This is a genomic window from Pseudalkalibacillus sp. JSM 102089 (assembly GCF_041366475.1).
Classification (GTDB): Bacteria; Bacillota; Bacilli; order Bacillales; family Guptibacillaceae; genus Guptibacillus; species Guptibacillus hwajinpoensis_B.
Genome location: NZ_JBEWYW010000003.1, coordinates 230,282 through 287,952 on the forward strand (window position 1 = coordinate 230,282; position 57,671 = coordinate 287,952).

57 protein-coding genes and 1 other annotated feature (2 of these 58 running past the window's edge) are annotated in these 57,671 nt (G+C 40.8%); of the genes, 12 read left to right on the forward strand and 45 right to left on the reverse strand.

The annotated features are described in order from the left end of the window. Window positions 1-659: the 5' portion of an MFS transporter gene (locus tag ABVF21_RS09480; RefSeq protein ID WP_371018107.1), read on the reverse strand. The gene continues 499 nt to the left of window position 1, outside the view; the window shows 659 of its 1,158 coding nt (coding positions 1-659); the start codon lies at window positions 657-659; the stop codon falls past the left edge of the window. A 127-nt stretch (window positions 660-786) separates the two neighbouring features. Between ABVF21_RS09480 and ABVF21_RS09485 the strand changes: the two genes are divergently transcribed. Beyond that, window positions 787-1,221: a MarR family winged helix-turn-helix transcriptional regulator gene (locus ABVF21_RS09485; RefSeq protein WP_371018108.1), complete on the forward strand. Its 435-nt coding sequence runs from the start codon at window positions 787-789 to the stop codon at window positions 1,219-1,221. Window positions 1,222-1,422: 201 nt separating this feature from the next. On the opposite strand, the gene ABVF21_RS09490 is transcribed toward ABVF21_RS09485, so the two are convergent. After that, a complete protein-coding gene (locus ABVF21_RS09490) occupies window positions 1,423-1,869 on the reverse strand; it encodes a DUF4385 domain-containing protein (RefSeq protein ID WP_303530139.1) in 447 nt (148 codons plus the stop codon). A 218-nt stretch (window positions 1,870-2,087) separates the two neighbouring features. On the opposite strand from ABVF21_RS09490, the gene ABVF21_RS09495 reads away from it, so the two are divergent. After that, entirely contained in the window at window positions 2,088-3,899 is a 1,812-nt protein-coding gene (locus ABVF21_RS09495; protein ID WP_371018109.1) for an LTA synthase family protein, read from the forward strand. Between the two features lie 262 nt (window positions 3,900-4,161). Then, the gene (locus tag ABVF21_RS09500) at window positions 4,162-5,670 is read left to right on the forward strand and encodes an esterase/lipase family protein (RefSeq protein WP_303530141.1); all 1,509 of its coding nucleotides are present in this window, start codon (window positions 4,162-4,164) and stop codon (window positions 5,668-5,670) included. A 40-nt stretch (window positions 5,671-5,710) separates the two neighbouring features. On the opposite strand, the gene ABVF21_RS09505 is transcribed toward ABVF21_RS09500, so the two are convergent. From ABVF21_RS09505 to ABVF21_RS09525, 5 genes are all read right to left on the reverse strand, one after another. Further along, window positions 5,711-6,670: a siderophore ABC transporter substrate-binding protein gene (locus ABVF21_RS09505; protein WP_303530142.1), complete on the reverse strand. Its 960-nt coding sequence runs from the start codon at window positions 6,668-6,670 to the stop codon at window positions 5,711-5,713. Window positions 6,671-6,813: 143 nt separating this feature from the next. Next, entirely contained in the window at window positions 6,814-7,572 is a 759-nt protein-coding gene (locus ABVF21_RS09510; RefSeq protein ID WP_303530143.1) for an ABC transporter ATP-binding protein, read from the reverse strand. Beyond that, window positions 7,569-8,516 (reverse strand): iron chelate uptake ABC transporter family permease subunit, encoded by a 948-nt coding sequence (locus tag ABVF21_RS09515; protein ID WP_303530144.1) that lies wholly within the window; start codon window positions 8,514-8,516, stop codon window positions 7,569-7,571. Before ABVF21_RS09515 ends, ABVF21_RS09510 begins: the two co-directional genes overlap by 4 nt. Beyond that, window positions 8,509-9,459 carry an ABC transporter permease gene (locus ABVF21_RS09520; RefSeq protein WP_303530145.1) on the reverse strand — a complete coding sequence of 317 codons (951 nt, stop codon included), beginning with the start codon at window positions 9,457-9,459 and terminating at the stop codon, window positions 8,509-8,511. The genes ABVF21_RS09515 and ABVF21_RS09520 overlap by 8 nt, the downstream gene beginning before the upstream one ends. A 188-nt stretch (window positions 9,460-9,647) precedes the next feature. Beyond that, window positions 9,648-10,163 carry a GrpB family protein gene (locus tag ABVF21_RS09525; protein ID WP_303530146.1) on the reverse strand — a complete coding sequence of 172 codons (516 nt, stop codon included), beginning with the start codon at window positions 10,161-10,163 and terminating at the stop codon, window positions 9,648-9,650. A 428-nt stretch (window positions 10,164-10,591) separates the two neighbouring features. Between ABVF21_RS09525 and ABVF21_RS09530 the strand changes: the two genes are divergently transcribed. Both ABVF21_RS09530 and ABVF21_RS09535 read left to right on the forward strand, forming a co-directional pair. Next, entirely contained in the window at window positions 10,592-12,049 is a 1,458-nt protein-coding gene (locus ABVF21_RS09530) for an MDR family MFS transporter (protein ID WP_303530147.1), read from the forward strand. A 145-nt stretch (window positions 12,050-12,194) separates the two neighbouring features. Beyond that, the gene (locus ABVF21_RS09535) at window positions 12,195-12,368 is read left to right on the forward strand and encodes a DUF3189 family protein (RefSeq protein WP_303530148.1); all 174 of its coding nucleotides are present in this window, start codon (window positions 12,195-12,197) and stop codon (window positions 12,366-12,368) included. A gap of 276 nt (window positions 12,369-12,644) precedes the next feature. On the opposite strand, the gene ABVF21_RS09540 is transcribed toward ABVF21_RS09535, so the two are convergent. From ABVF21_RS09540 to ppsA, 4 genes are all read right to left on the reverse strand, one after another. Beyond that, window positions 12,645-13,748, reverse strand: a complete 1,104-nt coding sequence (locus ABVF21_RS09540) for a copper resistance D family protein (protein ID WP_303530149.1) — start codon at window positions 13,746-13,748, stop codon at window positions 12,645-12,647. Window positions 13,749-13,751: 3 nt separating this feature from the next. Further along, window positions 13,752-14,315, reverse strand: a complete 564-nt coding sequence (locus tag ABVF21_RS09545; RefSeq protein ID WP_303530150.1) for a copper resistance CopC family protein — start codon at window positions 14,313-14,315, stop codon at window positions 13,752-13,754. A gap of 317 nt (window positions 14,316-14,632) precedes the next feature. Continuing rightward, the gene (locus ABVF21_RS09550; protein ID WP_303530151.1) at window positions 14,633-15,868 is read right to left on the reverse strand and encodes an MFS transporter; all 1,236 of its coding nucleotides are present in this window, start codon (window positions 15,866-15,868) and stop codon (window positions 14,633-14,635) included. A 68-nt stretch (window positions 15,869-15,936) separates the two neighbouring features. Further along, window positions 15,937-16,187, reverse strand: a binding site (T-box leader). A gap of 45 nt (window positions 16,188-16,232) precedes the next feature. Then, window positions 16,233-18,596, reverse strand: coding sequence for a phosphoenolpyruvate synthase (gene ppsA, locus ABVF21_RS09555; protein ID WP_371018110.1), 2,364 nt, complete (start codon window positions 18,594-18,596; stop codon window positions 16,233-16,235). A 298-nt stretch (window positions 18,597-18,894) separates the two neighbouring features. Here ppsA and ABVF21_RS09560 point away from each other — a divergent pair, with 298 nt between their 5' ends. After that, window positions 18,895-20,127, forward strand: coding sequence for a PucR family transcriptional regulator (locus tag ABVF21_RS09560; protein WP_303530153.1), 1,233 nt, complete (start codon window positions 18,895-18,897; stop codon window positions 20,125-20,127). Window positions 20,128-20,250: 123 nt separating this feature from the next. Beyond that, entirely contained in the window at window positions 20,251-21,375 is a 1,125-nt protein-coding gene (gene ald / locus ABVF21_RS09565; RefSeq protein ID WP_283152816.1) for an alanine dehydrogenase, read from the forward strand. Between the two features lie 154 nt (window positions 21,376-21,529). On the opposite strand, the gene ABVF21_RS09570 is transcribed toward ald, so the two are convergent. The 10 genes from ABVF21_RS09570 to ABVF21_RS09615 all read right to left on the reverse strand — a co-directional run bounded on the left by ABVF21_RS09570 (window position 21,530) and on the right by ABVF21_RS09615 (window position 26,932). Further along, window positions 21,530-22,270, reverse strand: a complete 741-nt coding sequence (locus ABVF21_RS09570) for a class I SAM-dependent methyltransferase (RefSeq protein ID WP_371018111.1) — start codon at window positions 22,268-22,270, stop codon at window positions 21,530-21,532. 308 nt (window positions 22,271-22,578) lie between these two features. Further along, window positions 22,579-22,713 (reverse strand): hypothetical protein, encoded by a 135-nt coding sequence (locus tag ABVF21_RS09575; protein WP_303530501.1) that lies wholly within the window; start codon window positions 22,711-22,713, stop codon window positions 22,579-22,581. Window positions 22,714-22,895: 182 nt separating this feature from the next. Continuing rightward, the gene (locus tag ABVF21_RS09580; RefSeq protein WP_371018112.1) at window positions 22,896-23,144 is read right to left on the reverse strand and encodes a hypothetical protein; all 249 of its coding nucleotides are present in this window, start codon (window positions 23,142-23,144) and stop codon (window positions 22,896-22,898) included. A 211-nt stretch (window positions 23,145-23,355) separates the two neighbouring features. Beyond that, window positions 23,356-23,544, reverse strand: a complete 189-nt coding sequence (locus ABVF21_RS09585; protein ID WP_303530155.1) for a hypothetical protein — start codon at window positions 23,542-23,544, stop codon at window positions 23,356-23,358. 126 nt (window positions 23,545-23,670) lie between these two features. Continuing rightward, on the reverse strand, window positions 23,671-23,853 hold the full coding sequence (locus ABVF21_RS09590) for a hypothetical protein (protein ID WP_303530156.1): 183 nt from the start codon (window positions 23,851-23,853) through the stop codon (window positions 23,671-23,673). Between the two features lie 806 nt (window positions 23,854-24,659). After that, complete coding sequence (locus tag ABVF21_RS09595; RefSeq protein ID WP_303530157.1) at window positions 24,660-24,953, reverse strand: TIGR04104 family putative zinc finger protein; 294 nt, start codon at window positions 24,951-24,953, stop codon at window positions 24,660-24,662. A 22-nt stretch (window positions 24,954-24,975) separates the two neighbouring features. Then, on the reverse strand, window positions 24,976-25,161 hold the full coding sequence (locus tag ABVF21_RS09600; RefSeq protein WP_371018113.1) for a hypothetical protein: 186 nt from the start codon (window positions 25,159-25,161) through the stop codon (window positions 24,976-24,978). Window positions 25,162-25,178: 17 nt separating this feature from the next. Further along, entirely contained in the window at window positions 25,179-25,763 is a 585-nt protein-coding gene (locus ABVF21_RS09605) for a DUF4825 domain-containing protein (RefSeq protein ID WP_303530159.1), read from the reverse strand. A 129-nt stretch (window positions 25,764-25,892) separates the two neighbouring features. After that, window positions 25,893-26,291 (reverse strand): VOC family protein, encoded by a 399-nt coding sequence (locus ABVF21_RS09610; protein ID WP_303530160.1) that lies wholly within the window; start codon window positions 26,289-26,291, stop codon window positions 25,893-25,895. Between the two features lie 209 nt (window positions 26,292-26,500). After that, window positions 26,501-26,932 carry a VOC family protein gene (locus ABVF21_RS09615; protein ID WP_303530162.1) on the reverse strand — a complete coding sequence of 144 codons (432 nt, stop codon included), beginning with the start codon at window positions 26,930-26,932 and terminating at the stop codon, window positions 26,501-26,503. Window positions 26,933-27,181: 249 nt separating this feature from the next. Between ABVF21_RS09615 and guaC the strand changes: the two genes are divergently transcribed. Beyond that, on the forward strand, window positions 27,182-28,165 hold the full coding sequence (guaC, locus tag ABVF21_RS09620) for a GMP reductase (protein ID WP_303530163.1): 984 nt from the start codon (window positions 27,182-27,184) through the stop codon (window positions 28,163-28,165). A gap of 269 nt (window positions 28,166-28,434) precedes the next feature. Next, a complete protein-coding gene (gene dacB / locus ABVF21_RS09625; RefSeq protein WP_371018114.1) occupies window positions 28,435-29,922 on the forward strand; it encodes a D-alanyl-D-alanine carboxypeptidase/D-alanyl-D-alanine endopeptidase in 1,488 nt (495 codons plus the stop codon). A gap of 253 nt (window positions 29,923-30,175) precedes the next feature. Here the strand turns inward: dacB and ABVF21_RS09630 are convergent, their stop codons facing one another. The 15 genes from ABVF21_RS09630 to ABVF21_RS09700 form a co-directional block, all read right to left on the reverse strand. After that, complete coding sequence (locus ABVF21_RS09630) at window positions 30,176-30,559, reverse strand: hypothetical protein (protein WP_371018115.1); 384 nt, start codon at window positions 30,557-30,559, stop codon at window positions 30,176-30,178. 536 nt (window positions 30,560-31,095) lie between these two features. Beyond that, window positions 31,096-31,290 (reverse strand): hypothetical protein, encoded by a 195-nt coding sequence (locus ABVF21_RS09635; protein ID WP_226616210.1) that lies wholly within the window; start codon window positions 31,288-31,290, stop codon window positions 31,096-31,098. A 173-nt stretch (window positions 31,291-31,463) separates the two neighbouring features. Beyond that, complete coding sequence (locus tag ABVF21_RS09640) at window positions 31,464-32,216, reverse strand: putative hydro-lyase (RefSeq protein ID WP_306558319.1); 753 nt, start codon at window positions 32,214-32,216, stop codon at window positions 31,464-31,466. A gap of 13 nt (window positions 32,217-32,229) precedes the next feature. After that, a complete protein-coding gene (gene accC, locus ABVF21_RS09645; protein WP_303530180.1) occupies window positions 32,230-33,576 on the reverse strand; it encodes an acetyl-CoA carboxylase biotin carboxylase subunit in 1,347 nt (448 codons plus the stop codon). A 10-nt stretch (window positions 33,577-33,586) separates the two neighbouring features. Continuing rightward, on the reverse strand, window positions 33,587-34,060 hold the full coding sequence (gene accB, locus ABVF21_RS09650) for an acetyl-CoA carboxylase biotin carboxyl carrier protein (RefSeq protein ID WP_303530182.1): 474 nt from the start codon (window positions 34,058-34,060) through the stop codon (window positions 33,587-33,589). A 13-nt stretch (window positions 34,061-34,073) separates the two neighbouring features. Further along, window positions 34,074-35,024, reverse strand: a complete 951-nt coding sequence (locus ABVF21_RS09655) for a biotin-dependent carboxyltransferase family protein (protein ID WP_303530183.1) — start codon at window positions 35,022-35,024, stop codon at window positions 34,074-34,076. After that, window positions 35,017-35,790: a LamB/YcsF family protein gene (locus tag ABVF21_RS09660; protein ID WP_371018116.1), complete on the reverse strand. Its 774-nt coding sequence runs from the start codon at window positions 35,788-35,790 to the stop codon at window positions 35,017-35,019. The genes ABVF21_RS09655 and ABVF21_RS09660 overlap by 8 nt, the downstream gene beginning before the upstream one ends. Continuing rightward, window positions 35,777-36,523, reverse strand: coding sequence for a 5-oxoprolinase subunit PxpB (pxpB, locus tag ABVF21_RS09665; protein ID WP_303530185.1), 747 nt, complete (start codon window positions 36,521-36,523; stop codon window positions 35,777-35,779). The genes ABVF21_RS09660 and pxpB overlap by 14 nt, the downstream gene beginning before the upstream one ends. Window positions 36,524-36,541: 18 nt before the next feature. After that, window positions 36,542-37,771, reverse strand: a complete 1,230-nt coding sequence (locus ABVF21_RS09670; RefSeq protein WP_371018118.1) for an NRAMP family divalent metal transporter — start codon at window positions 37,769-37,771, stop codon at window positions 36,542-36,544. Window positions 37,772-37,908: 137 nt separating this feature from the next. Beyond that, window positions 37,909-39,285 carry a sigma-54-dependent transcriptional regulator gene (locus ABVF21_RS09675; protein WP_303530186.1) on the reverse strand — a complete coding sequence of 459 codons (1,377 nt, stop codon included), beginning with the start codon at window positions 39,283-39,285 and terminating at the stop codon, window positions 37,909-37,911. After that, window positions 39,286-40,971: a sensor histidine kinase gene (locus ABVF21_RS09680; RefSeq protein ID WP_371018119.1), complete on the reverse strand. Its 1,686-nt coding sequence runs from the start codon at window positions 40,969-40,971 to the stop codon at window positions 39,286-39,288. Then, window positions 40,971-42,380 carry a sodium:solute symporter family protein gene (locus ABVF21_RS09685; RefSeq protein ID WP_371018120.1) on the reverse strand — a complete coding sequence of 470 codons (1,410 nt, stop codon included), beginning with the start codon at window positions 42,378-42,380 and terminating at the stop codon, window positions 40,971-40,973. Before ABVF21_RS09685 ends, ABVF21_RS09680 begins: the two co-directional genes overlap by 1 nt. Window positions 42,381-42,554: 174 nt before the next feature. Then, window positions 42,555-44,087: a UDP-glucose--hexose-1-phosphate uridylyltransferase gene (gene galT / locus ABVF21_RS09690; RefSeq protein ID WP_371018121.1), complete on the reverse strand. Its 1,533-nt coding sequence runs from the start codon at window positions 44,085-44,087 to the stop codon at window positions 42,555-42,557. Next, window positions 44,084-45,250 carry a galactokinase gene (locus tag ABVF21_RS09695; protein ID WP_371018122.1) on the reverse strand — a complete coding sequence of 389 codons (1,167 nt, stop codon included), beginning with the start codon at window positions 45,248-45,250 and terminating at the stop codon, window positions 44,084-44,086. The genes galT and ABVF21_RS09695 overlap by 4 nt, the downstream gene beginning before the upstream one ends. Further along, entirely contained in the window at window positions 45,247-47,502 is a 2,256-nt protein-coding gene (locus ABVF21_RS09700; RefSeq protein WP_371018123.1) for an alpha-galactosidase, read from the reverse strand. Before ABVF21_RS09700 ends, ABVF21_RS09695 begins: the two co-directional genes overlap by 4 nt. A gap of 230 nt (window positions 47,503-47,732) precedes the next feature. Here ABVF21_RS09700 and ABVF21_RS09705 point away from each other — a divergent pair, with 230 nt between their 5' ends. Further along, the gene (locus ABVF21_RS09705; RefSeq protein ID WP_371018124.1) at window positions 47,733-48,605 is read left to right on the forward strand and encodes an AraC family transcriptional regulator; all 873 of its coding nucleotides are present in this window, start codon (window positions 47,733-47,735) and stop codon (window positions 48,603-48,605) included. Between the two features lie 30 nt (window positions 48,606-48,635). Here ABVF21_RS09705 and ABVF21_RS09710 read toward each other — a convergent pair whose 3' ends face one another. Both ABVF21_RS09710 and ABVF21_RS09715 read right to left on the reverse strand, forming a co-directional pair. Then, the gene (locus ABVF21_RS09710; protein WP_303530196.1) at window positions 48,636-48,887 is read right to left on the reverse strand and encodes a hypothetical protein; all 252 of its coding nucleotides are present in this window, start codon (window positions 48,885-48,887) and stop codon (window positions 48,636-48,638) included. Window positions 48,888-48,952: 65 nt separating this feature from the next. Beyond that, on the reverse strand, window positions 48,953-50,542 hold the full coding sequence (locus tag ABVF21_RS09715) for a solute:sodium symporter family transporter (protein ID WP_303530198.1): 1,590 nt from the start codon (window positions 50,540-50,542) through the stop codon (window positions 48,953-48,955). A gap of 402 nt (window positions 50,543-50,944) precedes the next feature. On the opposite strand from ABVF21_RS09715, the gene ABVF21_RS09720 reads away from it, so the two are divergent. Then, window positions 50,945-51,274, forward strand: a complete 330-nt coding sequence (locus tag ABVF21_RS09720; RefSeq protein ID WP_303530201.1) for a YciI family protein — start codon at window positions 50,945-50,947, stop codon at window positions 51,272-51,274. A gap of 13 nt (window positions 51,275-51,287) precedes the next feature. On the opposite strand, the gene ABVF21_RS09725 is transcribed toward ABVF21_RS09720, so the two are convergent. Beyond that, on the reverse strand, window positions 51,288-51,785 hold the full coding sequence (locus tag ABVF21_RS09725; protein WP_303530202.1) for a GNAT family N-acetyltransferase: 498 nt from the start codon (window positions 51,783-51,785) through the stop codon (window positions 51,288-51,290). Between the two features lie 13 nt (window positions 51,786-51,798). Continuing rightward, the gene (locus ABVF21_RS09730; protein ID WP_371018125.1) at window positions 51,799-52,539 is read right to left on the reverse strand and encodes an alpha/beta hydrolase; all 741 of its coding nucleotides are present in this window, start codon (window positions 52,537-52,539) and stop codon (window positions 51,799-51,801) included. Window positions 52,540-52,680: 141 nt separating this feature from the next. On the opposite strand from ABVF21_RS09730, the gene ABVF21_RS09735 reads away from it, so the two are divergent. Further along, window positions 52,681-52,839, forward strand: a complete 159-nt coding sequence (locus ABVF21_RS09735) for a Fur-regulated basic protein FbpA (RefSeq protein ID WP_303530205.1) — start codon at window positions 52,681-52,683, stop codon at window positions 52,837-52,839. Between the two features lie 33 nt (window positions 52,840-52,872). On the opposite strand, the gene ABVF21_RS09740 is transcribed toward ABVF21_RS09735, so the two are convergent. From ABVF21_RS09740 to ABVF21_RS09760, 5 genes are all read right to left on the reverse strand, one after another. Then, window positions 52,873-53,436, reverse strand: coding sequence for a GNAT family N-acetyltransferase (locus ABVF21_RS09740; protein ID WP_303530207.1), 564 nt, complete (start codon window positions 53,434-53,436; stop codon window positions 52,873-52,875). A 4-nt stretch (window positions 53,437-53,440) separates the two neighbouring features. Then, window positions 53,441-54,337 (reverse strand): alpha/beta fold hydrolase, encoded by an 897-nt coding sequence (locus ABVF21_RS09745; protein WP_371018194.1) that lies wholly within the window; start codon window positions 54,335-54,337, stop codon window positions 53,441-53,443. 30 nt (window positions 54,338-54,367) lie between these two features. Continuing rightward, a complete protein-coding gene (locus ABVF21_RS09750) occupies window positions 54,368-54,871 on the reverse strand; it encodes a DinB family protein (protein ID WP_371018195.1) in 504 nt (167 codons plus the stop codon). A gap of 225 nt (window positions 54,872-55,096) precedes the next feature. Then, window positions 55,097-57,097, reverse strand: coding sequence for a penicillin-binding transpeptidase domain-containing protein (locus ABVF21_RS09755; RefSeq protein ID WP_371018126.1), 2,001 nt, complete (start codon window positions 57,095-57,097; stop codon window positions 55,097-55,099). Between the two features lie 87 nt (window positions 57,098-57,184). After that, a protein-coding gene (locus tag ABVF21_RS09760; protein WP_303530210.1) for an SMP-30/gluconolactonase/LRE family protein crosses the window boundary here: on the reverse strand, window positions 57,185-57,671 show its 3' portion. Its footprint extends 386 nt past the window's final position; only the last 487 of its 873 coding nucleotides appear in the window; the start codon falls outside the window, past its right edge; the stop codon is at window positions 57,185-57,187.

Below are 57,671 nucleotides of genomic sequence, written 5' to 3' on the forward strand. Positions count from 1 at the left end.
ATGAAAGCGATAAAAAACATCGTCATTGCTAATAATGCCGCAAGTAAGACGGACAAAATGGAGGTAGCATTGGTTGTATTCGTCTTCTGCTCTTCTTCCAAATTGCTCGATTTTCGAAAAGGTACGAAAATGATGAGAAACAATAGGGCAACCCATGCGATTAAATAAATCATAAAAGGCCACTGCCATCCTAATCCACCAAGTACTCCTCCAATACTTAGAAAAATTATACCGCCTGCTTCAATGGACATTCCCTGAAGAGCAATCATCTTCAACCGCTCTTCACCCACAAAAAATTCGGCCAATAGGCCTGTCGAGGATGACATGACGATCGCCGTCGCTCCACCTAGCAAGATACGATCAGCAAAAATAGGAATTGTTCCTGAAAGCCAAATAGCTGAAACTCCAATCGCTCCATACAGTATTAAGCCACTAAATAAAGCGACATAAGATCCGACCCGATCAATCAATCGGCCAGCAATTGGCGCGAATAATACAACGCCAAGTGCAGGCAAGGTTGTCAGCCATGTCGCCATATCCTCTACTCCATAATGCTCTGATATTTGAATAAGTGCCGGTGTAATAGCACTTCCTACCATGATTGTTAAGCTTGCAGCAAGCATTAATGAAAAGACACCCACTCTGGATAATTTGTTCATCTTTCATCCTCCTTTATTACAAAGAAGAGCATAACACAGTTTAATTAGTTAGGAAACTAATTAAACTTTGATCGATATTCTTCTTATCACTATGCTAAAATACAATTAGTTTAGGAGGTAAACGCTTATGCATAAATCTCATAAGGATGACATCGGGTATCAAGTCCAGCAAATATCTCATTTAGTAAAGCAGCTTCAAAACGAACGATTACTAAAAGAAGATCTTAGCATCTCACATATGAATGTTATGTTTGTTCTCTATGAAGAAGATCGAGTAAACCAGTCACACATTCAAAATAACCTTGGAATAAAAGCCTCCTCTCTATCTAAGCTAATCGATATTTTAATACAAAAAGGGTTAGTAACTAGAGAATCACTGGATGGAGACGCTCGTTCTAAAATTATCTGTCTTACAGAACTAGGGAAAGAAAAACAACAACAGCTATATCGTGTAAGAGATGAATTAGAAAATCAGCTCACTGAACATTTAAATGAAACGGAAACGAAGCAACTTGCCAGGATGCTCTCGCAAGTGAAGAGTAACTTACTGAAGCACAGTTGACCCTTCATTATTAAAAAAAGAACTCCTATCAACAGGAGTTCTTCATTGTTTTAATTCAATACACAATAATAAACCTCCCTATAAGGGGAGATTTCCGCGAAAATCAAATTTATTCCGCGCTTTTCTCATTAATTCCGCGAATTACACCGGTTTTTCCGCGATATTTAAATTAATTCCGCGAAACCACTGTAATCGCTCGGATCAGCCGTACTTCTTCTGATGTTCCTTCTTCTTCTCTAAATAAGCTTCATCTGTACGCACGATTTTCCACTTTTCTTCAAAAATCCTTGCTGATTCTGCTTTCTCGTCGTCTATATCTCGCTCGTTCACGTCACCGTCGCTGTCGTATTTCTTACCGCCTTTGTAATTCGCATAGCGACGAGCTCTTGTATAACCCATTTGAATGAACTTGCGAGCCATATCCATTCCTACGAAATCATCGTTTTCCTGATAGTCTCGAAACATTTGATAGATTTTTTCTGAAGACTCCTTCGCGATATCTGGCGTTTTAAAGCGCCAATGTGGAAGGATCTCACTTTTATAAGGCTCTACCATTAGAACCCCCTGCTCACCGCGACCAACACGATATTTTTCTGGCTGCTCTCGAAAGTTGATATTATCGAAATCGAGATCGTAGTTGAATGCCATCCCTACCACTCCTTTTGGAGAGGATTCCCAATATGAGACAGAGAGTAAACTAGCCACGGCCTATTAAAGCTCTCCTTTCAGATTCCTACTCTCTTTAAAAGACGCGTGCCCCTTGCACTCTTTAGAAAAAATACACACATAGCACATTCTAACGTTCCTCCTCATGCATTTTTGGGTAAAGAATAGTCGACAATGATGACAGACGTTAGGAGGATCCTATGATATTTTTCGGTTACGCTCTCTATTTGCTTCTCGCCATTCTTAAATTTGTGCTATTTAGCTTCTATACAAATACGGCTTTTCCATTTACCTTTTTTCTTATGAATTTAGCCGGGATGCTGCTTTTATCAAGCTGGACACTTCTGATTCAATGGAAGAAACGACGGTGGATTTGGCTTACGCTTTTATTTTTACATAGTCTTCTTCTAATCTCAGATCTCTGGTATTACCGCTATTTTGAAGATATGCTTTCAGTCTCTCTCTTTTCACAAATGCTTCAAATGAGCGATGTTGGCGGTGGGTTTATGGCGCTAATTCGCTTCCAAGACTTTTTCCTTTTCGCTGATGTTGTGATTTTTCTTTTGATACTCTTTTTCACGAGAACGAAAACGTTTGAAGTAACGAAGAAAAAACGAAGAACGATGGCAAGTACTACATTTCTAATCGGAGTCGTTCTGTTTGCGACACCGTTAATTTTTAGCGCTGTTCAAGATGATCAGTCGCCAAACCAATCTGTTTCAGATATGCGGGACTACTACCAGCTTGGTTTCTGGGGCTACCACGGTGTTGACCTTTGGAGAGGTGTGATGGGAGTCCTTGACTCTGAAGAGAACTTATCCGTGAATCAACAAAAAAAGCTGGAAGAAAATAATACTGAAAACGCGGATGGTTCTCCTATAAAACCGAATATCATTATGATTCAACTAGAATCCTTTCAAGGTTCTCTTATTGGACAGAAAATCAACGGAAAGGAACTGACCCCCAACTTAAACGAACTAAAAGAAGAAACGCTGTACTTCTCTTCGTTTTATCACCAAACACACGAGGGAAGGACATCTGATGCAGAATTTATAACAAATACGTCCCTCTACCCCTTGAAATCGGGATCCGTTTATACACGTTTTCCGGAAAATGAATTTGGATCCTTACCGGAGTTACTAAAAGAAAATGGCTATGACACAGCAGCCATGCATGCGTATGACAAAGGATTTTGGAATCGCGATAAGGTGTATGAGAACATTGGATTCAATCATTTCTTTAGCAACAAAGATTACCCTGATCAGAAAAAAATCGGTATGGCTTTAAATGATAAAAACTTTCTCACGACCTCTATTGAACATATGGAAACGTTAAAAGAACCATACTTTGCGTTCATGGTGGCATTAACGAGCCACACGCCATATGAAATTCCGGAAGAAGAAAGAGAGCTGGATTTATCGGGATATGATGATCCAATGTTAAAACGGTACTATCAAACTGTTTATTATGTTGATCAGGCCGTTGGGTTAATGGTTGAGGAGTTAAAGCAGAAAGGGATGTGGGAGAACTCCCTTGTGATTTTCTATGGTGACCATGATAGCGGACTGACGAACGAAGGCAGCGAGATGAGAAAGGAAGCCAATGTTGAAAGCGTCGTAGACGCTTTTGAACTCGATCGTCAAGTACCCCTTTTTATTAAGAAACCAAATGAAGATAGTGGCCAGGTGATCAAAGAAAACGGTGGGCAAATCGATATCGCTCCAACTATCGCTGACATGTTAAATATGGAAATGCCGTATATGATGGGGAATTCTCTTCTTGATGATCAACCAAACCTCACTGCATTTCGAGATGGGTCTTTCCGCTATCGTGATTATTATTACGAAGCTGATTTAACAGAAGATGCCGGAAATGGAACGTGTTATGACGTTTCTACGGCAGAGAAAATATCGCTTGATAAATGTGATGATCAAATCGAAAAGGTAACAGAGCAACTCCGCCTTTCTGATGCGATTATAGAAAAGAATGGTCTTGAAAAAGATAATGAGTAGAAACGAAAGAATGGACGATTCAGACATTTAAAGATCTGGATCGTTTTTTTGTGGAACGTTGTTATAGTACCTTTGACACAGCTTTTCAATGAGAGAGGAAACACTTGTAAGAACTTCATAGAAACTCGTCGAATGAACAGCGATTGCCGTTCGATTGACCTATACTCTAACTAAGAAAATTAGTGAAAACGCTCCTTGTTTAATAAACTGAATATTCTTATAGTTGAAGGGGTATAAGACTCATTTCAAATAGGAGGGTTTTATGAAGAAATGGTTGGTGTCACTATTGGTGATGATCTTCTTGCTCGCTCCCCCTTTCGCTCAGGACGCACAAGCCGGTATTATAGGGAAAGGTGATGCAACTGGTACCCCCGGTGAATGGTACATTGGTGATGAACCCACGACCGTCAAACCTGGCTCTCTTCCACTCGTATTTGTACACGGCTTAAACAGCTCTTCAAACACCTGGATTGATCAAAACGATATGGATGAACTTACATACAGCAAGAACTACCAAACGGCTTTCATTGATTTATACCCTACGAAAAACATGTGGGACAATGGGCAGCTGCTTGCTAGCAAACTAGCTGAGATCAACGCGTACTTTGGGAAGAAAGTGATTCTTGTTACCCACAGTAAAGGCGGGATTGATGCACAAGCTGCCATCGTCCATGCAAATGCACAACAATATGTTGATAAAGTTATTACCCTCTCCACACCACACAAAGGTTCACAGCTAGCTGATCTTGCCCACAGCAGCTGGGCGGGATGGTTAGCTGCAATTATCGGAAATCGAAATGACGCCACCTATTCACTACAGACCGGCTATATGAGCTATTTCCGATCCGTTACCGACTCAAAACCGAACATTTCTTCCACACCTTACTACACCTTTGGCGGCACTAGTTGGGGAAGTTTCGGTGGCGCGCTCTACTGGGGCGGTTTGTATTTACGACAATATGGCTCAAATGATGGCGCCGTTACTGTGAACAGTTCGAGACTTCCCTATGGAAATGAGATTCGCATCGGGAATTGGGATCACTCGTCCATTCGAACTGGGAGCGCTACGCTTAACTTATTTGAACCTTACTTAACACAGTCGATCCCTGCCTTTGCCCCGCTCACTTCTATCAATGAAACGGCCGCTTCTGATCAAGCTAATGTCCTCATTCGAGGCGGTGAATTTATGGGAACGCATGTAGAAAAGTTTGATGTAGAAGAAGATACGAAAAGCATTGCGCTTGATTGGATGAGTCAAAATGAGGATTCGTTAATCACCCTTCAAGGACCCGATCAGAAAACGTATGCGGTGACAGAAACATCTCAAGATGAGGCGATGTTTGAAGGAGCGTTTCATCACCAACTGAAGGTAGATCTCCCTAAATCTGGCACTTGGAAACTAAAAGTAAAGCAATCAAAGAAAGAAAGTTACGTGATGCAAGTTGCCTATGAAAGTGAACTAAATCAAGAGCTCCAACTAAAGAGCTCTGCAAAAGAAGTGAAGCTTAATATCGACGAAAACAATGTAGTGAAAGATTCAATCGAAGGAGATATTTTAATTCAATATAGTAAAAATGGAAAAACGAAACAAAAGAAAGTGTCACAGGAAAAGTTGAGTGCTCAAAAGTCCTTTCCTATTAAAAATGCTGGTGAAGGCGTTTATCACATCATGCTTGATGTGAACGGTGATACAAGAAAAGGAGCATCCTTTGAGCGAACCATTCTTCATACGGTTTACATTGATGCCGATGGAAAGGTATATCAGCCTTAATCAAAAAGCCCCCTTCGAACGTTCGAAGGGGGCTTTCATGTTACTCGATTCCTTTTTTAATCTCGCTAATCATTTCTGTCACTGACTCCAGTCCGCCACCAGATAAATACCAGTAGTTCGGATCTAAATAAACGATGTGATTATTTTTATAAGCATCTGTATTTTTCACAAGTTCATTTTCAATTACTTCCTTTGCAGACGTTTCGCCACCATCTACAACAGCGTCACGATCAACAACGAATAGATACCCAGGGTTCTTTTCTGCAATGTATTCGAATGAAATACTTTGTCCATGCGTCGATGCTTCAAGATTCGAATCCGCTTCAGGTAACCCTAACACATCGTGAATGAGTCCAAACCTTGACCCAGCTCCGTAAGCACTTACCTTACCACCAGTCACGAGTGTAATTAATCCTTTCTCATCTAAAGAAGATGTAAGCTCCTGAACAGATGAAATTTCTTCATCAATTTTCGCTAATTCTTCTTCCGCTTCTTTTTCTTTCCCAAAAATCTCACTAAGCGTTGTGACATTCTTTTTGAATGAAGGAATATAGTCTGTTGTATCGACTCCCATATAAATTGTTGGGGCAATCTTACTTAATTCTTCATAGGCATCCGACTGTCTGCCTGAAATGATAATTAACCCGGGGTTCATTTCTGCGATTTGTTCAAAATCCGGTTCCTTCAAACCGCCAGCGTTTTCGTATGTATCTGCTTCATATTTTGAAAGGTAAGATGGAATATTAGCTTGCGGAACACCCGCTACCTCTACACCTAATTTATCGAGAGTATCTAGTGTACCAAAATCAAAGACAACAACATTCTCAGGATTTTTTTGAACCGTTGTTTCGCCAAGCTCATGCTTCACCGTTACTTCTTCCGTTTCTGTTGAGGCTGTTGCTTCTGCATTTGCTTCTGTTGCTTCGGAATTATTCGTACCGCATGCAGATACGATCAGTGCTAGAGCTGATAGAGCTAAAATCAAAATCCATTTTCTCATTATTCTTCTCCCCTTATATCTTTTATTGGTGTTGATAGAATTGATAACAATTCTCAATCATTCACAATAAAAAAGAATGACCGAAATCATCTATCTCAATGATAATGATTATCAGTATCACTTGTCAACACTAATTTCGATATTTAAGAGAAATAAATACCAATGCGATGGTCACCGTATTGCTCAATAGGAATATGCATATCATAAATTTCTTGCAGAACTTCTGTCGTAATCATCTCTTCGGTTCGCCCTTCTCTTATTAGCGATCCATTTTTAAGCGCAACGATTTGGTCTGAGTAAACCGATGCGAAGTTAATATCGTGAATTACGATTAAGACGGTTTTCCCCAACTCATCAGCTAGGCGTCTTAATACCTTCATAATTTGAACAGAATGCTTCATATCAAGATTATTTAACGGTTCATCAAGAATGATGTATTCCGTATTCTGTGCAATAACCATGGCAATAAAAGCCCGCTGCTTCTGACCACCGCTTAAATGATCAATAAACTGATCTTGGATTTCTTCTAGTTCCATATAGCGAATCGCTTCATCTACATATGCCCAGTCCTCTTTAGATAGTCGCCCCTGTGAATAAGGAAAACGACCAAATGAAACCAATTCACGGACTTTTAACCGAACGTTTAGCTCATTAGATTGTTTCAATATGGAGATTTTCTTTGCAAGCTCATTGCTTTTCGTTTTTGTAACGTTATTCCCATCGATGTAAACTTCTCCTTCATCACATGAAAGCAAGCGACTCACCATTGAAATAAGCGTACTTTTCCCTGCCCCGTTTGGACCGATGAAGGAAGTGATCGTCCCTTTTTGAACAGTGAGAGAGACGTTCTGAACAACTTTTTTCTTACCATATGATTTTGAGACATTTTTGATTTCAATCATGATTTCCTCTCCTTCAGTAGAAGATAAATAAAGTACACGCCGCCAATAAAATTAATAATAACGCTAATCGATGTTGAGAATGTAAAAACACGTTCGACAATTAGCTGTCCTCCGACCAAAGCAATCACGCTCATAAAAATTGATCCTGATATGAGATAGCTATGTCGATACGTCTTAAGAAACTCATGTGCCACATTGACTACGAGTAGTCCGAGAAACGTAATTGGGCCAACTAGTGCGGTCGAAATCGATACGAGAATCGAAATGACAATTAACAATCGTTTCACGATGTGATCATAGTCTACGCCTAGATTCACAGCGTGATCACGTCCTAGTGATAGCACGTCCAAGTACTTTATGTATTTCCAGGCATAAACCAATACAATGACAAAAGCAGCAATCGAGACAATCAAGACATCTGTGTTCACATTATTGAAGCTCGCAAACATTCGATCCTGTACAACCTGAAATTCATTCGGATCGATCAGCATTTCCATGAACGATGAGAGACTACCAAATAACGTGCCGAATATTAAGCCAATTAAGAGCAGGAAGTAGATATTCTGACCTTCTTTTCGAAAGAGGAGCTTAAATAATAGACTTGCAAACACCATCATTAAGAAAACTGACAAAAGGAAGTTAATATTTTTATTTAATATTAAGATGTTCATTGATCCAAATAAGAAGATAATGACGGTTTGAATGAGCATATAGAGAGAATCAAGCCCAATAATGCTAGGTGTCAGGATTCGATTGTTTGTGATAGTTTGAAAGATAACCGTAGAGAATGCAATGGCACTTCCTGTTACAATAATAGCCACAATTTTGATTGCACGCCTCGGCAAAATATAGCCTACATTTCCTCCCAGGTCGATCAATAGAAACGCGCTAATGAGCAGCAAACTGAGCACAAAAAGGAGACTATTTTTCATACGTTTAGACATAAGCTCTTCTCCTTAACAACAAGTAAATAAATAGAATACTTCCGATTACGCCAACCATCAAACCAATCGATATTTCATAAGGATAAATCATTACTCGTCCAATAATATCGCAGATTAATACAAATACAGCACCCATCATGGCAGTTGGAAACAGATTCGCTTTCAGATTATCCCCCATCATGATCGAGACGATATTCGGAATAATCAAACCGAGAAATGGAATGGCTCCTACTGTTAACATCACAACCGTCGTCACTAAAGCGACGATAACGAGTCCAATGTTGACGATTTGCTTGTACTTTAAGCCAAGGTTGACCGAGAAGTCTTCTCCCATCCCAGCAATCGTAAATCGATTTGCATATATATATGCAATGATAAGGCCTGGAACGCTTATGTATAATAGTTCATACTGTCCTTTTAATACGACTGAGAAATCTCCCTGTAGCCATGAGCCGATGCTCTGCATTAAATCATACTTATACGCGAAAAACGTAGTAATTGACCCGAGAACATTCCCAAACATCAACCCTACTAGTGGAATGAAGATCGCATCCTTATATTTCACTCGATCGAGCACCTTCATAAAAAGGAACGTACCCGCTAAGGCAAACAAAAACGAAATCATCATTTTTTCCATTAAGCTAGCGGAAGAAAATAAGATAAGGGAAACGAGAATCCCAAGTCTAGCAGCATCCATCGTCCCTGCCGTTGTTGGAGAGACAAACTTATTACGACTAAGCTGTTGCATAATAAGTCCACAAATACTCATACTTGCTCCGGCAATAATAATACTAACAAGACGCGGAACCCGACTAATCCAGAACACCTGACTCTGCTCATCCGTGAAATGAAACACTTCAAGTGGTGACATGCTTTTCACCCCGATAAACAGGGATATAAAGGATAATAAAATAAATAAACTGATTAAGTATCTTTTCTTCATCTCACTCTTCCCTTTACTAGATTTGGCTAAATCGCTATTACCATACACATCTAATTTATAATGATAATCATTATCACTTCGTCACGCAACCTATTTATGTCTTTTCATTAGAAATATATAAACATAAAAAAGAGAGAATAGCAGCCAATTTTCTAGCTCGCTTTCTCTCTATCTTTCAGTAACCTATCTTATTTTGATGCATACCAATCGAGCGCTTTCTCTTCTATTTCTTTTACAAGTGAATCCTTTCCATCGATATAAGCTTCCATATCCTCAGGATAACGCATCGCAAGCTCAGCCTTTGTCTGTCCGTATTGCAAGCGATCACTCCGATGTTCCATTAAGTAGTCTCGAAATGCCAGGTGGCGATCAATGTCCGGATTTCCTAATTCATATAGATGAACATGATGAGAGCGCTGATCTCCACCCTTCCGAAAGAAACGGCGGCCAGTCAGTCCATTTTCACCAAGCGCTTCATATCCAAGTTCTTTCATGTACTCATTTTTTTGATCCACTAGACGAAGATCTTTCACAACTGGCATGATATCGATCACAGGCTTCGCTTTCAACCCTTCAACCGCGGTGCTTCCAATATGATGAACTTCGATCATATTATCGCCATATACACGCTCAAGCTTCTGAGCTTCTAACAAAAAGAGCTCACGCCATATCTCATTAAACTCCTGAACTTCTACTTTCCTCATTGTGCTCACCTCAATTAGTTTGAATTTAGTCTCGCATTCTAATTAACGCTACTCACAGACCCTCTACGCTAAAAGTTCCACTAGAAGGATGGGCTCGAAATCCTGGAAAATAGTTCGCAACTCTCTTCCGTAAAGATAAGTCACCCCTGTAGACTTCTAGATCGGAGAGGGGGAACCTCCCAAAAATATGCGAGGGCTTGCCCACAGGAGTTATATTGGCCAAAATTCAAGTTTATTAGCTAACTAGAATCATCACACCTAATTATACCATTATATGGAATAAACCCCACTCCTCCTTAATGAAATTTTTACAATCAAGACGTTTGTAACGAGACGATGATGAGAGTATAATTTGATAATTGATTGAGGGGAAAACTACTTCACTACTACTAATGAAAATGATGAAAAATTGCGAGAGGAGTCCTATCGTGACCACCAAACCTTATAATAAAGTGTTAATTGCGACGCTTCTGCTAGCTGGAGCGTTTATTACAATTTTAAACCAGACTCTTATGATTACGGCGATTCCACCGATCATGGAGGAAATGAACATTACCGCGAATACAGCACAATGGCTGACGACAGTCTTCATGCTTGTGAATGGAATCATGATACCGATCAGTGCTTTTCTTCTTGAACGATTTACAACGAGACAACTTTTTATTTCAGCGATGAGTATTTTCTCAGTGGGAACGGTGATTGGCGGATTCGCGCCGAACTTTGGCGTGTTGTTAATTGGGCGTGTTATTCAATCCGCCGGCGCTGGGGTTATGATGCCACTTATGCAAACCGTCTTTCTGATGATTTTTCCAGTGAACAAACGCGGCGCTGCGATGGGTTACATCGGGCTCGTGATTTCATTCGCACCCGCCATCGGTCCTGCGTTATCCGGTTGGATTACAGCTGCCTATTCATGGCGCATACTCTTTTGGTCAATGTTGCCACTCGCGATTATGATTATTGCCGTTGCCTATTTCGTTATGAAAAATGTGACAGAGCTCACGTTTCCAAAAGTCGATCCGATCTCCATTATTCTTTCATCGATCGGTTTCGGCGGATTGCTTTATGCGTTCACGAGTGCAGGGAACATAGGCTGGGACAGCATGAGAACGATTGTTGTTCTTATCGTTGGTGTCGTCACGCTGACGATATTCATATTAAGACAGCTACGTCTTTCACAGCCGATGCTCGAGTTTCGAGTATTTAAAGATAAGATTTTCACCATTACGACGATTATTGGGATGATGATGTTTCTTGGGTTAATCGGCTCAGAAACGTTGATCCCACTATATATGCAAAACATGAGAGACTTTACCGCATTTGAATCCGGACTTGTCCTACTTCCTGGGGCCGTTATTACAGCGTTTATGTCTCCGATTACTGGACGGATTTTTGATAAAATCGGTGCGCGTCTCCTTGCAATTGTCGGTTTAACAGTTGTAACTGGTGCAACGCTCGGGTTCTCATTTCTCGACACATCGACAACCATTACGTTCTTAACAGTGATGTATGCGATTCGTATGTTTGGTTTATCGATGGTCATGATGCCTGTCACAACGGCTGGATTGAATCAAATGCCGAAACACCTTATTCCACATGGAGCTGCTATGAATAATACGATGCGACAAATCGCGGCATCAGTCGGAACGGCGATTCTAGTGACGGTAATGACAACGACCGCTCAAACAGCTCAGCAGCAGCCATCTATCTCAAGACCAGATATTTATGGCGTAAATATCGCCTTTCTCGTCATTCTTGCTCTCACGATTGTGGCGCTGGTGCTTTCGTTTTTTGTGAAAAAGAACGCGCCTCAACAAGAATTCATGCAATCGAATGAAGCTCCGGTTGCGAACGACAGGAATCAGCCTAAATCTGTTAATGCTTAAACGAACATTTTTCATTCAACCGTTCAGTCATTTGACTGAGCGGTTTTTAATATTGAAATGTTGACGACAGGATTGTTTCCCGCTAATCAGGTCATACTTGTTAGTAAATTCAATTACAAGGATGAACAAATGATTTACATCTATCATGACTACGGTGGAACACACCACATCAATAGCTTCAGCCTTTCATTTACGTCTTTTAAAGCCCTCCTCTCTTCCTTTAACGAGTGAAGAAGTTCTTGCCGTGCCCTTTTTTAACAAATTAACGAAAAAGGACGTGGGACGTCTCCTTCTCCACGGACGGGATTCAGATGTCTAAAAAGTGCAGTCCGCTCATTTATGATCTCGTTGAGCATACGAAAAAACAAGCTCACCTAACGACGGAAAAAGTGCTCCAACTCGAGAGTCAGCATTTTAAGATTTAAAAAGTTTCACTTGTTGCGCGTCGAACCATCGTTTGTTCAACGCGCACTTTTCAGACTAGGTGTTTTCTAAGTTGTAGTTAATGGGATAACTCCAAAAAGTAGGGCAATGATAGCTAATAGATAGATTAAATACGAACCCCCCGAGACCACTGCTCTCGGGGGGTTCGTATTTACATAATCTGAACGCTTTGTAGTAAAGCTAAATAGCCTGATATGATAAACAACACGCTCATTAGAAATGAAAAAAGTGGTGACATCTTTTTCATAAACGCAACAATCATCACTACCATAAACACTACAGCTAAAGCGCCAAGCAACATCGTATTCACGTTAACGACTAATTCAATAGAGGCACCAGATGGGACTAAGCCGTTTGTGAATAGCGTAAACAGCGGTGATACGCCTTCAAGACGAATGAGAGAAGCCAGGTTGTTTGGAGGTGAAGAGTGACTCATCGCACCCGTAGCGGCAAAAATCAATAACACCATCACGGATTCTACTTTTGTCCACGGTCTCGGATCAAAACCTTTATTCTCTTTAAGTTTTTTCTTCATGATAACACCATTTAGAAAGGCATATCCAAGTAGTGGGACAATGAGCAAGTGTTTGATTAATAAACTTTGTCCGTAAGAAACCATCCATGCATCAGGATAATCTTGTAATGGAATAACGAACTGCATTAACAATAGCCCTGTGATCCCTACTACTATGAAACAGATAATAGCGGTTGGGTGAAACCATCTCAGAAATTGCGTCCAGTTTGCCGCGTTTTTTGAAAGCCAGCTTATGACAAAAAGTACTCCTACCCAGGTAATGACAGCCGTAAAGTGTATAGTGTGAACGACAAATCCTTTAACTGGATGAAGAGAGCTTGAATGGCTCGCCCACCCTAGTGCTAGAATGAGAAACAGAAGAAGAACCATACCAACGAATGGATATCTCTTCTCCTGTCCATCATCAACGAAGAGAATATATAGGCTTAAAATAATGGACAGAAGAACTGTAAAACTCCAAGCCTGCCCCACTTTAAATGTAACTAATACCGACGACAGAGCTTGTCCTATTCCATAGTCCTCATATAAATAAAGAAGTAAATCCAAAATCGGCATGAAGGAAAAAAGCGCAATCCCTCCTGCAGCCAAAAGCCGAACCTTTTTAGGAACATGAATAACCGGCTTTTTGTCTTGAGAAATAAATAAGAAAAGATAATCCGCAATCAGTAACGCAAAGCTAATATAAAGCAGCGCTTCACTCATTACTGTTAGGAGAAACATTGATTATTTTTTCCTCCTCATTAACCATATGCTACCAATAAGTACAACAACCAGCACACCAATAACAACACCGATTACCGTCCCATTAGAGTTTTCCTCTTCGGCTGTATCTGTCTTCGTCTCTTCTTCTTTATTCATTTGTTCTTTCGTCTCTTCTGCTTCTGAATCTTTCGTTGTTTCTTCAGATGATGGCTCATCTTCCTTCACTTCTGATTCAGGTACGTCTACTGAAAAAGAAAACGTTCCTTCAATTGGATGACCATCAACCCCAATAATTTTCCATTGTACTTCATAATCTCCGTTTTCAATTGGCTGATCAAACGTTCCAGTCATTGTATTGTTTTCAACTGTGATGTTATCAACCGCTACGGTTTCACCATTCGCATTTTGTAATTCAAACGAGCTTGTTTCCTCAATTTCTGTTTCGAAAGTGAGAGTTACTATGTCTAAATCCTCTGTTATTGTACTTCCATCTTCAGGATTAGAACTTTCCAACCCAGTATGGGCGTAAGTCATATTCCCAAATGTGAGTAAACACGCAATTGTTAAAACTAATATCTTTTTCATTATCGTTCCTCCATTAATTATTTCTGCTGTCAGAATGATTCTCCGTTTCTTGTAAGAAAATGAATCAAAACATACGATAAAATGTGTGAATGATTCACTAATGATCACATTCTTCAACAGTATAGTTTCATTATGAAAAAGGCTAAAGGTGATTTCAATGCTTGCATCGAAACAGTTTTGGATATTCCATGAACTTTCTCAGTGAGAATAGAAGCAATATTTCCTTTTCAGTCAAGACAGGTGTTCTGCCTTGACTTTTGTAGTTTAGACTGTTCTCTCATACCTAAATTGATTGAAAAAAAACGAGGGTATGGCTACTATTTAGCCAACGGTTGTACTTTCTCGAGCCTCGTACTAGTTCGTTTGAATAAAACAACTCCTACGAGAAGTAACGCAAAGATTAGCATTACACTCGAGCCTACTATAACGCTAAAACGTATAGATATAAGTTCTGCAATGATGCCGCAGCCAATCATCACAATTGTAACAAAAACCGCCTCAATCCAGCTGAACAAACTCCCAATCCTCCCCATAACATCAACAGGAATATTGTTTTGATAAAAAGTGTAAAAGCCAGTATTCATGAATGAAAGGGAAAAAGAAAGAACAAAGCAGCCGATCGCAGCTAACTGAAATGATGACGATAAAGCAAAAATCAGATACCCAATGGAAAGCACAATGGCCCCTCCCCCTATTAACGAAAGGGGATTTCTTTTTTCTGCAATAAGGGTATTAAGAATGGCTCCGAAAAGAACTCCGATCCCAGCGATACTTACGAGAAAACCATATTCTGTATTCGTTAGATGAAGTACTTCTGTTGCGAAGCTCGCTTCAAGTGAATCTACTCCCCAGCTCATCATGCCAACCGCACTCACTAGAAAATAAATGAGAATCACAAAAATAGCGCTTCGACTAAACGTGTATACAATGCGCCAATCTTCTTTAATCACTTGAAATGAAACAACACCTGATAAGTTCATCCGCGTCTCTTTTTCTATATCAGGTAGCAAAAGAAACAACGTGCCAGCAAGAAATAATGCTCCTGAATTAAGGTATATGGCATGGGTTGGCGTTCCGATAATAAATAGCACGCCAGCAATCGCTGGCCCTATCACAAATGCACCTGAATCAACTAAACTTCGAAGGGAATTGAAGTGGATTCGCCTTTCTTTAGGAAGAAGCTTCGTCATGTATGTCATTGATGTTGGATGAAAAACCGAGCTACCCATGTTAATCAAAAATACAAGAGCGTAAATCGTCCATAAACTTGAAAGTTGTGGGAGAATAAACATCACCAATGCCTGAGCGACATTCACCCAAATCATAAGCCAACGTTTGTTCACACGATCAATTAGACTTCCAGCCCATGGATTTGTGAATAAAGTTGCCAATGGCTTCAGTAAGTATAGTCCTGTCACAGCAAGAGCTGACCCTGTTTGATTTAAGATGATGAGATTCAGAGCAATATGATACACCCATCCTCCGATATTTGACACACCTATTGATGTAAGCAACAATAGATCGTTCATCCGAATAGTACTAAGACGCTTCATAGCATGTCAGCTCCGATCGCGATAAGTTTTTAACCAATTAAAAAAATCTCACCCCCAGGACATATAGTCCCGGGGGCGAGATTGCTTATCGCGGTGCCACCCCGGTTCAGTCATGTGTCGCCACATTACTCTTATCAGGTACGGCAGAAGCTGCTTATACCATAGCTCGTTAACGGGAGCTCCCGTTACACCATCCCCACGTTCGGTTCCGATGTACAGCTCAGAGGTTTGGTTCAATCATGTTACCTTCACTCCTTTTCAGCTACCGGAGCTCTCTGTGTAAGGTCACATCATCTACTCTTCTCATCATCGCACTTGATTTTGTTATATAATACCAGTACAGCCACACCTTGTAAATGCTTATTTACAAGCCTCTTATTTTATTTAAAATCATACGCTGTTCAACAGAGGCAACCGACCTTCTTGTAGCAGCCACAGTGTCCGGATTAATGCTCACGCTATCGATTCCTTCTTGAATGAGGAACTCTGTGAATTCAGGGTAAGTTGACGGCCCTTGCCCACAAATCGAAACGGTTTTACCATACTTATGCGCTCCGTGAATCAGCTGTTTAATCGCTCTTTTTACGGAAGGATTACGCTCATCAAAGTACCCCATGCTGTTTAGAATGCCAGAATCACGGTCAGATCCAAGAATAAGCTGTGTTAAATCATTGCTTCCGATGCTGAAGCCATCCACAAGCTGCGCGAACTCCTCCGCTTCAAAAATGACAGACGGCACTTCCGCCATAATCCAAATCTTGAATTCCTGATTTTGAACTAGTCCTTCTTCTGCCATGATCTTCTTGACTTTCTCAACTTCCCACGTTGTCCGAACGAACGGAAGCATTGTCCAAACGTTGATTAGACCATATTCATCGCGAACCTTTTTAATCGCTCGACACTCCAAACGGAATCCTTCTTCATACTGTGGAGAGATGTAGCGAGAAACACCGCGCCAGCCGATCATCGGGTTTGCTTCAACGGGCTCTACTTCATCTCCCCCGATGAGGCCACGAAATTCATTTGAGCGGAAGTCACTCAAGCGAACAACCATTGGCTTTGGATAGATATCCTGGGCCACCTTTGTTATTCCTTCGGACATTTTTTCAATAAACATCTCTTCCTGTCCGGTCTTCAGCAAATGCATCGGGTGAATTCCGATATTTGAAAATATAAATTCCGTTCGCATTAAGCCAATTCCATCAAACGGCAGATGTTTGTATTTATTGATTAGATCAGGCTCACCTAGATTCATATAAATTTTAGTTCCTGTGATTGGAGCCAGCTGGTGAAGAAGTGATTCATTGAATCCTTCAGTGCTGTTCGTCACTTCGTTGGCCTGTTCTTTCTTTTTCACTTGTTCAGTTTCTTTTAGAAGTCCTTCATATACTACTCCACGCGTCGCATCAACCGTCACTTCCATTCCATCCATTAACACATCTGTCGCAATCGAAGATCCAACAATACATGGAATCCCAAACTCACGTGAAACAATAGCGGCGTGACAAGTACGCCCGCCTTCATCCGTAACGAGTGCTGCCGCTTTTTTCATAGCAGGAATCATATCCGGATTCGTCATAATGGTCACTAGAATATCGCCTTCTTCTACAAGAGAAACTTCACTAATATCTTTGATCTTGCGGACTTTTCCGCTTGCAGACCCAGGAGAGGCAGCTAATCCTCGAACAAGCATCTTCTTTGGCGTTTCTACCTTTTCAACCACTTTTGTTTCCTCCTCTTTTAGTGTTGTTATTGGACGAGCTTGCAGAATGTAAAGTTCATTTGTTTGGCAATCAAGGCCCCACTCAATATCCTGAGGCGTTTGATAAAGTTCTTCAATTCGAACAGCGTCACGTGAAAGCTGAGCGATTTCAGCTTGTGTTAAGCACTGTTGGTTCACGTGTTCCTCACTTAAATATTCTTTCACCGCAACCGTATCCGTTCCGATTGCGTTGGCTTTCTTTACGACAAGCACTTTCTTTTCGGCTACGTGCTTTTCGATTAATTTGAACGTTCTCTTATCGACAATATATTCGTCTGGTGAAACCATCCCTGAGACAACCGCTTCGCCAAGTCCCCAGCTCGCATTAATCATCATCTGTTCGCGTTCACCTGTAATTGGATTCGCTGTAAAAATAACGCCTGATTTTTCACTATTCACCATTAGTTGTACGACCGCACAAAGAGAGACATCGAAATGGTTGAACTGCTGTTTTTCGCGATAGTAAATGGCTCGTGATGTCCAGAGCGATGCCCAGCATTTCTTAATGTGATAAAGAAGCTCTGTTATCCCAGAAATTTCAAGATATGTATCTTGCTGACCTGCAAAAGAAGCTTCCGGAAGATCTTCAGCCGTCGCCGAGCTTCGAACGGCAACGAACGGATCCGTGACGTTAAGATCCTCACTAAACGCTGCATAGGCATTTCGGATCTCTACTTCAAGAGATTCAAGCATATCTGTCTGTAGAATCCATTCCCTAATCTCAGCACTCACCTCATTAAGCTGATCATTATTTTCATAATCAAGCGTCTTCATTTTTTGAAGAATCGACTGATCAAGTTCTCGTTCAGAGATAAACGTGGTATACGCTTCAGCTGTTACACAAAAACCAGGCGGTACGTGTACACCACTCTGCGTAAGCTCTCCAAGATTTGCTCCCTTACCACCGACAAGAGCAATATCATCTTTCCTTATTTCATGAAACCATCGAATCGCACTTTGCTCCACCTTTTATCCAACGCCTCCCTACTAGATTCGATTATTAGAATAACACATTAATTTAATTATGTCATACTATTTATTTTTAAAGTTTAATAATGTTGAACTTATAGGTTGATAGGTTTTTATTTTCGTCATTTTTTCTCACCTCTCCTATGATACGATTCCACTTTCCTTTGTGAATCCTAACAATTTCTTAACTTCTCTTTGTGAAATCCCACAAAGGTGTTCATTTTCTTGTATACTCTAATCAGAAGTAATGAATGTAAGGACATCGTTTACGAGTCATAAGAAAGGAGTGGTAGAATTGCATACCGATCAAGAACGTCATAACCCTTTTCAGGGGCCATTCCGTTCGTTAGAAGATTTAGCTGACTGCATTCGAGAAAACCTTGGTTGCCCCGTCACGATTGAAGATTCAGATCATCGCATTCTAGCGTATAGTTCACATGATGAAAATGTGGACCCTGCTCGTATTGCCACCATCATGAAACGAAAAGTTCCAGAAGATGTGATCAAAAGTCTATGGAAAAAAGGCATTATTCCTCAGCTATTTGAGAGTGATGATCCGGTTATTATCCCGGCGATCCCAGAAGTTGGGCTCGGCCAAAGAGTGGCGATATCGGTGCGAAAAAACGAAGAACTTCTCGGCTTTATTTGGGCTCAGCTTAATTGGGAAGTAAAGCAAGAAGAATTAGCGCTTCTAAAAAAAGCGGCTAAGGTCGTTAAAAATCAAATTCTCAAACTTGAAATAAAGAAGCGACATTCAGAAGAAGGTCATCGCGAGTTTTTTTGGAAACTGCTTACGGGTCATTATACAAAAGAAACAAGTATACTAGATCAAGCCTCCACCTACCACATTAAGTTAAAGGGTGAAATGGCGATCGTTGTCTTTGAGTTTAATGATGAAATACAACAATCGCTCGAACGCCATATGAACTATTACATTCAGGCTTCTCACCAAATCGAATTAATTTATAGTACGCTGGATCAGAATCAGCTCATTCTGCTCGTTCGACCAACAGATCAAAAAAACACGGCCGAGCAGCTATCAGAATTTGTACAGGTGTTTGTTGAGAAAATTAGTAATCGCCTTGGTGTCGATACACTAAAAGGCGGGGCTGGTACGCTCTACCAAAGTCCTCTTTCCATTAAAGACAGCTATCGTGAAGCACTTCATGTGTTATCCATTAAAGAACGATTCAAGCGTGAAGTAATGTCGATTTATAGCTATCAAAACCTTGGGATCTATCAGTTTATTGATCTTCTCTATAAAGAGCGCAAGCATTATCAAAACAGTTATATTGAGAAGCTCAAGCAGTACGATGCGATTAATCACACTCAGCTACTAGAAACGCTAGAAGTGTATTTGCAGCACGATAGCAACGTGAAGGCCGCGGCTCACGTTCTCCACGTTCATACAAATACGTTAAACTATCGGTTAAAACGCATCACTGATGTGGCAAATCTTGATCTAAAAGACGCTAATCAAAAAGTCACGCTCTATCTCGATTTAAAAATAGAACAAATGAAATCATAGGGTGTTTGTGTAATTACACAAACACCCCCTTTTATTTTCTTTTATTTACACAATGTGAAATCCATATAAGGCGTCTATAATCGTAGGTAATTGATCATTAATTAAGGCTAAGGGGATGAAATGATGTATATTGGTATTCCAAAGGAAATTAAAAACAATGAAAATCGCGTAGCGATTACTCCAGCAGGTGTCATCGCACTAACAAAGGCTGGTCATCACGTAACAGTTGAAACTGAGGCAGGAATTGGAAGCGGTTTCGAGGATATCGACTATCGCGAAGCAGGCGCCACAATTGCGACAGATGTAGCCGTTGTGTGGAATCAAGAAATGGTAATGAAAGTAAAAGAACCACTTTCTTCTGAATATACTTATTTCCGTGAAGGACTCATTCTCTTCACTTATCTACATTTAGCAGCTGAGCCTGAACTAACGAAAGCTCTTAAAGATAGCGGCGTAACAGCGATCGCGTACGAAACAGTTGTCGATCGTGGAACATTGCCACTTCTTACACCAATGAGTGAAGTAGCAGGGCGCATGGCTTCTCAAATCGGTGCACAAATTCTCGAAAAGCCTAAAGGCGGAAAAGGCATTTTGCTTGGCGGCGTTCCAGGAGTAAAGCGTGGCAAGGTTACCATTATCGGCGGTGGCGTTGTAGGTACAAACGCAGCGAAAATCGCGATGGGTCTTGGCGCAGATGTGACGATTCTTGACTTAAGCGCTGAGCGCCTTCGTCAGCTTGATGATATTTTCGGAAATGCGATTAATACGCTAATGTCTAACCCACTTAACATCGCACAAGCTGTTAAAGAAGCGGATCTTGTTGTTGGAGCCGTACTCATTCCAGGAGCAAAAGCTCCGAAGCTTGTAACAGAAGAAATGGTGAAAAGCATGACACCTGGATCTGTTCTTGTCGATGTTGCGATTGACCAGGGCGGAATCATTGAAACAGTTGATCACATTACAACGCATGATAACCCAACTTACGAAAAGCACGGTGTAGTTCATTATGCCGTAGCGAACATGCCTGGTGCAGTTCCAAGAACATCAACAATCGCACTAACAAACGTAACGATTCCTTACGCGATCCAAATCGCTAATAAAGGCGTAACGGCTGCGATCCAAAGCAATCCTGCACTTGAAAAAGGGTTGAACGTAGCAAACGGAGCGATTACTTACGAAGCCGTTGCACGTGATCTTGGCTATGATTATGTAGCAGCAAACGATGCTTTGCTTGGCACGCATGCTTAAACCGTTAAATTGTAAAAGGGGAACTCCAATGAGAATGGAGTTCCCCTTTTTTTCATTCAATTAAAGCTGCGAAATAACGAAACAGAGGACGAAATCTAATAATGTTGAATTCCCCTATTATGAAAAATAGATTCTCCTTAATGCGGAAAACCAATTACTTAATTGTTTTTTCAGCTGAGATTAATAAAAACATAGGTCTTAGGGTCTCATCTTTCATTTCAGGATCGCTTTTCAGCATTTCATTAGAAGGAACGGATTCATTAACTGCTCTTATAATAAATCCAGTGTCAATTAAGTCATTTATATATGAGGAAATCGTACGATGGTATTTCGTTACATTTTCAGTTAAGAATGTTGTTTCACGAACTCCCTCTACTTGATAGTTGTCGACTGGCCAATGCAGACGTTTACCCTGTTTATTGTAATACCAATCTTGTTCATCACGAGAAGTGAAGATAGGATGTTCAACTGAAAAAACGAAAGAGCCTTTAGGCTTTAAACAATCATATACCTTTTTACTGATTGATTTAAATGACTTAATATAGTGCAACGCCAACGAACTAACCACCACATTAAATTGCGAGTCTTGGAAATGAATATCCTCTATCGGCATTTTAATATAAGTAATGAAAGGATCATCCGTCATTTCACGGGCTTTTCGAAGCATTTTTTCAGATAGATCCACTCCAGTAACCGAACTTGCTCCTTGTTCACGAGCGTAAAGGCAATGCCACCCAAAACCGCATCCCAAATCCAGTACATTACTATTTCTCATTTCCGGTAAAAGCTTTTCTAATATATGCCATTCTCCAGCCCCTTCAAGTCCTCTCACTGAACGAGGCATTTTTTCATACGCATTAAAGAAATTTTGATCATCATATTTGTTTTGCTTCATTATGATTACACTCCTATTTTAAGATAGCCTTCCTAAAATCATCAAAACACATACCTATTTCAGGAAGGCTAAACGTCTTCTTCTTACCATTTCTTTCACCTCATTATTTAATACCCCAGTGTACTCTTTAAATCCTTCGTACTTACTTTATGAAATTCCTTTAAATAGCCCCGATTAGTGAAGATCATTCTTCAACATAACGTTGATTTGTTATATCAGAATTCCAGTCGATTGCAAAAGAGTTCGAAAGAAAACTTTTCATAAGAAAAACATAGTAAGAATTTAATCTCCCTATGTTTTCCATAACATTATTTATCTGTCTGTTTTTGCTTCTTTTTTAAATACTCCGCACGCATTTTTTCAAGATGCTTCTTTTTATCAAATTTAGAAGTCGGCTGTTTCTCATGAAACTTTGTCACAGCTACCTTACTTTTGTGATCCAATTGATATCTTCCCACTTTGTTCACCACTTTTCTTCTTTTACAAGAGAATCTATTCAACAATATAATATACCTTATTTTACAGCAGTCATCTTTATTTTGAACACTTATTTCACAAAAAAGTGTCCTTCTACTTCTTAAGAACATCCTTCGAGATACTTGAATACGATAGGAAATTTGTTTACTCAGATACTATATAATACATTTATTACCCAATAGGTAAATATGAATCCTAGGATTGTATTTATTACTCCCAAAACCATAATGATCTTACCTTGATTACCAACTTCGTAATCTCTTTTTAGCACTAAGCCAAGAAAAAAAGCAAAAGGACCAAATACTAACGGGCTAAATAGATAAGGTAAAAATGCTGAAATCCAACTTATTGTTAGAAGTATCCACTTTCCAGTTTTCTGTTTTTGTTCTCCATCCAAAAATAAATCCCCCTCAATGTCTTTGAACGAAACTCTGTTATACCGTTATCTTGTTCAAAATTCTTATACAATTTTTTTCAAATGAAACTATATAACTTAATCTTTCATTCTAGAAAAGAAGCCACCTTATTACAGATAGACTCCGAAACTCGATTACTGTTCTTTCTTTTGTTTTAGCAACCGTTAGTGAAAATACCTAGTTTGAGATTGCTCATATATCTATTCCAAAAAAATTAAATATTTCTGAAATGATTTCATCACTTCCTGGCGTAAACATAAATATTGAGAACGCAATACTTATGACCCCTATCAATACCAAGCCATTTCTTTTATTACCAAATAGCCCCTTAACAACTAAAAATATTCCTACAAATAATATTAAAAAATACCAAAAACCCATAACCTCACCCCTTAATAGAATAACGTTTCGTCAAATCTTGCACCAGATTGCTAAGCGATAACCACTGTGTAGCTAACTCCGAGATTGTGGAAAACCTGATTTCAAGATACTATAATCCTTTGATAATTATGTTTTATGTGTTTCCCCTAATTTTAACCCATTTGCAATAACGCCAATTGCCCCTGTAATAATAAATAGATAGGCAATAAACAAAGGAGTTGAGGATAGCGTTTCAGTAAATAATCTAAACAAACCAACTGCAAAAATAAGAAAGCTACCTATTAATGCTACAACTATTCTACTCGGCATTTTCACTCCCCCTAAATAAGTTTTTTTCCCTTTCACAAAGTTAATGCATTTTATAGAAATTCTATTTAGAAATCGCGAGCACATCCGCAATACCAATTATTTCAAATTAGTGTAAACAACTCAATCTTTTCTTTCATATTAAAAAGAAGCCTATCCTACTACAGATAAGCTCAGAGTTTATTGAAGAATTTCATTGGAATCCATTTCCAAAAATTACCGTGTGCATATGGAGATAGACGTGCGACTTTTTACTATTTGTAAGAATTTTTATTAATTTCTACACACTTAGAAGCCTTCGAAACGAAGGCTTCTTTTCCTTTATTTACTCGAAAAAACATACATAATTTGATTATGTATAATAGTTACAGAAGATGTTCAGAAACTAAAAACCTCTCCTTTTACATTAAGATACTCTTTAGACTATCTATCAAGTCAACGACTGCCATATCTATTTCTTTGATAACTATTCCTATACTTTCTCGAATTTTTTCTAGAATTTCGTCTTTTTTCATAATTTTACACCTCCCATTAAAAGTCCAAAACATTCCACTATTTCTATCAATTCATAACCTCAAATACCGTCTTTCTTTGCTTATAAGTCTGTACTATGAATAGATAAACACAGTTTACCTTAAATTTGAGCCTTCAACAATCCAGCCCTTATCTTGAAGACTCCAACAACCTACTAATCCTTTATTGATTAATATATGTACCTCTCTTAAATGCCCTTTTTATATCTACTACATTCTATCTACCCTCGTGAGCAGTATTATCAATTGATGAAAATTCAATTGGCTTCCTCTCATTCACCAAAGTGGTTCTTCTTCGTTACTTAACTGGTAATACAAAGGAGAAAGAAGAAGAATGAGTACTAGTAGAGCAAATGAAAAACTCAAATAGAACCATATAGAAAGCCTATAAATTGAAGTGATCGCAAGAGGAATAACGACTAGCATTGATGTATAACTCGATCGTTTTCTCGATTTAGCAGATAGATATTGTTTTGCGTCACAGTTTGGACAGCTGGCCTTTGCGCGATAGATTAACCTCAATGCTTCCTTCCATTTCCATGTATAACCACAAGTCTGACAAGTTGGCATGTTCTCTTCTCCCTTCTTTCTTTTATTTCTCACAAGAAAAACGCCAATTTATGGCTAATAGATCTTTTTCTAAATTTACTTTCCCTCCTACTTCTTTACATTCCTCAGCCGAAATCCCAATCGCCCGGTGGTTCATATAAGACGCTACTCCTGTTATCAATAGAATAAATGCGATTGACAGGATAAAGGTGTAACGAACTTTCTTCATTTATTTAACACCTACTTTTACTTTACTAATCCATTAAAATAGTCCTCATAATGATTTGCCATTTTCTCAAATTCTTCTTCATGCTTTTTCACATATTCCTCGGCGAATGTTTCCTCCATAAGCTGCTCCTCACTTGGAAATTCACCAAATTTGCTCATTAATGTGGCTACCATTTCATCTCTCGTTATTCGGAAGCTCTCATCTTGCACTCGAAATTCATATTCTTTGGCGTTCGGCACTAAGATCGTTAAGTAAATCGCGTTATAATGGAAAATCCTCTGAGCGCTGTTCGCTCCATCAAACCAGGTAGAATAGAAGTCTAATTCAGAACTTGCTCGCTCCTCGTCATAGGTCACGCTTATCTTTTGATCAGATAAATCAATTTTATTAACTGTTCCGCTTCCCGGAAGTTGAGCTAGAATCGCTAGAACAGCTGAATTGTCCCCAACATACGTCCCGCTAAATTTCAGCAATTCGATCCGATCGATTCCGCCAATCGTTTTCACACCCTGTTTATCCGACGACGCATTTCCATTGGAGCATCCTGTCACTAACAGAATAACGAGTATGATTGACATCCATTTCGTCTGTTTAGAGTACATCTTATTCTCCTTACTGTTATTCTTTGTTCCTACTTTATTTACGATGGAAACTACTTGGAAGTTTCAATAATGAACTAAAAAGGTAACTCCGCTGTGATGAGAGTTACCTTTAAAGCCCCTCGCATATGATTACGGCATTTTCTCCACGTCCATATACAACACATTCCATCGATGACCATCTAAATCAATGAACCCCGCTCCATAGAGCCATCCATCTGTTAAGCCAGGTTTCGCATAGATTTCTCCCCCTGCCTTTTCCACGTTCTCTATCATTTCATCTACTTCTTCACGATCTTTCGCTCCAATTGAGAAAAGCACTTCCGTCGCTTTCATAGAATCCGCTACTCTGTGATGGGTAAACGTTTCAAACTTTGAAGAAGGAAACAGCATAACCTTCGTCCCTTGAGCACCGATCGCTACTTGAACGCCGTCTCCTATGGTCTTAGCAGGAAATCCGACCTTTGTAAAAAAAGCTTTCGACTTTTCTACATTTTGCACAGGAAGGTTCATCCACAAATCAGTCGCCATCTCTACTCCTCCTTAAAAGCTTTACTAAATAAACTTCTTTGGGTTCCTCACCTTAAGAGAAAGGATCGTACCGCAATTAACACAGAAAGAAGCATCAACTGGGGAACTTTTTGCAAATCCTTTTTTCTTAAATAATGAGCCGTAGCCAGTAAATTCTCCTATTCGTGTTTCTTTTTCGCCACACTCAGGGCAACTTTTTTCATTTTCCTTCATCGTTTCATACCCTGCATTTTTTTGACTTGATCAGCATGAAACGGAGAATCTACCACTTCACTAACCACGCTAAAAGGATTATCATCGATGTCAAAGAAATCAAAACATGTCATGCCTCCAAATTGTTCTAGCTCATTCGTTTTAACACCGCTCTTATTGAGCTGCTCATTAAAAGCTTCAATATCATCAACAAGAAAATTGAAATAGCTATTCCGACGTTCTGCTTTGACGTGAAATTCAGTTGGCTGAACGTTCTCCACTTGTACTAACGCAAGCTGAGTCGAATCATTTGGAAAATAGAAGCCGACACCTTCAGCCAATCCTTCTCCCCACTCTTGAATTTTATGAATACCTAGATGCTTTTCATACCATTTCACTGATTTTTCAAGATCCGTAACGGGTATAAAAATACTGCCAACTCGAATCATAAGACCAACTCCCTTTTATGCTCACACTTTCTAGCAAACGCTTATGACTATGCTGTTCCACTAGACATATTTCTTTTGATTCCTCTTCTACTTTTCCATATTCGTTGTTCGAATCCCTTTCTTTCCCTCCTCATATGTAAAGGATTTCAAGAAAATCTTTGACAATTACGATGAATTCCTGTAAATTATCAAATGGACGAACATTTAAATTAAATTAAAACGTATTATTCGTTTTTAGGAGTGAATCTCATGGAAAACGTATTCGATTATGAAGATATTCAACTAATTCCCGCTAAGTGTGTCGTAAACAGTCGATCAGAATGTGATACTTCCGTTAAGCTTGGCAAGCATACATTTAAATTGCCAGTTGTACCTGCAAACATGCAGACGATTATTGATGAAACAATTGCCGTTACTCTGGCTGAAAAAGGATATTTCTATGTGATGCACCGTTTTGAACCGGAAAAGCGTATCGCTTTTATTCGAGACATGAACGCTCGTGAGCTCATCACATCTATTAGCGTCGGCGTCAAAGAGGAAGAATACACGTTTATTGAACAGCTTAAAGAGCAAGGCCTAGCACCTGACTATATTACGATCGATATTGCCCACGGGCATTCGAATGCGGTCATTGAAATGATTGGTCATATTAAGAAACATCTCCCAGAAAGCTTTGTGATTGCTGGTAATGTTGGCACGCCTGAAGCTGTCAGAGAGCTAGAGCACGCAGGCGCTGATGCAACGAAAGTCGGTATCGGACCAGGTAAGGTGTGCATTACGAAGATTAAAACCGGCTTTGGTACTGGTGGCTGGCAGCTCGCCGCTCTACGCTGGTGTGCCAAGGCAGCAACAAAACCAATCATTGCAGATGGCGGGATTCGGACGCATGGCGATATCGCCAAGTCCGTTCGTTTTGGTGCTTCGATGGTGATGATCGGTTCTCTCTTTGCAGGACACGAAGAATCACCTGGTGAAACGTTCGAACGAGATGGCAAGCTATACAAAGAATACTTCGGTTCTGCCTCTGAATTTCAAAAAGGCGAGAAGAAAAACGTTGAAGGTAAGAAAATGTTCGTTGAGCATAAAGGAGATCTTCAAGACACGCTAACAGAGATGGAACAGGATCTTCAATCGGCCATTTCTTATTCAGGCGGAGACAAGCTTGAATCGATTCGTACGGTAGATTATGTTGTAGTGAAGAACTCCATTTTTAATGGGGATAAAGTATATTAATGAAGTGGATGCAGCTGCTAATATGCAGCTGCTTTTTTGTGTCATCATGATTATAGGCTTATTTCACTATTTTTCTCAGATAGGCATGTGTAAAAAGATTCAACTTTATTGAAGTGAAAGGGGATTTGAATGTGTTACACGAAAGGTTTAAATTGAAACGACCATTCAGTTAATTAAACGGAGGTGAACAAAATTAAGTAGAGTCCCTTCATCAATGTCTTTTAGTTGAAACTATATTTGATCATACTAAACAAAGAGGAGATGATGAATTGAAACAAACACTGAAAAGCTGCTTAATCATAACACTGCTGTTCCTCCTTATCTTCCCCCCTCTCACTTCTCATCAAGATGCAAGTGCAGATAAAACAAACAGTACTCTCTCAACAGAGTTAAATGAGATCCTATCAAATCAACTTCTAGATGGCGCAATCGCAGGGATAAGCGTCCGAGCAGCTAGTACAGGTGAATTAATCTATGAGAACTATGGTGAAACCCGGCTCACTCCTGCCTCTAATATGAAATTATTCACCGCCGGAGCTGCACTTGAAACACTTGGTCCAGACTACCGGTTTAGCACTGAACTGCTCACTGACGGAAAACTCAAAAACAATAACCTTAAAGGAAACATTTATCTAAAAGGAAAAGGAGACCCTACCCTTCTTAAAGAAGACTTTGATGAACTTGCACACTCTTTAAAAGAAAAAGGTGTACATAAGATACAAGGTAATCTTATAGGCGATAACAGCTGGTATGACGAAGAAGCTCTCTCACAGGATATGGTTTGGTCGGATGAAGACAACTATTATGGTGCCAAAGTTTCAGCATTAACAGCTTCACCAAACGAAGATTACGACGCGGGTACGATCATTGTTGAAGTTTATCCAGGAAAACAACCTGGCGATCAAGCTAATGTTCAACTTTCACCTTCTTCCGATGTCCTAAAAGTTGAAAACCGTGCCATAACAGTCAAAGCGGACAAAGAAGCCGAATTAACTATTTCACGAGAACATGGATCGAATACAATTTTAGTAGAAGGTGAAATTTCTGAAGATGTCTCACGTAAGCGTGAATGGATTGCGGTATGGGATCCCCCGCAATATGCACTTAGCTTAATGCATCAATCACTAAAAGAAGCTGGAATTAAATTCAAAGGTGACATCCAACAAAGCAAAACACCTGAAGATGCGACTCTTCTCATTGAAAAGAAATCCATGTCATTATCGGAGCTTCTTATTCCATTTATGAAGCTAAGCAATAACGGTCATGCTGAAATATTAGTGAAAGAGATGGGGAAAGTGAAGAAAGATGAAGGCAGTTGGGAAGCTGGGTTGGAAGTTGTGACAGACTTTCTTCAAAAGCAAGGCCTTCACACCGACGATATACGTCTGCGAGACGGTTCAGGTATCTCTCACGTTACATTAGTTAAACCAAATCAACTTTCCGAATTTCTATTTAACATCCAAAACGAAAGCTGGTTTGACCCCTTTTATCGTTCTCTTCCAATTGCAGGCGATTCAGATCGATCTGAGGGCGGTACACTACGATATCGTATGAGAGATACAGCTGCAGAACAGATCGTCCATGCCAAAACCGGATCATTAACCGGAGTCTCTTCCCTCTCAGGATATGTGGAACAAGGGAACGGTCTCGTCTTTTCCATTTTACTGAATCAATTTGTTGAAGAAGATGACATCAAGGACATTGAAGATGAAATCGCTATAGTGCTGGCAGAATACTCTACTGAAGGAAAAGAATAAGATTCACAGGAAATCGTTCAGTTTGGAAATGCAAAAAAGAAAATTGAAGCACATGATGTCCCCAGGGTTTCACCTTAATTTTTGGGGGCATCTTTTTTATTCTAGAGAAATACACTTCGTTAAAATCGCTGCTATACCATTGGGGGAAATAAGCAGGATATCATAATGACAATAATGCTATCGGAACCGCTCTTTTTCGCCATTTTAGGGCAACATTCATTATGTATTCTCCTTTTAAAATAAATTTCAATGTTTATCTAAAAGATTTCTTTTTGAGAAACATCACATCACTAAACGCGATGCCCATCGCTAGTCCAAATGAGGTGAAAAATTCATATCCGGTTATCTCCGATGAAGTAAAATATGAGAACAATAGATTCATAACGCTTAGACCCGCAAACCATTTGAGAAATGTGCCTGCCCTCTCTTTTAATTCGTACTTGTTTAACAGTCTCATTTTCCAAATAGTTAAAACTACAAAGTACAAAATAGAAAGAAAAAAAACACCTAAACACCAGAGCACAATTTCGCTTGAATACGCGTAGTCATCTCGCCAATAAATAAAGATCATCACTGTTCCTATACTGATCAATATGAGACAAAACATCACAACAGAAAGCCGATTAGATTTTGTCATTATAGTTAACACCTCCTCTTTCCATTTTTTCACTTATACGTTATTTTGTCATTGTAAAGTTATAAAATAAAAAAGCCATTCCTATTTTGGAAGTGGCTTTTCACTAAGATTTATTCTTTTGAAAATCGAAAGACAAAAGAACCTAGCGTCATTCCGATCAGACTTAAAAGCAATAGCTCAACGGATGCTAAGTACCATTCCCCGAGCAATACCACTTGCAACACGATACAGAAAAGCAGTGCCGCTCCCATAAGAAGAGAGAAGTGATAGGATTTGCTATGCTTCCTAGTAAAGCTGATTATCCACGCCGGAACATTGCCAAGCTCAAACAATACGATCGTAATAAGGGCAATCGCTACCCAATGTTGGAAAGGGAGAATCCGCTGCCATTCCGGTGGATAACTAGAAAAAATGCCCTAGATAGCTAACATATGACGCCTGTCGAAATGGCTCCGAGTGCTAATAATAGACTGTATAACCCAGCTATATCCCCAATTGATCTTCTCACCATTTCGTGCTCTCCCCTTTATCTAGAACTACATCATTTCAAAAAAAGTTCCATTCAATAGCAGCACAATATCTCCGATCAAACCGATACAGAAAAAAATAAAGTAGTAGCTTGCTTTCGTAATCGTTTTATTAAAAAGCTCTTGAAAGGCTTGAATAAATAGCTGCTCAAATTTAAACCAGCTTAAGATCCAACCAATAAGTAAGAAGCTAACAATTGTCATGCTTCACATCCCTCCCACTTTTGGCGAAACGTTCAATCGATCTCTTTCATTTAATCATATGATCTAAATAACCTACTCTCTCATAACGCAGATAATCTAAAAAAAGTTCAATCGCTAGTACAGCTTATTTACTGCGCTAACGAATCGAACTTCTTTCATCAAAATACTGGCTGCTATTCTTTTTGATCGGTAATGAGCATGTGTCCTGGCGCATGCGTGACCATCATCTCAGGCTTCACGTTTAACCCAACATATTGAGGTGTAACGCCACACGCCCAGAAAACCGGGATTCGCTCTTCTTCGTCAAAAGGGGTAAATTCCCCGTAATCCGGATTCTCTATGTTTTCAATTCCTATTTCTGATGGATGGCCCACATGAATCGGCGCTCCGTGCGCAAGCGGAAACTTCGATGTGATGCGTATCGTTTCATCGAGCTCTTCTTTCTTAATCGCTCTCATGCTTACAACCATCTCCCCATTGAAGCGACCCGCGTCTTCACAAGGAATCGTCGTTTGATACATCGGAACAACGCGGTTCATTTCCTGATGCAATAAGCTGATCCCTTTTTCAACGAGCGCTCGCTCAAACGTAAAGCTACACCCTAACAGAAATGTAACGAAATCATCTTGCCAGACGTCTTTTAAATCAAGTACTTCCCTTTCTAGCTCGCCATTTTTATAAATGCGATACTTCGGCAAATCTGTTCGAATATCAGCATCAGCGATACGCGGCGTAACCTGACCTGCCTCAAGAACATCCACGACAGGGCAAGGCTTTGGGTTGCGCTGACAAAATAGAAGAAACTCGAACGCATACTCGGCCGGAAGTGTAATCATATTTGCCTGTAAGTAACCATCACATTTACCTGAGGTCGTTCCACTATCTAGATTTTCACGATACTGCTGTCGCTGTGTATAGGGTTCCAACACGTCATCTCCTTTATAGCTCTTTATAGATCTCAAGAAACTTTGTATTAAAATCACCTTCAACGAACTTCTCATGCCTTAGTAATTTTTGATGAAAGGGAATCGTTGTTTTCACACCTTTGATCATAAATTCACTGAGTGCCCGCTTCATACGCTGCATCGCTTCCTCACGAGTAGCGCCATATGTAATAAGCTTCGCTACCATCGAATCATAGAACGGAGGAATCATGTAGCCTGGATATACGGCTGAATCAACTCTCACGCCAAAACCGCCTGGAGGTAAATACGTTTCTACTTTCCCAGGTGATGGCATAAAACCGTTCTCAGGATCTTCTGCATTGATCCGGCATTCGATTGACCATCCCTTCAAACTCACTTCATCCTGTGTGAGGGAAAGTCTTTCACCATCGGCCACTTTAATTTGTTCTTTAATCAAATCAACGCCAGTGACCATCTCTGTTACGGGATGCTCCACTTGAATTCTAGTGTTCATCTCCATGAAATAGTAGTTTCCATTAACGTCATAAATAAACTCCACCGTTCCTGCCCCAGCGTAGTTCACAGCTTTAGCTGCTCGAACAGCTGCATCTCCCATCGCTTCACGTATCGATTGATCTAAAGCAGGTGAAGGTGTTTCTTCAACGAGCTTCTGCATACGTCTTTGAATCGAGCAGTCTCGCTCACCGAGATGAATCACGTTACCATACAAATCTGCGATAATTTGAATTTCTATATGGCGAAAATCCTCAATGAACTTTTCAATATAGACACCCGGATTACCAAACGCTTTCTCTGCTTCCTGCTGCGTCATGTTAATCGCTTTAATCAGTTCTTCTTCCTCATGTACGACGCGAATTCCTTTGCCGCCACCGCCTGCTGTTGCTTTAATAATAATGGGATAGCCCATTTCATTCGCAAGCTCAAGCGCTTCTTCTTTCGTTTCAATAATGCCGTCTGAGCCAGGAACAACTGGAACACCTGCTTCTTCCATCGTCGCTCGCGCAACATCTTTCGTTCCCATGCGATTAATGGCTTCTTTACTAGGACCAATAAACGCAATGTCACAGTCTTCGCAGATCTCTGCAAAACTAGCATTTTCTGCAAGAAAACCGTACCCCGGATGAATAGCATCTACGCCGCTATTTACGGCAACCGTCATGATATTTCCAACATTTAAGTAGCTTTCACTTGAAGAAGTTGGGCCAATACAGTAGCTCTCATCTGCTAATTGAACATGAAGCGCATCTCGATCCGCCTCTGAATATACCGCTACAGCCGTAAGGTTTAGCTCGTGGCAGGCGCGAATAATGCGAACAGCGATCTCGCCTCGATTTGCAATTAGTACTTTCTGAATACCCATCTGATCCCTCCTATTCTGGCTTTACTAAGAATAGCGGTTGACCAAATTCAACAAGGTCACCATTCTCCACAAGAATTTCGATGATTTCTCCATTCACATCTGCTTGCACGTCATTGAACATCTTCATCGCTTCTAGTACACAAACAACGGTTTCTTCCTGAACGGCATCCCCTACTTGGATAAAGGCGGGATCATCAGGAGAAGGTGAAGAGTAGAACATCCCTACCATTGGGGAAGTAACAGTATGAGTGCTTTCTGAGATCTCTTCCTCGTCTGGACTCGGAATAACATTACCTTGACCGCGCTCCTCTACAGCCGTTGGTGTGATAGTAGCAGACTGCTCTTCTCTTTTAACTTGACCTTCTCCGTAAGGATTCTGGTTTTTCACTTTTACTACGAAGCTATCATGCTCATAATGAACCTCATCTACAGTTGAACCATCCACATATTTAATCATTTCAATAATTTCTTTTGAACTTAACATGTTGTATTCTCCTTTATCGACGGGGATTAGACACTTTACCTAACGTACGCATAAAACGATCATTCTCTTCATAAGCTTCTTGCGCTTCTTCTACAGTTACTTCACGAAAACGAATCGTACTACCTGGCATCGCTTGAGCGAGATATGGAATGTCACTTGAGATAACAGTCGCGATTCGTGTATAACCGCCGGTTGTCTGACGATCAGACATAAGAATGATTGGATCGCCACTAGCAGGCACCTGAATACCGCCAAGCGGAATCGCTTCAGAAATAATATCGGCCGAGCCCGCGTGCTCGATTTTCTCACCTTTCAAGCGAAAGCCCATTCGATCTGATTGCGGCGTCACTTCATAAGGTGTAGATAGAAAGGTATCGGTCCCTTTTTCAGTAAAAGCATGAGGGCCCATGACAACGCGTATATCGAGCTCTTTATGATAATCAGGAATTTCTTCCGGATGAAGGGCACGCCCGCTAACTCCTTTGATTTCTTCTGCACGACAGAGCACGTCACCTTTTTCAAGAGCTCGGCCTTCAATACCGCCAATCCCTGCTTTTAAATAGGTTGACTTACTACCCATAACGAATGGAACATCGTAGCCCCCTGCGACGCTGATATATGACCTTGCTCCTGAAAGCGGCTGCCCAAATTCAAGCTGATCCCCTTCTTTTACTTCGAAGCTCTTCCACATTTGCACCTTTTCACCGTTCACCTTTGGGGAAAGATTACCGCCACAGATTGCTATAACAGCCCGATTTAACACTTCTAATACAGGACCCATAACCGTTACTTCTAGAACCGCTTCATTCCCTTTGTTACCAACAAGAAAATTAGCAATTTTCATGGAAAAAGAATCCATAGCTCCTGATACAACAATGCCGTACTGCTGATATCCTTTTCGCCCATCGTCCTGAATGGTGGATAAAAGACCTGATTTTTTCACTTTAAATAGTGAGTTAGACACTGGCATTCACTCCAACACGTTTGATCTCTATTCCATTTTCCTCGATACGTTCTCTCAATTTCCGAACAAAAAGCAGCGCCTCAGGCTCATCTCCGTGCACGCAAATCGTATCAGCTTGAATACTAATATCGCTGCCATTGACGGCGGTTACTTTCCCTTCTGTTATCATGCGAATGACTCGTTCCACAGCTTCGTCCGCATCATGAATCATCGCATTCGGCTCCGTTCTTGGAGTCAACGTACCATCTTGTTGATACGTACGATCAGCGAAAACTTCTTCCGCAACGGTTAACCCGCATGCTCTTCCTGCCTTCACTAATTCGCTTCCTGCTAATCCGTATAAAACGAGGTCCGGGTTAACGGCATAGATAGCGTTTGCAATCGCTTTGGCAATAGCAGCGTCTTTCGATGCTTTGTTATAAAGCGCACCGTGAGGCTTCACGTGATAAACAGTGGCTTGATGGACATTCGCAACACCCTGAATGGCACCGACTTGATACGCGACGAGGTTATATACCTCATCAGGTGACACGTTCATATCTCGTCTGCCAAACCCTCCAAGATCAGGAAATCCCGGATGTGCACCAATGGATACCCCTAGAGACTTTGCTAACTCGACTGTTTTCATCATGACATTATGATCTCCCGCATGATAACCGCACGCGATATTGGCTGATGAAATAAAAGGAAGAACATTCTCATCATTGCCGATTTTGTACGCCCCAAAGCTTTCTCCTAAATCACTATTTAAATCAACTGACTTCATGATATCCCACCTTCTTCTCTTCGGTTTCAACAACATACTCTCCACGCCTAATCGCTTCTTTAATTTCTAGAAATTCTTTTTTACTAACAGAAACAAAACGTAAGTAATGTCCTGATTCTAATAAAATCGGAGACTCACTTGTCGGGTCATACAGCTTAACAGGCGTTTGTCCAATAAGCTGCCAGCCACCTGGTGACTCTAGCGGATAGACGCCCGTTTGAGCTCCAGCAATACCAACAGATCCAGGTTCTATCTCAGCACGTGGGTTTTCACGTCTTGGCGTTGCGATTTCTTCAGACATTCCTCCCAAATAAGGAAATCCAGGGACAAAGCCCATCATGTAAATGAGGTAATCTTTATCTGCGTGAATTGAGATGACTTCTTCTTTACTTAATCCGTTATGCTCCGCTACAAATTCTAAATCGGATCCTACTTCATCCCCATAATAGGTTGGGATGATATAAACAAGAGAAGCAGATTCTGCTTCTCTTCCATGTTGTTGTTCGTTCATTTCCTCAAGCTTTTCTTTCAGTGTACTGTAAGAAATTTTGCTTGGAAGATAATAGATCGTTAATGTTGTGTAAGCAGGCACCCATTCTTCCACTCCATTAATAGGGTGCTGCGCTAGTTCGTCTGCAAACATTCTTATTTTCTGATTCGTTTCTTCTGATATTTCGGTCCCAAATACAAGCTGAATGCCCGTATCACCTAGGGGATAATATTCAAGTTTCACACATGTTCCTCCTAACAATTAAGAAAAAAGCTGTGGCACTTTATCAATAAGCGTAACAATCGCTAAATAGGCTGTAATAAGGAAGACGAACCCCCCAAAGATCGTTAACCAAAGCGGATGCTTGTAATCTCCTACGATTGATTTCTTATAAGCAGCTACTAGCAGTGTTCCAAGAGCAACAGGTAAAATCAATCCGTTAAAGGCTCCAGCAAGGATCAGTAACAGAACCGGCTTTCCAATGAAGGTGAAAATGATCGTCGATACGGCAATAAATCCAATCGTTACTCCGGAATGATGACGATCCACTTTCTTCGATAGCGTTCTTAGGAATGATACAGATGTATACGCCGCACCAACGACTGACGTAATCCCCGCAGCCCAAAGAACAATACCAAACATTTTATAACCAATTGCCCCTGCAGCTTGTTGGAAAACAGAAGCAGGCGGGTTAGCTGGATCTAGTTTAAATCCTGTTGCAACAACACCTAACACCGCAAGGAATAGAAAGACGCGCATAATCGACGCAATTAAAATTCCTGAAACGGAACTTTTCGTCACCTGGTGGAGGTTTTCTTTACCTGAAATCCCCGCATCAAGCAAGCGATGTCCCCCTGCAAACGTAATATAACCGCCAACTGTTCCACCTACTAATGTAATAATCGCAAACACATCAATTTTATCTGGGGCAAATGTATGTGTAATCGCATCTCCGACTGGTGGATTACTTTGGAACGCCACGTACAATGTAAGTAAAATCATAATTCCACCGAGGATTCGCGCGATTTTATCCATCGCTACGCCAGCTTCCTTCGAAAGGAAAATCCCGATCGTAATCACGCCTGTAATCGCCGCACCGATACGTGGATCAATGCCAAACAAAACATTCATCCCAAGTCCGGCACCACCGACGTTCCCGATATTAAAGGCCAGTCCACCAAGCGCTACGGCGAAGGCAAGGAAATAGCCAAGTCCAGGGACAACCATATTGGCAATGTCCTGTCCTTTCTTCTTAGAGACAGCAATGATTCGCCAAATATTAGCTTGTACACCAATATCTAAAATAATGGACATTAGAATAACAAATCCAAAGCTTGCTAGAAGTTGTTCGGTAAAGACAGCCGTCTGGGTTAGAAAACCTGGTCCAATAGCTGATGAACCCATTAAGAAAGCCGCGCCAAGAATAACGCCCCACTTGCTTTTCGTTGGACGATTCTCTATTGATAATGGTTCTTTATTTTTCGAAGCCATCAAATTCCCCCTTTTTTATATGATTCATCCGTTACATGAATCGATGCATTTTTCTCTTATCTCTACGATATCACGTAATTTTCAGATAATTTTATAAGATTCCGCACAAAAAAACCGCCCATATCGGGCGATTTCGCTCATGTTATATCATATTTATCGATTCGACGCTGTAGAGCATACCGACTGATGCCTAGCAGCTTACTTGCCTGCGTTATATTCCACTTCGCATCTTGAATCGCTTTCTCAATATATTTCTTTTCGATTGATTCAATATGATCTTCTAATGAAAAATCTCGATCGAAGACGACCTCTTCAATTGATTTCGATCCTTCTACTTGTCCTTCAACTGGGTTCAAGAAGTCAAAATGATGAGCGGCAAGCTCATCTTCTCGATGTAAAATGGCAATGCGCTCGATCGTATTTTTGAGCTCTCTAACATTCCCCGGCCAATCATAGTTCAACAGTCGCTTTTTCGCATCCGCTCGGAGCATTGGCGTTTCTTTCCTCATTTGCTGACAAAATTCATTTAGGAAATAGTCTGTTAGCATGACAATATCATTCTCACGTTCACGTAAGGGAGGTAGCTTCACCGGTACGACGTTCAATCGATAATAAAGATCGGACCTGAACTCCTTCTCTTGTATCATTTTTTCAAGGGAACGGTTCGTTGCGGCAATCACACGAACATCCATTTCAATATCGTGCACACTGCCAATTCGCTTAATCTTCTTATCTTCTAAAAAGCGCAAAAGCTTTACCTGAATATCGAGTGATAAATCACCGATTTCATCAAGAAATAGTGTTCCGCCATCTGCCCATTCCATTAACCCGATCTTCGGTTGAGATTGATCTGGTGCACTATTTTTTTCTCGACCGAAAAGTTCCATTTCAATGAGATCTGAAGGTATACTCGCACAGTTCACCGCAACAAACGGTCCTTCATGACGATGACTTTGTTGATGAATGCTTCTTGCCACAAGCTCCTTGCCTGTCCCGGTCTCTCCTCTAACGAGCACGGTCGTATCATTGCTTTCTGCAATAAGAGAAATTTTGTCTTTCAACTCATTCATTTGGTCACTTTCGCCGATCATTCGAACGAGCTTGGTTCTTCTCTCCTCTTCTCTATATCGCTCTACTTCTTTTTCAAGATGGTGCTGCTTCATCCATTTTTCCAGGGTGATTTTCAGTTCTTCGAGCTCAAAAGGTTTTGTTAAATAATCAAAAGCTCCTTCTTTGATCGCACGAACGGCCGTCTTTGCATCACCATACGCCGTCAGCATCATCACAGCCATTTCGGGGTAATGCTCTTTCCACTTGTTCAGGGAATCAAGACCATTCCCATCAGGTAAGCGAATATCTAATAGCAGCACTTGAGGACTAAATTCATCCACTAGCGTCCAGCCTTCTTCAAGCGTTGAGGCGACTCGCACTTCATAACCTTCATCTTCAAGAAACATCTGGAGTGTAAGACGAAGCGTTGTTTCGTCGTCAATAATCCCTACTTTCACAGCCATCTAAACCTCCCCCTTCCTCGTTGGAAATGTGATAAAGAACGTCGTGCCTTTTCCAAGGGTACTTCTTACATCCATTTCCCCGTTATTCTGAACGACTAGCTGATGGACGATCGACAAACCAAGCCCTGTTCCTTCAGAACGAGTAGTAAAGAATGGATCAAAGATCTTCTCCATCACAGAATCTTCCATACCTACGCCATTATCTGACACCGTCATCGTTACATTCGCTCCGCTCTTGTAACTTGAAAGCATCAGTTTGCCGCCATCAGGCATAGCGTTGATACCATTTAGAATTAAATTCAATAGAATTTGACGAACATGATCGCGGTCTACGATGATTTCATCTTCGTTTCGTTCAATCTCTAGCGTGACATTCTTTTCGCTCGCCATTGTCTTCATCAGTAAGACAAGTGAATGAAACGTATCATCTACATGAATGACAGAAGGATTCGTGTCCATTGGCCTTGAGAATTGGAGAATATTCGTGATGATTTTATTCACACGATCAATATCCAACATCATGTTCTCTGTCAACGCAAGCTGATCTTCTGACAACTCAAGTCTTCGTGTTAATAGCTCTGTCGTCGTTTTAATGCCAGCTAGTGGATTCCGAATTTCATGAGCAATTCCGGATGCCATTTCACCTAATGAAGCAAGGCGAGACATTCGCTCCACGCGCTGCTCTAATTTTCTTCTATGTGTAATGTCTTCAAATGTAATAATGGACCGCTGCTTTTCTGTTGTGTTTAAGACTTTATAACTCACCGCATAGAACACTTTCTCTTCATGTCGTTTATGATTCCAAATTTCTTCACTTCTTTTTTTCGTTTCGTGAATCGTTAATTTCTCAAACCGCTCTCTTAAAAGAGGGTCTTCCTTCATCATCGTCTGAGCCGCTTCATTGTAGACAGAGCTAGCTCCTTCTATAACAAGAACGATGCCTACGTGAACACTATCCAAAATCGTTTCATTCAACTTCTTTATTTTCTCAATTTGGACATTTCTTTCATCAAGTGTTTGCACCATTTCTTTTAAAGAGGTTGAAAGCACGCCGATTTCATCTTTACGATTTTCTTTCATATGAAGATCGTCCTCTCTCTCTCCAAGAGCAATCCTTTTGCAAAAAGCAGCAAGGTTTTTGATTGGTTTTGAAAGATGATAAGAAAGAATAATCGTAAACTGAACGGCAATCACACCTGTAAAAATGCTAATTAACAGCGTATATTTTTGAATATTCGGGAGTGATCCGGAATAGAAAGAGAATGTCAGCGGATGATAAAGTGTCCAGCTCCACTGCTCTAGCTGCTCTGTTAGTACGGTGTTTTCTGTCCATAAATTGGAGTTAGCTTCTCCATTGTACCAATCTATTTCATTAGGTTGAACGACTTCCCCCTCTGAAGATAGGGTTCCATCCTCTTCTTCTATATACAAACCTTTCGTTTCATTTATCATGATTTTGATCAATGACTTCGCATCTTCTTCACTCATACTTCCGTTCTGAACACGTTCATCCAGCTTATCCGCATAGCGATTAAGACTAATCAACTGTTCTTGAGCTGTTGCCTGTTTTAATTGTTTCTCAGACTGATAGCTCGACCACATCGATACAGCACCAATGATAAAGATCGGTAGCAGAACGATAATTAAGAAAGGGACTAATATTTTACGTTCAATAGAATGACGCATTAGGAAGATCTACCCCCTTTCCAAAAGAAGAAAAATCCTGCTATTGCAAGGGATGGGAGAACGGGATGATAAGTTGACTGAACCTCCTGTGGAATAAGAAGAAAGGCAATAAGATAGGTGATTAAGCCTCCGAAAGATGAACGAAGGGCATTTCGTTTCGCCACTTTCGTGTACAGGCCCCCGTATAAAGGGAAAAACAACGAAACGGCAATAATCCCCCATATATGTCCGCTAAATGGAACGATTCCCTCTGGCGGAGTAAATGCGATAATGAGAGAAAACGTCGCAAAAATGAAAATCATCCAGCGTGTCCATGAAATCACCTTTAGATCAATCGCTTTTTTCTTGCGGATCGGAAGCGTGATATCATACACAAAGCTCGTCGCCATTATAAGGAGCTGAGAATTAGCCGTAGAAATAGCAGCAGCGACAACGCTAATAAGCAGAACCCCCTTCAGAGGCGTTTGGAGTAAATACGTAATAATAAAAGGATAAATTTCATCTGTGCTACTAAACGAAACGTTAGGATCCAATACTCTTGAGCCTATACCTATTACAAAAATAGAAAAATAGATTAGAACTAAAAAGACCGTACTCGTGATAACCATACTTAACGCTACTTCTTTCGATCGAGACGAAAGAATCCGAACAGCATATTGAGGATTTGCCGCAACGCCAATGCCGAGTGATAAGAACGCACTTACTAACGCCCAGAACGATAAGCCTCCCTCAGGAAACAGAGCCAAATAAGAATTACCGCTTCGGTCAGCAATGGTTGATAGCCCCGTCACAAATTCAGATAGCCCTCCTATTTCGCTCACAATAAATAAAGCCCCTAGCATCGTTCCAAACAGGATTAAACAGAAATGAAAAATATCCGTGCGTGCAACAGAGTGTAGCCCTCCAAACGTCGTGTAGAGAACAAAAATATAGATCAAAAACACACTTACCGTATAAGGCACTTCAAGCATTTGACTAACCACAATACCGAAGCCTCGGATTTGGATCACAACGTATAAGAGATAACTAACACTAAGAATAATCCCAACCCAAATTTGCAGTAGCTTTGAATCATAGCGTACTAAGAAAAACTCTGGAACCGTTACAACGTTATATGTATAGAGTTTTGTTGAAATAAAAAACAAGCCGATTAATCCAAGCAACCAGGCGATTGCCGTTGTCCAAATAACGGCCATTCCCCCTTCATAAATCAATCCCGGAAGACCAAGAAGCGATGCTGCACTAAACCAAGTTGCGCAGAAGGACGCAATACTCGGAAATAAAGGCAGATTTCTTCCCGCTAGAAAATACCCTTTCAGCTCATCTGTTTTATCGAAACCGTGTTTCCCAAAGATAAGAATAACAATGGTGTAGATGAGGAAAACACCTAGATAAAGTAATTCATCCATTTGGCTCCTCCCTTCAAACGTAGTAAATCTATGGATACCTTAGCGTAAAATGGCTCATTCGTTTCAGGTTTCATTATATACAACATAACGTTGAGACACCAGAAACGAAGGAGTGATGGGGTTCGAACTACAAAAAAGGCCGCTACCTTTATGGTAACGACTTATTTGGTCTATTTAGTTAGTCACTTGGTTTATGAAACGTCTAAACGCTTGCTGACCCGCTTCATCTTGTTTAAATACTCCCGCATGTTCTAGAACAGTCGAGAAGGTGACACCAATTTCATGTCTAAGCGTGTCTCGTAACTGATCCTTCGAAAGGGATCCGTGTTTCTTTATCACCTTTTTAGCCCAGGGTACATGCTTCGCTACCACTTCATCATGTAATGCGCGATCAAGGTGTTGATCTTCTATATAAGAAGCGAGCTTTTCCATTTCGTCTACTAAACGCCCAGGTAGAACAGCAAGACCCATGACTTCAATCAATCCAATATTTTCTTTCTTAATATGATGCACTTCTTCATGTGGATGAAAAATCCCCATTGGGTGTTTCGCGCTCGTTCGATTATTTCGTAACACAAGATCTAACTCAAATTGATCTCCGCGCATTCTTGCGATTGGGGTGATCGTATTATGAGGTTCTCCATCTGTTTCATGTACTAAAGCGACATCGCGATCAGTATACCCTCTCCACGACGTTAGAATCTTATTCGCTAGCTCCGTTAGACGCTTCCGATTCTTTCCTCGCAAGCGAAGCACGGACATCGGCCAGTTTACAATCCCGATCGTCAAATCCCGATAGCCGTTAATGTGAACTTTTTCCTGAATCTCCGCTTTCGCCATTGGGAATTCATGATGCCCTCCTTGGAAATGATCATGACTTAAGATCGATCCACCGACAATTGGAAGGTCCGCATTGGAACCGATAAAGTAATGAGGGAACTGTTCAGTAAAATGAAGCAAACGATCAAAGCCTTCATGAGAGATTGTCATCGGACGATGGTACTCAGATAAAATGATTGCATGCTCATTGTAATAAACGTAAGGAGAATACTGCATGTACCAATTTTCTCCCTCAAGGTTCACTGGAATGATTCGATGCTGATCGCGCGCTGGATGATCAAGTCTTCCAGCATACCCAACATTTTCTTTGCAAAGCAAGCATTTCGGATAGGCTAAAGATGGATTGGCTTTCGCCGCAGCGATCGCTTTAGGATCTTTCTCAGGCTTTGATAAGTTGATCGTGATTTCAAGGTCACCATACTCAGTCTTACTATACCAATGTACATTCTTCGCAATTCTGTTCGTTCGAATGTATTGCGAATCCTTCGAAAGCTGATAGAAAGTACTTGTCGCTTTAATTGGACTGTCCCTGTAATCTTCATAAAACTGACGTATGACCTCTGACGGTCGTGGAACAATTGTATTCATAATTTTAGAATCGAACAGATCACGCTCAGTAACGGTGTCTTCTTCTATTAAACCTGTTATCACAGCATAATCCAGCATGTTCTCAAGGAAAGGTGTTGGTGTGTCGAGCTGCTCTTCAGGTGGATGTGGAAACGATTCAACTCCATTTAATTCAAAAAGATGTAGAAGAGCGTTTCGAGCGTAATCCGCATCAACCATCTCGATTAGCTGTTTTTGCAAACCATATTGAAGAAGACGCTCGATCTCTAAATAAATATTCGGTTTCTTTTGATGCCTCATATTCCTTCCACCACCCTGTGAGCACCGTCGCCGATTTCAACAACATAGAAATCTCCTTCAAGACCTGTTTGATGTTTGTAACTTACACCAACGTTTTTAATGAAGGCCTCGACATTATCCTTCTCCACAATACTAATCGTACAGCCTCCAAAACCAGCGCCTGTCATCCGTGACCCAACGGCCCCTTCCTTCCAAGAAGCTTCCACCATTGCGTCTAATTCATTGCCTGTTACTTCGTAATCATCACGTAATGAGACATGCGATTCATTCATAAGCTTTCCAAATGCCTCAACATCACCTTCGTTTAGAAAATTAACGGCTTTCATCGTGCGACGATTCTCATAAACCGCATGACGCGCACGTTTTCGAGTTTCAGCGTCTATAATCAAATGCTTGTAAGCTTCGAACTGCTCTTCTGTCACATCACCTAACGAGGTAACGTCAAGCTCTTCTTGCAAAGCTTTGAGTGCCTCTTCACACTGCATGCGGCGTTCATTATATTTCGAATCGGCTAGTCCTCTACGCTTATTCGTATTCGCAATAATCAATGCATGATCTTCTAGTCGGATAGGAGTTTGCTTATACGTAAGCGTGTCACAATTCAGAAGAACTGCATGATCCTTTTTCCCCATGCCAATTGCAAACTGATCCATAATTCCACAATTGACTCCAACAAACTCATTCTCTGCTTTTTGAGAAAGCTTTACCATTTCAACCATCTCAATTGAAAGATGAAAAAGATCCCTCAGGACAACAGCTGTGGCTAGCTCGATTGATGCAGACGATGATAGACCAGCTCCATTTGGGATATTGCCGTAGTAGGCAATATCAACGCCTTGCGGAATCGCATAGTCCTGTTGAAAAAGAGCGATAACCCCCTTCGGATAATTCGCCCAATCATCCTCGTCGCTATAAATGAGCGAGTCCAATGAAGATTCTATGATTCCATGACTCGGAAAGTTCATGGAATAAAACCTGACCTTCTGATCTTCACGTTTTCTTGCAACAGCATACGTACCAACGCTTAAGGCACATGGAAAGACGTGTCCCCCGTTATAATCCGTATGCTCGCCAATTAAATTCACTCGCCCAGGAGCAAAATAGAGAGCTCTCTCTCCTTCCTCTCCGAATTGTTCAATAAATTCCTGTTCAAGTTTCTTCATACTTCTCCACCTCTATTATTCTGATCCGTCTCGACTAATACAAATACGTGAGAAGAAAAATCTCCTGATTCTTCCAAACCACCCGTTTGTGATCCATCATAACCGCTTGATAATTGAATTCCAGCGTTCATTAATTCATCCCCAAAGTAAGTTCCTTCATAGCCACTTACTTCATATTCTTTCTCTGCAGCAAGCCCCTTCAAATACAAGCGTTTAAATGAGGGGTTAGGCTCCGCAAGTACTTGATAATAACCAACGATAGCTTTCGTTTGATCGCTTGATACACTCATCCAACTAGTGACATTTCCTTTCTGTTCAAACGGACTTCTTAACCGATAGAATGCTCCGTATTGAAGGAGTTGGCGATTCTCTTTATACCAGCGGATTTGCTCCGTCATTTCCTTCAACTCATCTTTATTCATCTTCGTCACGTCGAGCTCATACCCAAACGCGCCAAAGTAAGCGACATTCGCTCTTGTCTCAAGCGACGTAATTCGTTTCACCTGATGATTCGGCACAGCTGATACATGCGCTCCCATACTGCTCAGCGGATAAACCAACGATGTTCCATATTGAATGCTAAGTCGCTCCATTGCATCTGTGTCATCACTCGTCCACGCCTGTGGGGCGTAATAAAGCATACCGGGATCAAATCTTGCCCCGCCGCTTGCACATGATTCAAACAGGACGTGTGGAAAAGCTTCGATTAAACGTTCATACAGCTCATAAACACCTAGAATATAGCGGTGTGGTACTTCCGCCTGCTGATTTTTCAGAAGCGATAGCGAACCGATCTCCGTCATGTAGCGATTCATATCCCACTTCACATAGTTAATGTTCGCTTCATTTAAAATCGTTGCCATCTGTTCATAGATGTAATCCACCACTTCCGGATTCGCAAAATCAAGGACGAGCTGGTGCCGCCCAATAGAATTTGAACGTCCAGGTACTTGAATGACCCAATCTGGATGTTTTTGATAGAGTTCACTTTCTTTCGATACCATTTCAGGTTCAAACCAGAGTCCAAACAGTAGCCCCATATCATTCAGCTTTGATGCAAGATTTGGTAATCCTTCTGGAAGTTTCTTAGAATCCACAAACCAATCGCCAAGAGAGGTCCGATCGTCATTTCGCTTACCAAACCATCCATCATCCAATACAAACAGTTCGACCCCTGTTTCTTTCGCTTTTTCAGCAATGCTCAGTAGTTTTTTCTCATCGAAATCGAAATACGTTGCTTCCCAATTGTTTAGTAAAACAGGACGTTCCGCATCACGCCACTTCCCACGTGCAAGACGAGATTGATAGAGATCATGATACGTTTGACTAAGTTCATTTAACCCATGTTTGGAATAAGCCATCACCACTTCAGGTGTTTGAAAACTAGCGCTACTTCCTAACGTCCATGAGAAATCAAATGGATTAATTCCCATTGTCATTCTTGCAGTTTGATAGTGATCCACTTCAACCTGCGCCTGGAAGTTCCCACTATAGACGAAGCTAAACCCGTAGACTTCTCCAGTATGTTCCGTTGTCATTGGTCTTTTTAATGCAAGAAACGGATTGTGCTGTGCACTACTAGTTCCACGAGTACTTTGAATGCTTTGAATACCTGGGCTAAGCTTCCGTTCGGACATATGACGCTCTCTCGACCACGAACCTGATAGCTGAATCATTTCATAGTCCGCATCTGGAAAATCAACTGAGGCACTATGTGCTCGTTTGATTACGTGAGTCTCTTCTCCATGATTTGTAAACAACGCAGAGCGAGTGATGACATTTCTTCCATGGTAGACAGAGTACATCAAGGAAAGAGACAGATTCGTCACTTTATCGTACATATGAATCACTAACGTATCTGCCTCCCCATCGTCCTCAACATATGTAGCGGGTAAACCTGATAAACGAGGTTTTCCTTTTATTAGTTCATATGATTGATAGGTGAAATCTGAAATACGACTTCCATCTGGATGTTCGATTTGAAAAGCAGGCTCTCGATAGTCTGACGTTCCATACCCTGGATATTCCTGTTTAATTAAATCTAATGAAAAGGTTGAGTCATCATCGTACACGTAAGAGGAAGTCACTCTAGATTCTCGTTTAGATAAATGGCTGAAATCTGATCGATTTCGGATTTTCTTCCCAAAATACAGCTGTCCGAGCTGCCCATTTTTCATAACATGAAATACATAGCTGACGTCTTTTCCTTGTAAGTGAAACTGAAGTGTTTGATCATTAATCATGACTGGCATATACTTACCTCCGTCTTCTAATCGAAAACGTTTTCATATCCTCGTTTTCGTATCCACATCTAGTTTAAAAAAATCCCTATATCTGATCAATGGTAAATAAATTTAAAAATAATGCCTTTTATTGCTTAGACTTCTCTTCCTATATAAGCTAAAATGCTATTTAGAGTATGATTCATCTGTACGTTCTCATTAGACAAATGGTACTATTTTGCTTGTTAAGGAGGGGTCATATGGAAGAAAAGCCATTACAATACGGATCTTACGGCTATCGTTTTTCAGATCCTACACTTCAGAACATCGCCCAAATCTGGTCACTAGGATGGGATGAACAAACCACTTCTCTCTACGATTGGGACGGGACGAATAGACGTGATACCGGAAAATATATATTTCAATATACGATCTCTGGTAAGGGCTGCATCGACATTGATGGACAAAGTCATGAATTAACACCTGGTCAAGGATTTATCGTAAATATTCCAGGTGACTACCGCTACTATTTACCTGAAGATAGTGATCGCTGGGAGTTTATATACCTTACTCTCTACGGAGATGTCGTGAAAAAGTATTGGGATGAAATTCAAAATCAAATTGGACACATTATCCATTTCCAACCAAATTCGGAGCCGGTTCACTACTTACTTAATCTATTAAGTATGGCTTCAAACCGACAGATTTCTAATGCTCACCAAGCTTCCGGTAAGGCTTATCAATTCACAATGATGCTTTATACGTACTGTTCAAATCTAGAAAAACGGCTGTCTGAGTGGCCTGAGGCAATCGTGGAATCTTCGATGTATGCAATGAATCATTTTAGTGAAGAAATCGGCCCAGATGAAATGGCGGCTTCATCCGGCATGTCTCGTTATCATTTCACTAGGCAGTTCAAGGAATATACGAACCAAACGCCTATACAGTATTTAACAGATATTCGCATTAAAAAAGCAAAAGAGCTCCTATTGAATACCAAATATTCTTCAGAGGATATCGCCCTTCTTATTGGGTACAAAAATGCCAATTACTTTAATAAAGTGTTTAAAAAGGTGACAGGCACTTCACCAGGAAAATACCGAACGAACACAAATGTTTCGTTACAGAAATGAAAAACAGGACCGCCTAAGCGCGGTCCTGTTCTATTTTGCTACTTCAATTGTAATCGAGCGTTTGTCATAATTAATGGTCATGCTTTTCCCTGAAGCTACGAAATTTTCCAGAACATCCTTTGACAATTGCAGTGCAAACTGTGTGCGATCAAGCTTTTCTATATCAGCTGGGTCCACAAGATCCAGCTTTTCTTCTTGCTCGTTTACTTCCTTTTGAAGCTTTTCTAGAGATTCGTAAACGCTGTGATATAGCGATTCAATTGGCTCATTCGCCTTACTCATCCCACATCATCCTTCACTCCATTTGACATTGTTCCTATTATATCAAATGGAAATCCAATGGAACATTACGAAATGATGCCAATTGGTGAAAGCAACGTATAAATAATAATCATCGCTACTGTCGCTGCAATACCTACAGGATACAGTAGCTTCCATGGAGACATATCCACCTGCGCATTCTCTTCAAGCACAAAGTCCTTATCACGTGGCGCAATTTTTCCAATCACGAGCATCAGAATCGTACAAGCCACAAACAAAATACCAAGAATATGCAAGAAATGAATCCCTGTATCCCAAATAAGTTGAGTTGTCGCATAGACCGATATGAAAACAAACAGGGAAACCTTCGCTGCGATCGAAGGCACGCGTTTTGTTAAATACCCAACAATGAGAATCGTAAAAATCGGCACGTTATAGAAACCGTTTACGATTTGTAAATATTGAAAGAACCCTTGAGGAACTTTATCAATCATTGGAGCGATACACATTGCAAAAATAGCGAGAATAATTCCAACGAATTTTCCTTTTCGTACAACTATTTTGTCTGGCGCTTTTGGATTAAAATAAGGTTTATAAATGTTAAGAGCAATGAGCGTCACCGATGAATTTAGAGCAGAGTTAAAAGATGATAGAATTGCACCGAACAACACTGCTGCAAAGAAGCCAACAAGCGGCTTTGGTAATACTTCATTCACTAGCATCGGATAAGCATCCGTTGGTTCAAGACCCGGTCCAAACATATTAAAGGCAATAATTCCAGGTAAAATAAGAAACACAGGTCCAAGTAGTTTTAAGAAGGCAGCAATCAAGACGCCCTTCTGACCTTCCTTCAAATTCTTAGCTGCAATCGCTCGCTGCATAATGTGCTGAGCCGTTCCCCAGTAAAATAGATTAACAAGAAGCATCCCCGTAAACATCGTTCCAAACGGAACAGGACTGTTGTTATCGCCTACCGAATTTAACTTCTCAGGAGAGTCCTCAACTATTGTGCTAAATCCTCCGAGTATTGATCCATCACCCAGTACATACAATCCGATAATTGGGATCATTAACCCACCGATTAAAAGGCCAATACCATTAATCGTATCTGATACAGCAACGGCTTTAAGACCACCGAAGATCGCATAAATTGCCCCAATAATCCCAATCGCAAAAACGGTTACATAAAGACTTGCCATTCGACCAAGTCCTAACACCTCTGGAATATTGAAAAGCCCATTTAGCGCTACCGCCCCTGAATAAAGAATAGGTGGAAGCAAGTTGAAAACATATCCAAAAAGAAAGAGAATGGTAACAATTTGTTTAGTGCCAAAATCATACCGTTCCTCTAGAAAATCCGGAATCGTCGTAATACCACCTTTAAGATACCGAGGCAATAAGAAGAAAGCGACGATCACAAGCGAGATGGCTGAACCAACTTCCCAACCCATAACCGCAATGGTGTCTGAATACCCCTGAGCATTCAAACCTATTAATTGTTCGGTTGATAGATTCGTCAGCATCAATGAGCCTGCAATGACCCATGCGCCTAGGCTTCTTCCTCCTAGAAAATATCCATCCTGTGTTGCTAAATCTTCCTTTCTCGTTACTAGGTAGGAGATTACGGCTACCATACCTGTAAAAAATAGAAATGAACCGACTGTAAATAAACTCATTGCTGCCTCTCCTTTTTGTAAGCGGAATCAAAGTGATCCGTACAGTTATGTATGCGTTTTAATGTCTGGTTAATATTCTATACTGCGTTCTGTAAGCGTTTCAACGGTAAAAAAAACAGAAAGTTATGCACTTTTTTGCTTTATTCCGTTACCGGAGCACCAAAAAACCACTGCTCTGAAGAAGGAAACAGTGGTTCGACTTAAAACAATTTAAATAGAGGTATAGTTAGTGTTAAACATTTTCTAGCTACGAAGCGTTTCAAGCTATTTTTCTAGTAATTGCGAGCACAACCTTATCCAAAATAGAGGATTTCTTTCTTAAATGGAGAAACAAACTATATATGGTGACTGTTTAATCAGAAGAGCCTATTGCCTCTGATTTGCCAGTGATGGAGGTTACAAATGAAACAATTTCTATACAAGCTAACGCTAATCCCTGAGCTATTGGAAGAAAAGAACTGGACTGACAAAGAGAACAGCATCGTATCAGAGCACTTCCACGCCCTTCAACAGCTATTGAAGAATAATAAGCTCATTATGGCTGGCAGAACGTTAAACAACGACACTTCTTCTTTTGGAATTGTCGTCATTCAGGTTTCTTCTGAAAAAGAAGCAGAAGCGCTTATGAAAAGCGATCCCGCTGTCCGAGATGGGATTATGACAGCTGAGCTCTTTCCCTACAGCGTTGCTCTTTATAATGAAGATTTCACAACAAAGCAGACGTCATCTTGACGTCTGCTAGTCCTTAAAAGTATTGCACCATATGTTCTTCGTTTAGAAATCTTCCCTGAACATAAAGAGCCTTTTCTTCAATGTAAACGGTTTTAAAGCCGTAGCTTTTGTACAGATGCTTCGCCCGTTCATTCGTAGAAACGACCGAAACGCTTAATTTAATAAGAGCATCCTGACTTTTCGCATAATCCATCACCCGGGTTAAAAGAGCTCTCCCTGCCCCTTTGCCACGATATTCTGGCGTCACGTAAACAGCAAATAAATCAGCTTTATGACGAACCTTGATGCCGCTGCCTCTGACAAAAGTGATGACACCAATTAATGTTTCTTGATCAAATGCGCCAAAAGTGGCACCTGATTCCATGTTTCTCGCTGTACTTTTAATCGGATCATCTTTTTGAATCGCCTCTTCATAGCTTGAGGCAAATGCTTCTGGATTTTTCTTTAACGCTTCTAACCGAAGTTCCCAATAAGCTTCAGCGTCATCCGCTGTTAGCTGTCTGACTTCCATCTTAAAACCTCCTTTATAGAAGAGCTTTCACAAATGCTTTACACTTCTCTGCAATTAGCTCTTTATCATGATCGAGCGTCGCTACGTGATAGCTATCTTTTAGTTCGATCACTTCTTTACTCGATGAAGCTATTTCATTATAAATCATCGTCGAATTCTCTGGCGGCACGACATGATCTTCTAGTGATTTAAAAATTAAGGCCGGCACCGATATTGTTTCAAGGCCTTTTCGTGTAATTTCTGTTAAAGCAAGAATCTCTTGAATCGACTTCGTAGGCGTTTTCTCGTATGCCAGCTCATCGACACCTTCCGCTTTAATATCTGATCCAATTGCATCAAGGAAACGTGGCTCTGTTTTTCCTCTCATTTGTTCAAGACCTGGTAAATCAATCGCAGCATTAATCGGCATGATCCCTTTCACTTCAGGATGTTTTTCAGCTAAATAAAGCGTTAGCGTGCCGCCCATCGACAGGCCTGTAATAAAGATTTCCTCACATCGTTCGTTTAACCATTGATAGCCTTCTTCAACAGACTGGATCCATTCTCCATATGTACTCTGCTCCATGTCTTCATAGTGAGTACCATGACCTTTCAATCTCGGCCCACAAACCGTATACCCTTCTGAAGCCAATTGCTCTCCAAGATAACGCATGCTTTGGGTCGAACCTGTAAAACCGTGGAGAACAAGCACACCGATGTGATTCCCAGCAAAGTAAAAAGGCTCTGCCCCTAGTAGTACGTCATATTTCGCCATATCGTATCCCTCCTAATCGTTATCATCTAGCATTCGTCACGAAAGCGCTTTATCCTTTTTTTGAAATGTGCTCTTTAAGGTTTGAGATTGGACCCAAAGTGGAACATATTACCTGGATATACTTAACAGGAGGAATGAAACATGTCACATCTCATATCATCCGAGCAAGACCCTAAACAAAAACAGTCCTTCATTCAACGTCTATTAGACCGTGGAATTTATAAATTAAAAGATAAACAGCTCTATGAATGCACAATGGAAGAACTAGAGTATTTAATAAGGAAAGTTGATCTACCTTAATTCCTCCAGAGGATGTTATCCCCTGGAGTTTTTTTATGCTTCTTTTTCTTTTGTTAACCACTCTCTCGCTAGCATTCCGTACACAATGTGATCATAGAACTGTCCATTAACGAGCTCCGCCTCCCGGACCACTGCTTCTTTCGTAAAACCTAGTCGTTCTGGAACCGCCTGGCTTTTCTTATTTCCTGAAGCAGCACGAATCTCTATCCGGTTGAGCCCGATTTCGTTAAATCCTAGATTAATCATTCCACGACACGCCTCCGTTACGATACCTTTTTTCTGAAACTTTTCGCTCAGCCAGTATCCAATCGTCGCGTACTTATGTGTTCGATTCACTTCATTAAACCCAACCGTACCAGCAAGCTCACCTTTATAAAACATGCCGAGCGTTTTCGGATATCCTCCTGTTTCACTCACGCCTTGTAATGTCCGTTGTATAAAATCACGAGAAGATTCAATATCTGTATTATAATCAACCCACGCTAACCATTCTTTCAAGTAATCTCTTGATTCATCGATTAAATGATAAAGCGCTTCGGCATCGTCTATCGTATACATTCTTAGGTAAAGATCGTCATTGATTTGATATGTAAACATGCGTCTATTCTCCTCTTTTATCACCTATGTATTGGGTTATAACGTGTGCAAAGTGATCGGCTTCTTCATCATGGGGGGTATGGCCGCTGTTTGCAAAATGATAGATTGCCCCATTTTCGACGTACTTCTTGAAAGCATCGATCTGTTCTTCGGATGTCACGGGATCATGCTCTCCTGTTAATAAGAGAGTTGGCATCGTAAGCTTTGATAGATGTGGAATGAGTGAATGAAAGATCTTTCCTTCTTCTCTTAACAAGTTATAGTGCACTTCTGATCTATCGTAAAGCTCATCCCATTTCGCCTCACTATAATAGCTATAGTCTGTAGGCTCGTTTGTATTGTAAATGTATATTTCCATTCGGTTCTCTTCAAGATAATCACTGTATTTTCCATAAAGCTCTGCTAGCTCTCGATTCTTAATATCAGAATCCTTGGCAATTTCTAAGCTCTCTGTTGCTTTCTGATGCTCCCCATATTTGTCTAAGAGCGCACTCGTTTTTTTCAACAAGCTTCTCGATGTTAACGTAAAATCAAACGTCGGACATTCAAGCAGTAAATGATCAATTGATTCAGGATAAAGACTGGCATAGAGTACACCAAGATAGCCACCAAACGAATGACCGAGCACTGACCACGATTCTAATTCAAACTGTTTCCTGATCGCTTCGCAGTCTTCGATTAAATCCATCAAGCCAAATTCTTCATCATCATTCACCGCTTCTGAACGGCAAACGCCACGCTGATCAATCGCAATCACTCTGAAATTCTCTTTCAGTCGATCCGTCTGATGGTAAGAGAAATCAAAGCAGCTCTCTCCTGGTCCACCGTGTAGATAAAGAAGAGGCGGGTTATTTTTTGAACCATGCACTTCTACATATAATGCTTTGTCTCGTATTGTCATCAGTGTTCCATTATGCACTTTGTTTCACCTCTAACTCTTTATTCTCCTTTTAATTAAGAGTATTTGCCCGCGATGACTAATTTCATCTTCCATCACGTGAAACCATTTGAAATAATGGTTGGCCTTTTCGTCCCAACCAAACGGGGTAACTTTTTCGAGCCATTTGTCGTCCTTCTTCCGCAGGTGTTCCAACGTATGAGCACGCACAAGACTGAGCTCACTCCAATAATCATCCAGATCGCGTCCGCGAATGACTGATCTTGCCTTTTCTCCAAGCTCAATCCCTGTCCCAAATTCCTCCCATTCCTCGTCATTTAACTCTCGCTCTTGAAACGTCATAATTTGAAACGCCTTTTCAACCGAAGCCATATGCTGTAGCAGCATGCCGATTGAATTGCTCTTTTCATCAAGGTGAAAATCGAGCTGTTCGGTAGTTAATCCTTTTATCGTTTCTTCCGTCGTATGCCTGGCGTAATTCATCATCGAAACCAATCTACTAACCTCAGGCATGAATCCTTCTATTCGATCAATCATACAAAGATCGTTATGCTGCACCGTTCGACACCCTCCTTTCAATTGAATCTAGCTTATCCTTATTATTATTTTCCATAGAAGTGACGAGAATTCCTCTTAAGATTCCTTACTTTTCCAGAAAAAAAGCCTCGATTCTGTGGGAGAATCGAGGCTTTTTTATGTTTGGCCAATATATCAGGAATTTGGCCAATAAACGGCGATCAGCCATCCAAAGTCCGCCCAACATCACTGCATTTCAGCGAAAACGTCTTTCACTTTGCCTGTAATATCGTGACTTGAGGCACCTTCGACCATCATCGCGACAAGTAAGTCCCTCTTGTCCGTATTATACGCGACAAACAGTCCATTTTCTGGGCCTTCTTCTTCGCCTGCCGCTTTTAACTCAGCCGTTCCTGTCTTACCAGCGAGCGAAATGCCTTTAACCACCGGATCATAAGCGGTACCCTCAGGATCAGAAACCACCTTCTCAAGATCATCGCTCACAATCGAGGCGATTTCAGGGGAAATCACTTCATATTCCTCCGCTGACTCGTCTTCTCGCGTTCGAAGCGTCGGTTTCAACATCACGCCATCATTCGCAAACGTCGTATAGGTCATCGCTAACTGATAAGGGGAAATCTGTAGCTCCCCCTGTCCATAGGCTGAGTCAGCTAAAAGAATGTCATTATCACCGAGCCCACCGTTTGAGATCGATGAGTTTTCAGTTGGGAAAGGAAGCTCAACTTCCTGACCAACCTGGAACGACTCCAATCCTTTCTGGAACTTATCTGCGCCAAGATCCAGCGCTTTACGTGCAAAATAAATATTGTCCGAATGCATAAGCGCTTCTGCAAGATTTACTTCCGGATCAGCAGGTTTTACGCGCGTCACTTTATATCCACCCCAACTTGAGTCTGGCTGCCACTTCAAACCATCAATTTTCTCAACTGCATTCGGATCTAAATCCCCATCTCGTAGTGCGATTGAAGCAGTAAGTGGCTTAATCGTCGAGCCTGGTGAATACGTTTTGTTAAACTTCGCTGAAAAAGGAAGATCCTTATTATCAGCTAACTTCGCATACTCGCCTTCGTCAAACCCAAGTGTAAAATCATTTGGATTATAGGCAGGGGAGCTTGTTAAAGCGAGCGTCTCACCCGTTGTTGGATGGAGCGCTACCGCAGTTCCCGGATCTTTTCCAAGTTCTTCAAACAACTTCTGTTGGACAGTGCCATCGATCGTAACTTGAATGTTCTCGCCATCAACCTTTTCCTTACTGGCAATCACTTTCTCAGGATCCGCTCCCTTTACTTCAATCGACCAGCCCGTTACACCATGAAGCTCGTCTTCATACACTTGCTCGAGGCCAGCCTTTCCAATGCTTTCATAGCTGGAATACCCTTTTCCTGCATACTTCTCCAGATCTTCCTTTTGCATCTGGCGAATGTAACCTGTTAAGTGCGCGGCGCTTTCACCGTAAGGATAGATTCTTTCAATTGTATTGTTTATCTGAACGCCAGTAATCTCATTTGCGTCAGCAAGTAACTCTTCTTCTGATTCCATCACGCTTTTGAGCGGAACGAACTGTGTTGGATCAGACTGTACCCAGCCCTGATTAAGCTCTTTCTCAATATCCGCTACGCTCATCTTCAACACATCACTAAGCTCATTCACAATCTTTTCTTGATCAGATTCAAGGGCTTGCGGCACAACGCCAATTTGCTTAACCGTACCATTGATCGCTAAGCCTTCCCCATTCCGATCGGTCAATTCACCACGAACTGGAACAGAAGAACTTATGGCAACCTCATCGCCTTCTTTCAATTCTTTAAAAATAAACGAAGGATTCCAGTTCACACCGTAAGATTCAGCGTCTTCCCCTTCAGTCAGGACTAGCGTTGCTTCGTTATCAAACGAGACTTCGCCAGCTAGTGTCTGCATCGACACTGAAAAAGGAAACGTCACTTCCCCTTCATCGTTTGGCTCAGGCTCTTCTTCCGGTTTCTTAAAAGTAACTTTCAAATCCTCGACTTCGACATCGCCATAAATAGATTTGTAGCGATCAACAAAGTCTTCTTCTGATATTTCTTTTTGCGTAGCAGGTGATAACTTCTTATACATGCTGCTAAATTCTTGTTTATTCCAGTCCTTAACATATGTATCGAACGCATCAACCGCTGACGGTTGATCCGAACAACCCGCAAGCAGCAATAAAAAAAGCCCCATTGCGATGAGTGATTTTAGTTTCACACTCAGCCTCCCCTTCTTTTTTCATTCATTTTCTATTATTTTCCTACTATTATAGAAGACTTTTAAACAAGAAGGAAGGGAAAAGGACTAACCTTTAAATGAGTAGGTTCGACTGCCTATCACATTTGTTTTCACTCGAAACACTCCGCCTGCATACGGAAACTGCTTTAGCTCTTCTTCACTCGTATTTGTTCTAGCGGTAGTAATGTAGAGCTCATTCCGCTCTTTTCCACCAAATACACATGATGTTACATTCAGTGCAGGAACGCTTACTTCTAGCAGTCGCTCACCGGTATCAGGATTCCATCTCGTTACCTTGGACCCACCCCAGTGGGCAATCCATAGATTCCCTTCTTCATCGCTCGTCATCCCATCCGGCATCCCTTCTCCGTCTGGAATGGTGATCACCTCAACGGGATTACGAATATCACCTGTAGAAAAATCATAATCATAGCGGACAACTTTTTTCGTTGGGGTATCAATAAAGTACATGTAGCGCGTATCAGGTGACCATGCCAAACCATTTGATGTACTCACATGATCAACTTTCTTCGTCACCTCAAGGTTTTCATCA

Bases quoted from the DNA above. Each gene is read 5' to 3' on its own strand.
- ABVF21_RS09510 (WP_303530143.1), bottom strand. From the start codon at position 7,572: ATGATTGAAATCAAAAATGTCTCAAAATCATATGGTAAGAAAAAAGTT.
- ABVF21_RS09720 (WP_303530201.1), top strand. From the start codon at position 50,945: ATGAAACAATTTCTATACAAGCTAACGCTAATCCCTGAGCTATTGGAA.
- ABVF21_RS09550 (WP_303530151.1), bottom strand. From the start codon at position 15,868: ATGAAGCGTCTTAGTACTATTCGGATGAACGATCTATTGTTGCTTACA.
- ABVF21_RS09615 (WP_303530162.1), bottom strand. From the start codon at position 26,932: ATGATTCGAGTTGGCAGTATTTTTATACCCGTTACGGATCTTGAAAAA.
- ABVF21_RS09700 (WP_371018123.1), bottom strand. From the start codon at position 47,502: ATGCCAGTCATGATTAATGATCAAACACTTCAGTTTCACTTACAAGGA.
- ABVF21_RS09595 (WP_303530157.1), bottom strand. From the start codon at position 24,953: ATGCCAACTTGTCAGACTTGTGGTTATACATGGAAATGGAAGGAAGCA.
- ABVF21_RS09505 (WP_303530142.1), bottom strand. From the start codon at position 6,670: ATGAGAAAATGGATTTTGATTTTAGCTCTATCAGCTCTAGCACTGATC.
- ABVF21_RS09570 (WP_371018111.1), bottom strand. From the start codon at position 22,270: ATGAAGCAAAACAAATATGATGATCAAAATTTCTTTAATGCGTATGAA.
- ABVF21_RS09630 (WP_371018115.1), bottom strand. From the start codon at position 30,559: ATGACAAAATCTAATCGGCTTTCTGTTGTGATGTTTTGTCTCATATTG.
- ABVF21_RS09520 (WP_303530145.1), bottom strand. From the start codon at position 9,459: ATGAAGAAAAGATACTTAATCAGTTTATTTATTTTATTATCCTTTATA.
- ABVF21_RS09485 (WP_371018108.1), top strand. From the start codon at position 787: ATGCATAAATCTCATAAGGATGACATCGGGTATCAAGTCCAGCAAATA.
- ABVF21_RS09695 (WP_371018122.1), bottom strand. From the start codon at position 45,250: ATGAAGAAACTTGAACAGGAATTTATTGAACAATTCGGAGAGGAAGGA.
- ABVF21_RS09685 (WP_371018120.1), bottom strand. From the start codon at position 42,380: ATGGATGAATTACTTTATCTAGGTGTTTTCCTCATCTACACCATTGTT.
- ABVF21_RS09500 (WP_303530141.1), top strand. From the start codon at position 4,162: ATGAAGAAATGGTTGGTGTCACTATTGGTGATGATCTTCTTGCTCGCT.
- ABVF21_RS09730 (WP_371018125.1), bottom strand. From the start codon at position 52,539: ATGGCGAAATATGACGTACTACTAGGGGCAGAGCCTTTTTACTTTGCT.
- ABVF21_RS09590 (WP_303530156.1), bottom strand. From the start codon at position 23,853: ATGCCGAGTAGAATAGTTGTAGCATTAATAGGTAGCTTTCTTATTTTT.
- ABVF21_RS09670 (WP_371018118.1), bottom strand. From the start codon at position 37,771: ATGGCTTCGAAAAATAAAGAACCATTATCAATAGAGAATCGTCCAACG.
- ABVF21_RS09705 (WP_371018124.1), top strand. From the start codon at position 47,733: ATGGAAGAAAAGCCATTACAATACGGATCTTACGGCTATCGTTTTTCA.
- ABVF21_RS09750 (WP_371018195.1), bottom strand. From the start codon at position 54,871: ATGATTGATCGAATAGAAGGATTCATGCCTGAGGTTAGTAGATTGGTT.
- ABVF21_RS09490 (WP_303530139.1), bottom strand. From the start codon at position 1,869: ATGGCATTCAACTACGATCTCGATTTCGATAATATCAACTTTCGAGAG.
- ABVF21_RS09680 (WP_371018119.1), bottom strand. From the start codon at position 40,971: ATGCGTCATTCTATTGAACGTAAAATATTAGTCCCTTTCTTAATTATC.
- ABVF21_RS09545 (WP_303530150.1), bottom strand. From the start codon at position 14,315: ATGAAAAAGATATTAGTTTTAACAATTGCGTGTTTACTCACATTTGGG.
- ABVF21_RS09605 (WP_303530159.1), bottom strand. From the start codon at position 25,763: ATGTACTCTAAACAGACGAAATGGATGTCAATCATACTCGTTATTCTG.
- galT (WP_371018121.1), bottom strand. From the start codon at position 44,087: ATGAGGCATCAAAAGAAACCGAATATTTATTTAGAGATCGAGCGTCTT.
- ald (WP_283152816.1), top strand. From the start codon at position 20,251: ATGTATATTGGTATTCCAAAGGAAATTAAAAACAATGAAAATCGCGTA.
- ABVF21_RS09740 (WP_303530207.1), bottom strand. From the start codon at position 53,436: ATGTTTACATATCAAATCAATGACGATCTTTACCTAAGAATGTATACG.
- ABVF21_RS09525 (WP_303530146.1), bottom strand. From the start codon at position 10,163: ATGAGGAAAGTAGAAGTTCAGGAGTTTAATGAGATATGGCGTGAGCTC.
- ABVF21_RS09515 (WP_303530144.1), bottom strand. From the start codon at position 8,516: ATGTCTAAACGTATGAAAAATAGTCTCCTTTTTGTGCTCAGTTTGCTG.
- ABVF21_RS09725 (WP_303530202.1), bottom strand. From the start codon at position 51,785: ATGGAAGTCAGACAGCTAACAGCGGATGACGCTGAAGCTTATTGGGAA.
- ABVF21_RS09610 (WP_303530160.1), bottom strand. From the start codon at position 26,291: ATGGCGACTGATTTGTGGATGAACCTTCCTGTGCAAAATGTAGAAAAG.
- ABVF21_RS09745 (WP_371018194.1), bottom strand. From the start codon at position 54,337: ATGACAATACGAGACAAAGCATTATATGTAGAAGTGCATGGTTCAAAA.
- ABVF21_RS09585 (WP_303530155.1), bottom strand. From the start codon at position 23,544: ATGGGTTTTTGGTATTTTTTAATATTATTTGTAGGAATATTTTTAGTT.
- ABVF21_RS09535 (WP_303530148.1), top strand. From the start codon at position 12,195: ATGACTACGGTGGAACACACCACATCAATAGCTTCAGCCTTTCATTTA.
- ABVF21_RS09715 (WP_303530198.1), bottom strand. From the start codon at position 50,542: ATGAGTTTATTTACAGTCGGTTCATTTCTATTTTTTACAGGTATGGTA.
- ABVF21_RS09710 (WP_303530196.1), bottom strand. From the start codon at position 48,887: ATGAGTAAGGCGAATGAGCCAATTGAATCGCTATATCACAGCGTTTAC.
- ABVF21_RS09635 (WP_226616210.1), bottom strand. From the start codon at position 31,290: ATGACAATTGTTAGCTTCTTACTTATTGGTTGGATCTTAAGCTGGTTT.
- ABVF21_RS09675 (WP_303530186.1), bottom strand. From the start codon at position 39,285: ATGGCTGTGAAAGTAGGGATTATTGACGACGAAACAACGCTTCGTCTT.
- ABVF21_RS09600 (WP_371018113.1), bottom strand. From the start codon at position 25,161: ATGAAGAAAGTTCGTTACACCTTTATCCTGTCAATCGCATTTATTCTA.
- accB (WP_303530182.1), bottom strand. From the start codon at position 34,060: ATGTTAAGTTCAAAAGAAATTATTGAAATGATTAAATATGTGGATGGT.
- ABVF21_RS09735 (WP_303530205.1), top strand. From the start codon at position 52,681: ATGTCACATCTCATATCATCCGAGCAAGACCCTAAACAAAAACAGTCC.
- guaC (WP_303530163.1), top strand. From the start codon at position 27,182: ATGGAAAACGTATTCGATTATGAAGATATTCAACTAATTCCCGCTAAG.
- ABVF21_RS09540 (WP_303530149.1), bottom strand. From the start codon at position 13,748: ATGTTTCTCCTAACAGTAATGAGTGAAGCGCTGCTTTATATTAGCTTT.
- ABVF21_RS09660 (WP_371018116.1), bottom strand. From the start codon at position 35,790: ATGAAGTCAGTTGATTTAAATAGTGATTTAGGAGAAAGCTTTGGGGCG.
- ABVF21_RS09495 (WP_371018109.1), top strand. From the start codon at position 2,088: ATGATATTTTTCGGTTACGCTCTCTATTTGCTTCTCGCCATTCTTAAA.
- accC (WP_303530180.1), bottom strand. From the start codon at position 33,576: ATGGGTATTCAGAAAGTACTAATTGCAAATCGAGGCGAGATCGCTGTT.